The organism is Thermoactinomyces sp. DSM 45892 (assembly GCF_900107305.1).
Classification (GTDB): Bacteria; Bacillota; Bacilli; order Thermoactinomycetales; family Thermoactinomycetaceae; genus Baia.
The window spans coordinates 1-57,671 of record NZ_FNPL01000008.1 but is presented as its reverse complement, the minus strand read 5'-3'; the positions used below and the strand labels follow the sequence as shown (position 1 = coordinate 57,671).

Below are 57,671 nucleotides of genomic sequence, written 5' to 3'. Positions count from 1 at the left end.
ATTCTTTTCGTTTCGAATCCACATCTCCACCATAACTAAATAGTTGTCCGATATTTTTCTGGCCCGCTTCTACTGATCCAAACTGAAGCACGAGATATGGCTTATAGTAAAATTCAGCCCATAAAGCGGAGGAGACTTTTTGAATTGCATCTTTCTTTGTCTTTTCTACTTGTTCCTTTGTAGGGTTTGAAGCACTTTTCTCTTTCTCTGGAGTAAGAGACAAGAAGCCAGCTAATGTATAATCACTCGCTTTGCCTGTAATATTACTTACCTCTGATACAACTGCTGGAATCTGAGTAAAAAAGTAAGAAGCACACGTCAAAATGAGTAGGTTCCGAAAGAGTAACGATACTCCCTCTTGATTACGACGACGAAGAAACTTCCATAACGCTACTAGGACCACGAAGCCCATTAACCACGGAAAGAGCCCTCCCCATAAAAAGGAGTCAGATTTGCCTAATACATCCTTCATCGAACTTGCCATATTCGTCATAAGCTCTAACCGATAGCTAAACGTTAGGATATAGATAACGGCATAAATGAAGATCGTATACCCGTACCAGACTAAATTGAGAAAAAAAGTGAATCCCTGTTGGAACCCTTCTTGAAACAAGCTACTTGTATCACTAGCACTTACTTTTTTTCCTATGTAGTCAAACTTGAAATACGTGGACGGACATTCTGCAAACTCACCAGTTGGTTGTATGCAAGCGTTCGGAACATTCGTCGAAGGGGTTGGTGTCGATATTGATGAATCTGGAGAAGTTTGGGTTGTCGGGGTCGTTGTACTCGCCGGAGTCGTTGTACTCGCCGGAGTTGTTGGATTCGTAGAAGTCGTTCCTCCTGAAGAAGAATTTGGAGGATTCTTAGACTCCGTTGCCGGCTTGTCCGTCTGTGCAAAACCATACCCTACATCCAAAAAAGAAACTGCAAATAACATCAAAATCGGGAGAAGTAAGAGGATTCCCAAACCTACGAACTTTCGTTTTTGCTTCACTGGATCACCTCTCAGATACTTCTAACTATCTTATTCATCTTAAATACTATGATTAAAATAGGAAACATAAACATTGTACAAATTGGAGATATTTTTACAATATCACTAAAGAAATGGAAACAAAAGAGTCAAAAATGGAAAAATAAAAAAACACCGCCCTCCAGCAGTGTTTTATTGTCATTCTTCCTTATTACTACTATGTGATCTTTTTATATAAGCCTTCTTCTACCCCAGCCAAAAATCGACTTACTTCCCCTCTACTGCATAAATACAGCTCATGCATAGCCCTTGTACAAGCTGTGTAAAAAAGTTTCCTCTCTTCTTCTCGGTGATAGCACCGATCGGAAGCATCGACCAAAATAACAGCATCAAACTCGATTCCCTTTGATAAATAAGTGGGGATGATAATGATTCCTTGCGCGAAAGATAGCGTAGCCTTCTTAATCAACGAGACCGGAATCTCATCCCGAAGTTTTTCAAAAACTTGCTCACACGCTTGATGATCCTTACAAATAATCGCGATAGATTGATGTCCTCGCTCTTGGAGTTCCGATACCCACTGGTAAATCTGTTGATACTGCTCCTGTTCATCCGATACTTGCGCTATAGTAGGTAGCCTACCAGGTCGATCAAACGGCTCAATCTTCTCTCCTCCGATTAACAACTGCTGAGTAAACTCTCCAATCTGTCTCGTCGAACGATAGCTTTTCGTTAACACGACTTTCTCGATGTGTTCCCCTTCAAATAAGCCACAGAGAGGTTCAAATCCAATTACATCCTTAGTATGGGCATAGATCGATTGATTCAGGTCACCTAGAATCGTCATCTTGCTCCTTGGGAACAGCCGGCGAAGAAAGGCATATTGGAACGGAGAATAATCTTGCGATTCATCAATAAAGACATGACAAATCTTCGTATTGATTTGGAAACCTAGTAGCAACGCCTTAAAATACACGTACGGGGTCGCATCTTCATAAGGTAATGTTTTACTATCTAGTCGATCTACTGTCTGTTCCGCAATATCCTGAAACTTCGAAACAAGATCTCGCTTGGTAAATAATTGTCGATATGTCTCGAACACATCAACAAAGGTGAAGTTCTCAATTCCTTTTCGGAGTGGCTTAGTCAGATCTCTTAGCAACAGCTGGGCAAGCAATGTCCGTTCCCGATCAAAATCATCAAAAGTAGAATCCGTAAAGTCTTTTTCCTTTTGCAAGCGTTGATGTACTCGATAGTATGTCTCGTTATCGAGCAGTTCAATTTCTTCATCAACCCATTCTGCTTTACGCTCACTCACTTCAAACTGGCGCAACTGCTTTAGAATCCAATCTGCAGTCAATTTCAAGCGATTGGGAATCGGCAACTTTTGATCGTAGGCATAAAAATGCTCTTCTATCTCTGATTTCGATACAATAATCTGATCTCGGAACACTAGGTCTTGGAATCGCAAATCGTTTTGACCTAGTTGCTCCATATATTTCTCAATCAACTCTAAAAATGACATCCCCGCCTTCCAGCGAATCCCCTCCATCCGGGTCTGATAGCCATCTTGATTGGTTTGCGACAACGTGTACTCCATCAAGCTAAACGGATCTTCCACCTCCAAGTCCCCTCCAACTTGATGCTCTAAATACTCTTGAAATGTGGTTTGTTGCATGTTTTCTTCGCCCAGTTCAGGTAACACCGTCGCAATGTAGCTATTAAACATCGCATTGGGCGAGAAGAGTAGGATTTGATCCGCACTCAAGGTGTCTCGATGCCGATACAGTAAATAGGCGACTCGCTGTAAGGCCGCAGACGTTTTCCCACTACCTGCCGCCCCCTGAACGATGAGGAGCTTACTCTTCTCATCTCGAATAATCTGGTTTTGCTCTCGCTGAATCGTTCCCACAATACTTTTCATTTGCGAATCCGAATTTTGCCCTAACACTTCCTGGAGCAACTCATCCCCAATCGTAACTCCTGTATCAAACATACTCTGAATCTGTCCGCGACGAATTAAAAACTGCCTCTTTAGCTCTATCTCCCCTGAAATCCGGCCATCTAAAGTCTGATAGCCAGCAGGACCGGGTGTATAATCATAGTACATACTAGAAATCGGAGCCCGCCAATCGTAGATGAGAAATTCGTCCGTTTCCTCATCATAAAAAGAAGCGATCCCGATATAGATGGCCTCTGTCTCTTGCACCACGCCACCCGCTGCTTCACGAAAATCAATCCGTCCAAAATAGGGATTATCCCGAAGGCGGCGAAGAATGTTTCCTTGTTTATGCATAAGACGGTGGGATCTCTCTCGCTCAGATAAAACTTCTGCTTGCTGTTTCATACTAGCCGCGGTTTCAATCGCATCATCCGGCTCCTCAAAGTTAACAGAAACATCCTCCCAAAATCGATTCCGAATATCTACAATCTCCGAACGCACCCCGCCAGCCTCTTCACTAAGCGATTGTTCCTTCACCCTCACTTTCTCTGTCACTTGTTCTACCCTATCTTGCTCTTGATTCCATTCAGGATGACTCTTATTCATAACATCCCTCCAAAAAAATTTGTGATAAACAGTTGACAACCCCACATTTAACCGATAAGATATAATAGAGTAAAACCATAGTAAAGTGATAAATCCAATTAATTGGCATCTCTCATTTTACTATGGTTTTAGTTGTGGATCAAGATTTATATTTAGCACAGAGAGCTAACGTTTTAGCTTACTCTGTCTTACAATTTTGTAGGGTTTGTTTAAAGCCAAAAAAAGAAATCTACTGAAAGTATAAGATATAATGAAATGATGATATGTTTATGATCCATATGAGGAAGGTAGGTGCCATTATTTCTGGAAATTCTTGAAACAGAACGTCTCGTCCTTCGCTTTCAAACCATCCGTGATGCTGAATTTATCCTAGAACTTTTAAACGATCCCTCTTGGCTAAAATTTATAGGTGACAGAGGAGTTCGGACCATCGAAGACGCCAAGAATTTCATATTAAATGGACCTGTTCGAATGTATAAGGAGCTTGGTCTAGGTTTTCTATTAGTAGAACGTAAAGAGGATCAAGCCCCTATTGGCATCTGTGGTCTCATGAAAAGAGAGTCGCTGGAAGATATCGATATCGGATTTGCCTTTTTGCCTCAGTATCAAGGACAAGGATATGCTTATGAAGCTGCCACACGGGTCATGACATATGGAAAAGATTCACTAGGACTAAATCGCATCGTGGCAATCACGAAGCAAGGAAATCATCATTCTATTAAACTCCTAGAGAAGTTAGGATTGCAGTTTGAAAATTTGATTCATCTGCCCAATGACCAAGAAGAAATCAATCTGTTTGCATGGAATAGGTCGCAAGTGTAAATAAAAAAATGTATCGTAGGAATCCATATTCCTACGATACATTTTTTTATTTCACTTTTTCATAGACATAAAAAGTACAGTCATATGCATTTTGATCATCCTTCGCATGATGCTTTCTAGAAATCTCTATCCACTCTCCAGGCAAATCAGGTAAGTAGGTATCCCCTTCAAACTCATGCTCAATCACAGTGATATACGCTTTCGAGATGTACGGAGCAAAAAGTCGATAGATCTGCTCTCCACCGAATACAAATGCAGGCTTATCAAATGTGGTGTTCAGCACTTCTGCAAAGGTCATTACTTCGCAGTCTGGGATAATGAGGTCTACCTCTCTTGATAGGATGATATTTCTCCGATTAGGTAGCGCTCGTCCAATCGAGTCGTATGTTTTTCTTCCCATGAGAACGGGATGACCCGTGGTTAATTCTTTGACATTGCGAAGATCAATCGGCATCGTCCTTCCCCAAGGCATTTCTCCATTATCTCCAATAACTCCATTTAAACTTCTAGCAGCGATTAGATAAAACATTATTCGGCTACCTCCAACTTCATGATTGGACCATGTTGGTAATCGATTAATTGGAAATCATCGATAGTAAAGTCATAGAAACTCTTAATTTCTGGGTTTATCCACAGAGTCGGGGCTGGATACTCCGGAAGGGAAAGCTGCTGCTCTGCTGATTCGATATGCCGATCGTACAAATGGGCATCGTCTATGTGAAAATGAATATTTCCTATCTCGATTCCCGACACTTGGGCCACCATCCGTTGGAGGACGTAATATTGGAAGTAATTAAATGGCCCTCCTACTAATATATCGTTGCTCCGAATCTTAACGGAGAGATGCAATCTGCCCCCTTTTACCATCCAATGCGTAGACCATACACATGGTTGCAAGGCCATATCATCGAGGTCTTGGATATCCCAAAGTGTAGTCATAATCCGCCGAGAACTAGGGTTATGGCGCAGAGTATGTAATAGGTAATCCACTTGGTCAACGAGGGTACCGTTCACCTCACGACATTTTTTCCCCAATTGATAGCCATATGCTTTTCCAATCGTCCCGTCTTCCCGCTTCCACTTCGACCAGATTCCGACGCCTTGTTTTTCGAGATTTTCAACGTTATTATCTTTATCTCTCCAAATCCAGAGGAGTTCACGAATCGCTGTTTTCCATGCTACTTTTTTCGTCGTGAGAATCGGGACTTCCTGAGAATCGAAAAGCAAGCTCCGATTCATCACACTTTTACTGTGGGCTGGCTCACCATCATCCCACTTCGTTCGTACGTCTTGATCGTTATCCCACAGTCCGTTGTCGAGGATATCTTGCACGAGTTGATTATAGACTTGATCTGCTTGACTCAAAGGTAAACGTCCTTTCGTTGTAGGTCGGGTTTGTTTGTTAGCTGTTTGTTAGCTGTTTTTAGGGTTATTGGGGTGTCGAGACCAGAGAGTCTATTTGATCACTGCTCACTACCGATCCTACAGAGATGTGGAAAAGCAAGTCCGCTCCGCTAAGTAGGATCTATAAGATCGCCGTAATCAAATAGACTCTCGATAGATTTTGTTTACTTATAACACCAATTACGCAACTAGTAAATGGAGTTGGGAAGAGGGGCATATGTGTCTACTCTCAGCGATGTTAGTGAGCCTACCTAGCGCAGTCATTTGAAGCTAGGGCGTTTTGTGGCAAATGTTTGAGCGGTTTTTGCGAGTTTTTGCCACTTGCCCGAAGCAGAGAATGACGGAGCGGACTTGCGTTTTCACATCTTCGCAGGTTCACTATTGGAGCTGTGAGCAGATACATTGCCCCGGGCCCGGACTATTTTCTATCGCTCAATCAACAAACTCGCCCCTTTTCTATCACTATCATACTCCCTGATAGGTATCGAAAAAAGAGCGAGTTTATCTGTTAACTATTTCCTCTTACTCATTCGTCAACGCTAAGAACTCTTCCACATCAGCGGCTACGAGATCAAGCGCATCTTGCCAGAAGTCTGGCTTAGTAAGGTCAACTCCCAAGTGGCGAGAGGCTAATTCTTCTACGCTCATGCTAGCAGTATCTTTTAAAAGGGCATCATACTTATCAGCAAATGACGACCCTTCTGCTAGAGCACGGGCATAGATTCCGGTAGAGAACAGGTAACCAAATGTATACGGGAAGTTATAGAAAGGTACATCGGTTCCGTAAAAATGAAGTTTGGAAGCCCAGAAGGTTGGGTGATACTCAGCTAATAAATTGATAAAAGCATCCTTCTGTGCTTGCTCCATTAATTCATTTAGAGAATCTTTGCTTACTGGGCCATTTTTACGAGCTGCGTAGAATTTCGTTTCAAACAAGAAACGTGCATGGATATTCATACAGAACGCGATAGCCGATTGAATTTTCTCAGCTAATAGAGCCACTTTTTCTTCTCTATCCGTTGCTTTGGTGATCGCTGCGTCGATCACGATCATTTCGGCAAAGGTAGAAGCCGTCTCCGCTACATTCATCGCATATCGTTGCGCTAATATCGGTAAGTCTCTCATCACATATGTATGATATCCATGGCCTAATTCATGAGCCAATGTAGATACACATCCAGGGGTTCCTGCAAATGTCATAAAAATCCGAGATTCACCTTTATTGTTAACTGGAAAATCGGTCATAAAGCCCCCTGGACGCTTGCCCGGACGATCTTCTGCCTCGATCCAACGATCCTTAAAGTTCATTTTGGCAAACTCAGCCATTTGAGGGTTAAATTGCTGGAACTGCTCCGTAATAAATGCAGCCGCCTCATCATAGCTTACTTTGCTACTTCCAGCTGGTAGAGGAGCGTCTACATCGTACCAACTTAACTTCTCGACACCCATCATCTTCGCCTTTCGTTCAAAGAACGGGGTCAAACGATGCTTATTTTGGTTAATGGTTTCCCACATCGTAGTAAGCGTTTCTTCTGACATACGATTCATCTCGAGGGGCTCTTTTAGGACACTATCCCATTTACGGTGTTTGTATAAAGCAAGACGATATCCAGCTAGGTTGTTTAACGCCAGAGCGATCAATTCAGATTCATTCTCCCAAGCCGCTTCCCACCTCTGAAAGACATCTTTACGAACCGCGCGATCTGGACTTTGGAAGCGGGTAAATAATTGTCCGACAGATAGCTTTTTCTCTTCTCCATCTTCTTCAAATGGAATTTCCATACGACCTACAACAGAGGCATACACATCGCACCATGCATGATAACCACTTACGCTCAAGTCCCCTGCTAGTTCTTCCATCTCCGGAGCCATTTTATCTAAGGAAGCTTTGCGCTTTTCTGCTAAGTTAAATGCGATTCGTTCTATCTCAGCATCGCTCACTAAAGCCGTAAAACTTTCATCAGACATCTTAGCAAGCTCTGCTTCTAAAACAGTGGAAGCGGCCAATAAATCAGCATGAATCGCTTGAACGTGACCTCCCAAATTTTTTGCTTTATCATCTTTCACATCAGCAGAAGTTAGACAGTCAACGAAAGAATACGCTTGATAGGTTAGACTCAACAGTTTTTGATAACGGGTTAAAAGATCATGCCAAATCTCTACTCCTGCTTCTTCCTTCACCTTCTCCAACTCTTTTTTTAACGCTGGGATTTCACTTTTTAATTGTTCCAATAGTGCCATAAATGTAGGTGAAGAACTACCACCTTCAAAAAACACTTCCAAATCCCAATTCATTTCATATTTTTGAGTCATAGTCATGAATAAAACAACCTCCACACGAATATTTTTGATATAGAAGCATCTTAAACCCATTGTAAACCTTCCATTGGAAAAGTGCACTATCTATACCTAATATATTGACATCTATTCAAAAACTACATATACTAAAAGCAAAGTTTTCTCAAAATTAAAAACTAAATATTTCTTATCCAGAGTGGCGGAGGGACTGGCCCGATGATGCCCGGCAACCCATTAAATGCTTACGACTTGGTCCAACTTGTCGACTATTTCGATCGATCGACAAGTTGATCAGAAAAGTAAGCTTTAATAAGGTGCTAATTCCTGCAGAGAACTTCTCTGAGAGATGAGACCCGAGGATGTTGCCTACTCAACGCCTTTCATCGATCAGAGATGAGAGGCGTTTTTTGATGCGATCATTCCAGAAAGGGGCTACCAATGGTGAAAAGTGAGCGACCTACCTTATCCGAACAGTTACAGCACAAAATTTTGATTCTAGATGGTGCCATGGGCACAGTACTGCAACAAGCGAATTTAACCGCAGTTGATTTTGGAGGTGAGGAGTACGACGGGTGTAATGAAATGCTAAATCTGACTCGCCCCGACCTGATTCACCGGGTGCATGATTCCTACTATGAGGCGGGAGCAGACATAGTAGAAACGAATACATTTGGTGCTACCTCTGTCGTTCTAGCTGAATATGATTTACAAGATAAAACTACTGAGATCAATCGAGAAGCCGTACGAGTCGCTATCGAAGCACGAGATAAATGGTCCACTCCAGAGTGGCCACGCTATGTAGCTGGCGCGATTGGACCCACTACGAAAACGTTATCTGTTACAGGAGGCATTACCTTTCAAGAACTAGCTGACTCCTATTACGAACAAGCAAAAGTATTGATCGAAGCAGGAGTCGATACCCTTTTGATCGAGACCTCACAAGATACTTGCAACGTGAAAGCGGCTGGAATCGGGGTTCGACGTGCCTTTGCCGAACTCAAAAAAGAGATCCCCATCATGATTTCAGGCACCATTGAACCGATGGGAACCACACTAGCAGGGCAAAACATCGAAGCGTTTACCCTTTCACTAGAGCATCTAAAGCCGCTTTCGATAGGACTAAACTGTGCAACCGGACCGGAGTTTATGAAAGATCATTTGCGCACATTATCCGCTTTAACTACTAGTTCCGTAAGCTGTTACCCCAATGCCGGCTTGCCTGATGAAGAAGGGAGATATCTTGAAACACCCCTCTCTCTCGCTCAAAAATTAGAAGATTTTGCGGATGCTGGATGGCTAAATATTGTCGGAGGGTGCTGTGGAACCACTCCTGATCACATAAGAGAGATTGCCGAGAAGATGAAAGGGAAGAAACCGAGGACCCTCTCTCCACCGCATGGCCCTGCAATATCTGGCATCGATCCTGTATTTCTTGAAGCAGATAACCGTCCCTTACTAGTAGGAGAGAGAACGAATTCGATCGGCTCTCGAAAATTTAAGAGATTAATTACGGAGGAAAAATTTGATGAAGCATCCGATATCGCGCGCCGTCAAGTAAAAGCGGGCGCTCACATCATCGATATCTGCCTTGCTGATCCTGATCGCGACGAAACGAGCGATATGGAACAATTTTTGCCCTTTATAACCAAGAAAGTAAAGACGCCGCTCATGATTGACTCTACCAGTTTAGAAGTAATGAGCCGGGCACTTACGTTTATCCAGGGAAAGTCCATTTTGAATTCGATCAACTTAGAAGACGGTGAAACCCGGTTCCGAGAAACGATACCGCTGATCAAAAACTTTGGAGCCGCAGTCGTCGTTGGAACGATTGATGAAAAAGGGATGGGCGTTACACGCGAGCGCAAATTGGAAGTAGCAAAGCGTTCCTATCAGATTTTAGTGGACCAAGAGAGGTTACTAGGACACGATATTATTTTTGATCCGCTCGTCTTCCCTGTTGGAACGGGGGATGAACAGTACATCGGCTCTGCACTCGAGACGATTGAAGGGATTCGCTTGATCAAGAAGGAGCTCCCCGAATGCGCCACCATCTTAGGGGTTTCCAACGTTTCCTTCGGTCTTCCCCCCGCAGGTCGTGAAGTGCTAAATGCTGTTTTTTTATATGAATGCACTAAGGCGGGCTTAGACTACGCTATTGTAAACACGGAAAAGTTAGAGCGCTATGCCTCGATCCCTGATCATGAGAAAAAACTAGCAGAAGAGCTTTTACTCCGCACGAATCACGATAATTACGAGGCCGTACTCGCCGAGTTTACCGCTTATTATCGTGGGAAAGTGGTGACGGATAAAAAACCGAGTATGGAACAGTTGCCTTTAGAAGAGAGACTAGCTAGATACGTCATCGAGGGAAGTAAAGATGGACTCCTTCCTGATCTGGAACTCGCGTTAGCGCAATGGGAGCCGTTAGAAATTATCAACGGGCCTCTCATGGCTGGTATGGATGAAGTGGGGAGATTATTTAACGATAATCAATTAATCGTCGCAGAAGTATTGCAAAGTGCAGAGGTAATGAAGGCATCTGTTGCTTTTCTGGAGCCGTTTATGGATCGGACGGATTCTGTGAGGAAGGGAAAGATCATCCTCGCTACCGTAAAAGGGGATGTCCATGATATTGGAAAAAATCTCGTGGAGATCATCCTAGCCAATAATGGCTTTGAAATCATTAATTTAGGGATCAAAGTCCCACCCGATCAAATCATCGAAGCAGCCCATCGCGAGAAACCAGATGCGATTGGACTTTCTGGCTTACTTGTCAAATCAGCTCAACAAATGGTGACAACCGCGCAGGATCTCCAAGATGCGGGTATTAATATCCCCATTTTAGTAGGCGGAGCCGCTCTCACTCGCAAATTTACCGAAACACGAATTGCTCCCCAGTACCAAGGTTTGGTGCTCTATTCAAAAGATGCGATGAACGGCCTCGATCTCTGTAATCAACTTGTGAATCCCACTGGGCGAGATCAGCTAGAACAACAGAGGTTAGAGCAAGAAAGCGAACAAAAAACAGAACAAAAGCCTACCTCTGCACCTATTGTTTCTACACCTGTCAGAAGTACAGTCGATCCGCGCCCGGAATTGTTTTCTCCGCCCGATTGGGATCGCCATATCTATCGCGAGCTTCCTCTTTCCGAATTACGACTCTATCTGAACGAACAAATGCTATTTGGACATCATTTAGGACTAAAAGGAAATGTAGAAAAGCTATTTGCAGAAGGAAACGAAAAAGCAGTGGAATTAAAGACGATTTGGGAGGAACTATGGACGGAGATTGTGAAAAACAACTGGCTTCAGCCAAAAGGTGTATACCAATTTTTCCCTGTTCAGAGTAAGGAAAACCAAATTTTCCTATACGAAACCAATCAATCAAACGCGCAGATTAGAGAAAAATTTCTCTTTCCTAGACAAACAAAAGACCCTCATCTATGTCTATCCGATTTTGTCCGCGATGTCTCCACTGGAGAAATGGACTCTATGGCCGCATTTGCAGTCACGGCTGGCTTAGGCGTCAGACAACTCGCTCAGGAGTGGAAAGAGCAAGGCGAGTACCTCCGCTCCCATCTGTTGCAAGCGACCGCTTTAGAGATCGCAGAAGCATGTGCCGAACGGATCCATGAGATGATTCGCGCCCGATGGGGATTCCCAGATCCTGTCGATTTTACGATGAAACAACGCTTTGGAGCACGCTATCGTGGCATTCGTGTTTCGTTTGGCTACCCTGCATGTCCAGATTTAGAAGATCAACAAAAATTGTTTACTTTACTACAACCAGAGGAACTTGGAGTCCAGTTAACGGATGGATTCATGATGGAACCAGAGGCATCCGTCACCGCCATCGTCTTCTCCCATCCCCAAGCTCGTTATTTTAATGCAATCTAGACAGGAGGACCTCAGATGAAAGGAATTGGAATACTTGAATATCTGAAAAACCATCTTGTAGTAGGGGACGGAGCTATAGCCACGTACCTCTATCAACAAGGAGCACCTGTTGGAACCTGCTATGAGCTCTACAACCTCACACATCCCAAAATGATCGCCGATGTCCATCAAGCCTATGAGCAAGCTGGTTCTAAACTAATCACCACCAATACCTACGGCGCAAATCGTGAACGCCTTGAGCGCTACGGATATGGGCATAAAGTAACACGCATCAATCGAGAAGCGGTTAAAATCGCACGTGAATCCATCCAATCGGATACGTATATCGCAGGTTCCATTGGCTCCATTGTCGCCGGACGCGTGACCCAATATGACTCAGATGAATATCACGATCTATATGAAGAACAAGCGACGGCCCTTCTCCATGCAGGCGTGGATATCATCTTACTCGAAACATTTATGGACCTACAGGAGCTACTGATCGCCATCAACGCAATTCGACCGCTAACCGATACCCCCATCGTCGCCCAACTCTCGCTTCTGGAAGTCTCTCGGACTCGAGATGGACATTCCCTTACGGATGCTTTCGCGCAACTACAAAAGCATGGTGCTGCGGGTGTAGGATTAAACTGTCGGATGGGTCCACTTGAGATCATCCGTGCCCTAGAAAAAACCATCGTCCCACAAGATCTCCTCATCAGTGCCTTCCCCAATGCTGGGCGACTGGGTGAAAGTGATGGTGAGCTTCGCTATAAATCAGCTCCATCCTATTTCGGTGAAACCGCTCAACTTCTGATTAATCAAGGAGTTTCGATTATTGGCGGTTGCTGTGGAACGACGCCTGCACACATTCAAGAAATTGTGCAAATCGCACAAAGCAAAACCCCCATCACTCGCATCAATCCTCCCGTAGTGCCGGAAGCGTGCGAAATCCTTTCACAACCACCTAAGCGGACTGAGTCAACGGTTTTAGAAAAAGTCGCCCAAAAGAGAACGATCATCTGTGAGTTCGATCCGCCGAAAGACTTAGATGTTCAAAGCTTTTTACTCGGTTCCCAAGAGCTTTATAAATCCGGTGTCGACGCCATCACACTCGCCGATAACTCCCTCGCCTCCGCGCGCATGAGCAACCTTGCCTTAGGCGCACTGCTCAAGTCTCAACTAGGAATCGAACCGCTCATCCATGTATCCTGCCGAGATCGAAACTTACTCGGCCAACAGTCACATCTAATGGGGTTACATGCCTTAGGGATCGATCAAATTCTTGTTATCACAGGAGACCCTACTCGAATCGGGGATTTACCGGGAGCTAGCTCCGTCTACGATGTAACCTCTTTTGAACTCATCAGCATGATTAAACAGATGAATCAAGGTCTTGCCTTCACAGGACGCCCACTCAAACAACAGGCTCAGTTTATCGTAGGAAGCGCCTTTAATCCTCACGTACGGCAGATTGAATCGGCTGTCGCCCGGCTAGAGAAGAAAATCCAAGCAGGCGCCGACTATGCCATGACTCAGCCCATCTACGATAAACAGACCATTATCAAACTGTATGAAGCGACTCGTCATCTAGATATTCCGATTTTCGTGGGTATCATGCCGATTACTGGATACCGAAATGCCCTCTTCCTACACAACGAAGTCCCCGGCATTAAAATCGCAGATGATGTGATCCGCCGTTTCGAATCTATTTCGGATCCTGCTGTAGCTAGACAAATTGGCGTAGAAATAGCCAAAGACCTACTCGATACTGCGATGACCTACTTCCCCGGAATCTATCTCATTACTCCATTTTCCTATTGGCCTATGACCGTCGAGTTAACCAGGTACATTCGTGAAAAAGATGCACGTGCCGCTCAAGATAGTGCATGAATTACTTATGATCCATTACACTCTCAACATAAAAATCTCCACTATTTGTATAAAAGGTATACAAATAGTGGAGATTCATTTTATGTTGGAAGCACAGACTTACTTCTACTTCGAAGAAGCGAGAGCACTTTCCACTAATTCAACTACCGCTTCCCTTGTTAGCTTCTGATTTCCAAGCTCCATAGCTCTAAGCGTCCCTAGAGCAAGCACATACGGAATCCGGCAGAACTCCCAGATCTCACGAGTTTGAATGCTTTTGATATACTGATCGGCAAGCTCTAACTGCTTTCGCGCATAGTCATATAAGTCATCCATCTTCCAACCCTCAGGTAAATAATCTACTTCCCGCGCTAAATCCTCCCCACGGTTCCGAATAATATTAACTGTTTGAAGTCCACGGCCAAAGGCAACGGCCAGATTCGTATCACACTGCGTACCGTCATGCCATTTCCAAATCTCATTTAATAGCAGACCCACTAATCCAGCTACATAAAAGGTATACTCATTTAAATCAGCCACATCACGAATATCCCAATGACGATCACACCATTTCGCCATTCCGTCAGCCATCACAGCAGTAGCGCGATATACTTCTATATGTAACGCCTCTGGGCATAACTCCAGCCACTCAGGCAAGAGAAGTGTTACTTCGGGTAAAATAGAACTCCAAGGCTCAAATAAACGTCTAATATCATCCGCATGAAAAGGTTCTCGTAGAATCAGACTAACACCACGTAGTAATTGAATCTTAATCTCTTTGTTCAAATCAGGATGGTCTTCAATCTCATCAATTGCACGCATAGCGAGATACGCCGATGTAACAGCCTCTTTCAAGCCATCTGGTAGTCTCGTAATTGGAATAAAAAACGTCCGACTCGTTAACTGTAATACCTCTAATGCCTTGTCCATTTCCAGGCCCATACCTTGACACCTCCGATTAATCATATTTATATTTTACCAAAACGATCGATTTCTTGCGTATTTAGTATAATAAAATATTAGATTCACTACAAAACGAAGTTAGAACGATTCGCGACAATCCAATTCTGCACCAGTAAACGGGGGATACCCAAATATACTCTAGGGAAGAAGTGGTCGTAGCCGCTTATACGAAAGAGAACCGAGCCGTGTTAGAGATAATCGATCATGGTATCGGTATTCCTAAGCAAGACATTCGTCGTGTGTTTGAGCCTTTCTTCACAGGGAAACACGGGAGGGAGTATCGAGAGTCAACAGGTATGGGGCTTTATCTGGTAAAAGAGATCTGTAAGCGGCTAGATCATCAAGTGGAGTTGGAATCTCAAGTAGGCACGGGGACAACAGTACGGTTATATTTGCAGATGGTTGAGGTGTGATAAAGATACTCAGAAAGTCAATATTTAGAAACAAAACTCATCCCTCCAGAGTCGATTCTATGGAGGGATGAAAAACACTCTATTAAAATTTTACTCCTACTCTAAATGGCGCAATCCCCACAGGAATCGTGGTTGTAACTGTATTGGAATTTCCATCAATGACTGTTACTCTATTGGAAGTAGCATTCGCTACGTAGATGCGATTCGTGACTGCATCGACTCCTACTCCTCGTGGTCCAACCCCTGTGGTAATCGTGGCTGAAACCGTATTGGAAGGTCCATCAATGACCGATACGTTAGCGGAAGCAAAGTTTGCTACATAGTTGCGATTGGTAACTGCGTCTACTCCTATATCATTTGGCGACGGGCCCACGGTAATCGTGGCTAAAAACGTATTGAAAGATCCATCAATGACCGTTACGTTAGCGGAATTAAAGTTTGCTACGTAGATACGGTTGGTGGCTGCATTGGCTCCTACTCCATATGGCCCATTCCCTGCGGTAATCGTAGCTGAAACCGTATTGGAGGGTCCATCAATGACCGTTACGTTAGCGGAATTAAAGTTTGCTACGTAGATGCGATTCGTGACCGCGTTGACTCCTACCCCTCGTGGATTACTCCCCATGGGAATCGTAGACATAACCGTATTGGAAGGTCCATCAATGACCGATACGGTATTAGAATTAGAATTCGATACGTAGATGCGATTCGTGACTGCATTGACATCTAATTCAAATGGCCCACTTCCAACAGGAATCGTATCTGAAACCGTATTGGAAGAACCATCAACGACGGATACGTTATTGGAACCAAAGTTTGCTACATAGATGCGATTCGTGGATGAATTGACTGCTACTCCTTGTGGGTTCACCCCTACAGGAATCGTAGACACAATCGTATTGGAAGGTACATCAATGACTGATACGTTATTGGAACCAAAGTTTGCTACATAGAGGAACTGTGCATCCATGGTACCTCTTACTTCCAAACGAACAATGGCAGAACCTTGAAGTACATCAATGTCAATGGTATCGGAGATAAAGTTCATCATTTCGCCAAATCCGACAGAGGCTGTTCCACTTGCACCCGTATTTCCTTGAACTTGAAATAAGAAGCCACCTGTTGCAAAAGATCCTGTCGGTCCTGTGTTTCCTTGAGGTCCAGATGCTCCGTCTGCTCCAGTTGGTCCTTGAGGCCCTGTGTTTCCTTGAGGTCCCGTTGTGCCGTCCGCTCCATCCGCGCCCGTGGGTCCTTGAGGCCCTGTGTTTCCTTGAGGTCCCGTAGTGCCGTCCGCTCCATCCGCGCCCGTGGGTCCTTGAGGCCCTGTGTTTCCTTGAGGTCCCGTTGTGCCGTCCGCTCCATCCGTGCCTGTGGATCCTTGAGGCCCTGTGTTTCCTTGAGGTCCCGTAGTGCCATCCGCACCATCCGCGCCCGTGGGTCCTTGAGGCCCTGTGTTTCCTTGAGGTCCCGTAGCTCCGTTAGCGCCTGTGGGAACTTCTAGTTTCACGATGGCAGAACCAGGCGTTACTGTGATTTCTAAGGTATCAGATATAAAGTTGAGGGTATCTCCAAAGCCGAGGGCAGCGTTCCCGTTTGCGCCTGAGTTTCCTTGAACCAAAAATAAGAAATCACCTGTAACAAAAGCTCCCGTCGGCCCTTGAGGCCCGGTAGCCCCTGTGGGTCCAGTGTCCCCTGTGGTTCCAACTGATCCTGCCGGACCTGAGGGCCCTTGAGGTCCCGTAGTCCCCGCAGGGCCGGGAGGTCCTCCAGATGGACCAGTCGGCCCTGTGGCTCCAGCCGATCCCGTTGGTCCCCTCGTGACATCTGTGCCTAACACATTTTCCAACTTTTCATTTAGGATCCATTCTTTCTTCCCGATTACATTAATTGTATCGCGAACACTATTATTGATCGTGAGCAAATCGCTAATGGTGGGTTGGAAAGATGTTGAGACTCCGGGAAGCGTTCCGAGAACATATTGGAGTTTTTCCCCCTCGGCGTTAATAATATGACTTAAGCCTAGTTCTTCTAATGCAATAGATGATAGCAATAGATTTACTGCGTCTTCTCGAGTAATCGAGATATTTGGTGAGATGTTAGGGATATTCGCTTGCGACATGTTATGACCCCTTAATGAGAAATGATAAATATCCTTATTATACATATTCATATTGAATTAAATTTGCTATAGATTATCGTCCTAAACAAACACTTTGGATATAGGCTCATGTTTGTCCCTTCTCTCATCGGGGTTGTCCCCTTCTTCATCGCTCAGCTTATCTTCTTCCTCATCGTGCGTTATCGTTACATTTTGCAATTAAAACGTGCGATGATATAAATGCAAAAACGTAAAAAGAAGCACTCATTCCCTTACCATGTGGGAAAATAGTGCTTCTTTTCTTATTCCAATCTACTACACTAACTTTCTACGGATACGCCCCGAAATAAAGTCGATTAAGGTTACCATGACAATGATACCTAACAAGATAATCCCTACACGGTCCCAATCACGGCTATGCATGGCAAAAATCATCGGAGCACCGATTCCGCCTGCGCCTGCGATACCGAGAATCGTAGCAGAACGAACATTAATTTCAAAGCGGTATAGAGCGAGGGAGAGGAATTGTGGAACAACCTGCGGAACGACAGCAAACCAGAACGACTTCATCCCGTTAGAACCCGCTGCTGACATCGCTTCCACTGGTCCCATGTCAATCTTCTCAATCTCTTCCGAGTTTAGCTTCCCTAACATCCCAATCGAGTGTAATCCGAGTGCAAGTACTCCACAAAACGCACCAGGTCCAACCACCTTTACAAATAAGAGGGCCATTACTAACTCTGGAAATGTACGAACAAAGCTAAGTACAATCTTCCCAGCTCCTGAAAAGATCTTCCATTTAACAACATTTTTCGCTGCCCATATCGAAAAGGGAATACAGATAAAGATAGAGATGAATGTACCCAAGAAGGCAATGGCTAAGGTTTCAATCATTAAAAACGTTAAATCCTCTCCATCCCCCGTATACACATAGGCCCAATCGGGATGAAGAATCCCATCTACAATCGCTCGTGAGGTTTCTGTCGCAGTATCCTTGATCTCAATACTAGGCATACTAGCAAACGCCCATATACAGATCAACACGAAGATGGAAACCGATCCCCATCTAATAAGGCGCTGCTTTACTGGCGTTTTTGGCTTTTGAACATCTACTATCTTCATACCAGTCTCTCCCTTAACTTCGTACTAATCCAATCGATGATCACTACCACGACAAACATAGCTAAGACAATCGTGGAAAGCTTATCATACTGTAAGAAGCCGAGTACTTTTTCATAATTGACACCAATTCCCCCTGCGCCCACATAACCTAGAATGGCCGCCGCACGAACATTAATCTCAAAAGTGTAAAGCACATAGGAGGTAAAGGAAGCAAGAACTTGCGGGACCACAGCAAAACGGATCCAAACCAATTTTTTAGACCCTACAGCCGTCATCGCCTCAAGGGGGCCTGGATCAATCGTCTCAATGGATTCATATAGTAATTTTGTAATAATTCCCATAGAGAAAAAAGCAATCGCTAGGATACCTGGAATCATTCCCATTCCAAAAATGGCTACAAACAAAGCAGCAATTAACAGTTCAGGAATGGCTCGGATGATATTTAAAATGAAACGTGCTGGAATCGTAATCCACTTACTAAATAGATTGTTTGCTGCTAGAAAAGCGACCGGAATCGATAAGATAGCACCTAACAAAGTCCCGATGAACGCCATTCGAATCGTATCCAGTACGGGTGTAAGAATAGGTTCTACGTAACTCCAGTCCGGACTCGCCATACTGACTAAAATCGATTGCATGTTGGGTAAACCTGAGATCAAATCTTCTACATAAGCCTTTGTATTAAGCGAACTCGCATAAAATAAGATGAATAACAAAACCGCCGTAAGCAGGTGTTTCGTTTTTCTCGGCTTAGAAAGTAGCTTCATTTGTTGCTCCATCGAACTTTCCTCCCCTCTTAGTTCATCTTCTCTAATTGACGACCATAAATATCCGCAAAACGCTCATCCGTCGCTTCTTCGACTGGTCCGTCAAATACGACCTCACCAGCACGCAATCCAATGATACGAGTCGCATATTTGCGAGCAAGATCGATATAGTGGAGGTTTACAATCGTGGTAATTCCATCTTGTTCATTAATGTGCTTTAAATCATTCATTACTTGCTCCGTTGTTAGTGGATCAAGGGATGCAACTGGCTCGTCGGCTAAGATCAACTTTGCCTTCTGTGCAAGTACACGTGCAATCGAAACACGTTGTTGTTGTCCACCTGATAATTCGTCCGCACGGGAGTATGCTTTTTCGAGCATATTTACTCGATTCAAGGCTTGAAACGCTAAATCTTTATCTTCTTTTGGGAACATTCCGAGTAACATGCGAAGAGTCCCATGATATGCGACACGACCCGATAGTACGTTGCGTAGTACACTCGATCGCTTAACCAAGTTAAAATTTTGGAAGATCATTCCGATATCACGGCGCATCTTCAACAATTCTCCCCCACGAGCCGCTGTAATCGATTTCCCATCGACTACGATTTCCCCTTCTGTAATTTCATGCAAGCGATTGATTGAGCGCAAAAAAGTAGATTTCCCTGCACCAGACAAACCCACAATCACGATAAATTCTCCCTTTTCTATCTTAAGATTGATATTTTTCAGGCCTTTTGTCCCATTTGGATATGTCTTAGATACATTTTTAAATTCGATCATTCTGGTTTCTCCCCTATTCGCATAAAAAACGACAACCAAACAGCTTGGTCGTCGTTTTTCTCTGGCTGTTTCACTTGAAACAAAATTTAAATTAGTCTTTTTTTGCTTTCGTTTCGTACTCACGAACAGATGCAAATTTACTATCGTCCGTCTTCACATAGCCTTCATGGGTGTAGATGCTACGGAATACTTCTACAGCCTTTGGATCATTTGATAAATCGAGGAAAGCTTGTGTTACTTTATCTTTTAAAGCTGGGTCTATACCTTGGCGAACTACAACCGTATCATTCGGAATCGGCTTCGTTACATAGATCACCCTTGTTTTAGCAAAAATATCTGGATGTTCCTTTTTAAGAGTGTTACGAGCATCTTGGAAAGTAGCCGCTGCATCCACATCGCCGTTTAGCACAGATAGAATCGCTTGGTCATGACCTTTCAGCGTAATCGGCTTTACATCTTTAATTGGATCAATGCCTGCTTCTTTCATCTCAACAGCAGGCCATACATAGCCAGCAGAAGAAGTTACGTTTTGGAATGCAATCTTTTTCCCTTTTAAATCCTCAATCGATTTAATCGGTGAATCCGCTTTCACAACATACTGCGCTTTATAGTATTCTACTTTGTCTTTCGTAGGGGATCCGTCTTTCTCATTTACTCCATAACGAAGAGATTGTAGGATAACATCCACTGCATTTTTCTGTTTTGCAAGAACATAAGCAGATGGTGGTAAGAATCCGACATCCACTTTCTTCGAAGACATAGCCTCAATAATGGTTGGATAATCTGTGGATACCGAAACTTTTACCTTCATACCAAGCTTGTCCCCAAGCATTTTTTCAAGAGGTTTTGCTTTAGCCTCAAGAGTCTCAGCACTTTGAGATGGTACGAACTGAACGTTCAGTACTTTTTCTTCATCTTTCGGCTTGGTACAACCTGCCATCACACTGGCCGCGACTACGAGGGAAAGGCCGCTAGCCAGAACTTTCTTCATCATGAATGGAATGCCCCTTTCAAATGTGAATGAATAATGTCCTCTGATATAGTATCATGTTTTCATACAATCATCAAAAGGATTTGTATATTAATTGATAATAAAATGTTGCATATATGTAAAAAACATCTTATTACTAAGAAACAATGGAGGATATTATGGAAAATAACCAAAGCAAAATGTGTCAAATTCTTGTGACGAGTGATATCCATGGAACCATCTTGCCCTTCCACTATGGCAACAAAGCCCCGGCCGAATTTGGCCTCGCGAAGATCGCAACCAAAATCCATCAGTTGAAGGATAAAGATCCTAATACTTTTATCCTAGATAATGGAGATAGCATCCAAGGAACTCCGCTCACCTACCATTACGTCAAAATGAACAAAGAGCAAACCATTCATCCGATCCCTCTGCTCTTTAATCATATAGGTACACATGCCGCTATTATCGGAAATCATGAATTTAACTACGGAACCGATGTCTTAAAGCAAGTGGTGCGAGAGTCTCAGTTTCCTTGGCTCAGCTGTAATATCTTAGACGAAAAAACAGGCGCCCCCGCCTTTGGGACCCCTTATCTCATTCACACTTTTCCAAACGGCATCCGCATGGGCATCATCGGGGCCACAACCAGCTATATTCCAAACTGGGAAGAACCACATCATATTCAAGGGCTTCAATTCGCTGATCCGATCGTCGAGTTAAACAAATGGGTTCGGGTACTTCGTGAAGATGAGCAGGTTGACTTTATCGCTGTTTCCTACCATGGTGGATTTGAGCGAGATGTAAACAGCGGGGAACCCACAGAGCCACTCTCTGGAGAAAACGTCGGCTATGAAATCTGCTATCAAGTAGACGGCATCGATATTCTCATCACTGGACACCAACATCGTCAGATTCCAAGCGGGAATATCAATGGAGTTCATATCATTCAACCAGGAAGTCACGGAAACTTCGTCGGTCAAATCGAACTAGAGTTTGTCCTAGTGCAAGGTGACTGGCGACTCTTCCAAATTAAAAGCAGGCTCCATGACCTAGTAGGAATAGAACCAGATACAACGATCCTCCAAATGATTCAGCCCTACGAACAAGAAACACAACAATGGCTCGACCAACCACTCGGGAGTATCGAAGGTGACATGGTCGTACACGACCCGATGCTAGTCAGAATGGGGGACCACCCACTCATCGAATGGATGAACCATGTGCAGATGGAACTTACAGGAGCAGAGATTTCCAACACGGCTCTATTTGACAATATAAGCCCGGGGATGCCTGAAAACGTCACTATGAGGGACATCGTAGCTAACTATATTTATCCCAACACCCTAAAAGTATTACGTCTGAAAGGAAAAGATATCCTAGAAGCCCTTGAGCAAACCGCCACTTACTTCGCCCCTTATAACGGTGAGCAAATTGAGGTAAATCCTGCTTTCTTAGAGCCTAAACCACAGCATTACAACTTTGATATGTGGGAAGGGATTGAATACGAAATCAATATTAGCAAGCCTTTCGGCGAGCGCATCACGAAACTGACTCGTAATGGGAAACCATTCGACCTAGAACAGGAATACGAAGTCGTGATGAACAACTATCGTGCTGCAGGTGGAGGCAACTACTTCATGTTCCAAAATAAACCAGTCGTCCATGAGATCCCGACTGAAGTGTCAGAGCTTCTAGCTGACTACTTCCAACAAAAAGGAACGATCCATGCAACACTAAACCATAACTGGAAAGTAGTAGTAGAATAAGAGAATACTAGAAAAAACGGTTTAGGAGTGTCCTAGACCGTTTTTTTATGTGGATGTTTTAAGTTATTTTTTTGCGATTATCTCTTTCAACTCTCGGATTTGTGTCAAGTGGCGCTCTTCATGATAGCCGATGAACTCAATATATTGCTTCAGATTCAAATCACCTAGCGCTGGATGAGGCATAGATCGCTTAATCAACTCTTCTTCCTTATGTTCCGCTATGAAAGACTGGGTCCGTTTCCGAGTTTGCTCTAGCTTTTGTACAAGCTCTTCCTTTGCATAATAATCTGCTTTTGGAGAAAGCCGATCGGGTGCTTCCACTTTTCTAGATCGATCTGCTACGAAGTGAATCGGCTTATCTGGAGTGTGGGATAGTTCATTCTCCTTCGCCACCTTCGAGATCATAGATACAATATATCTCTCAGTCAAAATGAGGTGATCTAACACTTGCGCGATACTCCAACGTGAAGAATCGGGTTTCATGTTGTACTGCTCATTCGAAAGGGGTTGTAACTCCTCTAACAAGGCAGTGCGAATCTGTTGTAAATGAGTCATCTAATCAACACTCCATTTCATTTTTGCGATGATAACCTGTCCACTAATACCCAGTTCCAATTCGTTTGAAACATTGCATTAAATATCCAAAAACAAAAAAATTAAAAAATGAATAATCAACCATTTACATCTGGTTCATCTTCATGTAATATTCTAAATAGATACACAATTAAATCTACATGAACTGTGGACTTGGTTTAGAAACGGTGAAGCCTTCGATTGATCAGCATCAATCTATCTAGTGGTCGAAAAATACTTTAACCATTTAACGTGTTAATTTTTCACAAAATTAATAAATCTTCATCTCATGTTAGGGCTAATCTCTTGTAAATCGCTGTCTCCACCTTGCCCAGTTTAGTAGATTCTTTTATGCCGCATGTTGCTAAGTCACAAACCAACAAACAAAACCCACTATGGGAAAGGGGTATGTAAGATGAAGAAGGGGTACAAACGCGTAGGCTCGATGGTAGCCGCGGTAGGACTAGCGCTCTCTTTACTCGCTCCCACTACCGTAAGCGTACAAGCAGCTCCTGTTAGCAAAGCGGCGGAAGTAGCCAAGAATTCCATCATCGTAAAGTTTAAGTCAAACATCAGCACAACCAAAAAAGCAAGTCTCCTAAAGTCAAATAAAGCAAACGTACTCTCCGAGAATAAAAAACTTGGTTTCCAAGTCATTAAGGTTCAGGATCAAACGGTAAAAGAAGCAGTTGAACAGTACTCGAAAATGCCTGAGGTTGAATATGCAGAACCTCGTCAACTTGCTCATGCTTTCTGGGAACCAAACGATCCTCATATCCCCCAACAATATGGGCTACAGAAAATGCAAGTACCACAAGCTTGGGATGTAACCAAAGGTAGCAGCAGCACCGTTGTAGCTGTTGTAGATACGGGAGTCCAAGCCAATCATGAGGACTTAGCAGGGAAGGTAGTACCTGGATATGATTTTGTAGACAACGATAACAATGCCGATGACGGTCAAGGTCACGGCACCCACGTAGCAGGAACGGTTGCTGCCAACACTCACAATAACATCGGGGTAGCAGGTGTCGCCCCTGAGGTGAAGGTAATGGCGGTACGTGTTTTGGATAGTAACGGCTCTGGTACTTATGACTGGGTGGCGAATGGTATCACGTATGCCGCTGATAACGGTGCCAAAGTGATCAACATGAGCTTAGGTGGCTCTGGTGGCTCACAAGCATTGGAAGATGCAGTAAACTACGCATGGAGCAAAGGGGTCGTAATCATGGCTGCTGCTGGTAATACCCCTAGCACAGCTCCTAACTATCCTGCCTACTATGCTAACTGTATCGCCGTAGCTGCCACAGATAGCAATGATGCAAAAGCATCGTTCTCCACCCATGGTAGCTGGGTAGATGTAGCCGCTCCTGGAGTAGATATCATCTCCACCAAAATGGGTGGTGGTTATGTCAAGTATAGTGGTACTTCGATGGCAACACCTCATGCAGCTGCGGTAGCAGCCTTAGTCGCTTCCCAAGGCAAGAACCATACAGAAGTACGTGAAATCCTTGAAGCGACAGCAGACAAAATCAATGGAACCGGTAACTACTGGGCACATGGTCGTTTAAATGCTTATCGTGCAGTTATCAACGATCGTAATGACGATGGTGGCGGCGGAGACGAAGAAGATACCTTCGAGCCAAACGACACCTTAGCTACTGCTCACGGTCCGATCAACTCTGGCAAAGCATACGATAGCTACATCTTCTCCGATACGGATGTTGACTACTACAAATTCAACGTAGGCACAGCTGGCGCAGTCAATATCAGCTTGACTAACCTACCTGGTGACTACGATCTCTCCCTCCACGACGCTTCTGGAGCGGAACTAGCCAAAAGCATCAAAGGCGGAACAAATCCTGAAGCAATCGCTTACAATGCTACCTCGGCTGGAGTCTATTATGTCAAAGTAATCGGATACAGTGGCGCTTTCAGCAAGACACAGGCATACAAACTAACCGCGAACTTCCCAGCGGGGGCTTCCTGGCATGAAGAAGACAAACGTTTCGATACTCCTCACCCTTATCGTAACCGCGTCAGCGAAAGCCACACCTACAAGAAAGCGGGAGCTCAAAAAGTAGCTATTCACTTCAGCAGGCTTGAAACAGAAGCAAACTTCGATTTCGTTCATATCAAAGACAAAGAAGGTGCTACTAAAGCCTCTTTCACAGGTACGAAAAATGATTTCTGGGTAGAAGTAGATGGCGACACAATCACAGCCAATCTCGTTTCTGACTGGAGCATCACGAAATACGGCTACACCATCGACAAAGTGAAGTACTATCAGTAATCAAGTAAGAAAAAAGCTAAGGGGATACGTCCTCTTAGCTTTTTCGTTTTCTACGCTATGGGATTTGGACAAATGGAGGGATTTTTCTGGATAATAATGTCCCCGGTCTATGAATTATGATGTCGTAATAAGACAGAAGTACTGGGTAAAAAAACCTAGACCCTGTTCGAAAGGGCCTAGGTTTTTTCTCTATTTCGGATCAATAATCGCCATCGTACAACGTGAAATACAGAGTAAATCCCCTTCTTCATCTACAATCTTTATATTCCACACCATCGTACTACGCCCCTCATGAAGAACGGTCGCGATTGCGGTCACGATCCCATCTTTTTTCGAGCGAATATGATTGGCATTAATCTCTAAACCCACTGTCCCTTTTCCCATAGGTGCCACCTTGAAATATGCCCCGAAACTGGCCGCCGTTTCAGCTAGAGCCACAGATGCCCCGCCGTGCAAAAGTCCCATGGGTTGTCTCGTTTTAGGACCTACTGGCATGGTGAGAACAACCTTATTCTCACCTAATTCTACTAACTCAATATCAAGCGCTTCTATTAATGTTCCTTTTACAAACTCTTCCCATTCTGCTCGATTTGTCACAGACCTCACTCCCTTTGTTATGAAAATCTCTCATCATCAACATACTTACTTTACAGTATAAAATAAATGTACTGAAATGAATATCTAATCAGTCCCACACTCAAATAAAAAAACTGCCTCCCATTTACCCGGAAGACAGTTACTATTCTTATACATAACCTATAGCTCAACTGAATCCTTTATCTCCAAACGAAACTGTTGCTCCACCAATCGCTGATAAAGCGAATGACTTTGTAATAACTCATCATGCGTTCCGATTCCAGTTAATGTCCCTCTTTCTAACACCAGAATCCGATCCGAATCTACTACCGTCGATAATCGATGGGCGATAATCAGTGTTGTTCTACCCTGCATTAAGTTTTGCAACGCATCCTGGACTACCTTTTCCGAAGTAGAGTCCAGTGCAGAAGTCGCCTCATCTAGCATCAGAATCTTCGGATCGTGTAGGATCGCACGTGCAATCGCAATCCGTTGGCGTTGACCACCCGAAAGCATGATCCCACGCTCGCCTACTTGGGTATCTAGCCCATTTGGCAAATCCCGAATAAATTCATCCGCGTAAGCTAGTTCGGCCGCACGAATGATTTCCTCTTCCGTCACTTCCCGTTGCATCGCATAGCAAATATTTTCTCGTATCGTTCCTGCCAGAAGAGGACTCTCTTGCGATACATAGCTAATACAACTTCTCCACTCTCTTAAATCGAACTCTTCTAACGAAACATTCCCAATCCGGATTTCTCCTGAGCTCGGATGATAGAAACGCTCTACAAGAGAAAAGATGGTCGTTTTCCCACTTCCACTCGGACCGACAATAGCCGTTACTTCTCCCGGTTCGATCGTAAAGGTAACATCATGTAACACTGCCTCGTGATCGAGGTAAGAGAAGCTAACATTTTCAAAACGAATCGGTAGAGTAGGATTTACTTTCGGTAGACCTATTTCCTCCTCTGGCATCTCGGGTTCACAATCATGTTCTAGGATTTCGATGATCCGCTCTGTTGCTCCCATTGCCTTTTGCAAGCTTGTAAAGAAACGCGTTAGCATCGTAATCGGCATCAAGATTTGGAACAAATATAAAATAAAGGCTACCAAATCCCCTGCTGTTAAGTCTCCCGTCGAAACACGATACCCTCCATATCCGATAATGACTACCAACATAAACATCATCACAAAGCCCATGAGTGGTTGTAAGATAGCGAATATGCGTGCTTCTTTTAACCCTGTCTCAAAAAGATGATCAATTCCTTGCTCTCCGTTTTTCCGTTCTACGGGTTCACCTACATATGATTTCACTAAGCGAATTTCCGAGATCACTTGTGTAATCGTACTGGTAAACTCGGCTGTTTCCGTTTGGAGACGCTTCGAAACCTTTCTCATCTGCTTACCCAGTGGCCGCATGATGAGAAATATAACAGGCACCGCACTTAGCATTACGAGTGTCATCGACCAATCTAGATACAGTAAGATGGACAGAGATCCAACAAGTGAAATCATCCCCGTAAAAATAGACACGAGCTGATTACTGATCAATTCTTTAATCACAGCGGTATCATTATTAATACGGCTAATCGTCTCACCTGAACGATTTTGATCAAAAAAGGAAATGGGCAGATGAAGCGTTTGTTTCCAAATTTGCTTTCGAATATTAGCTACTACTCTTTCTCCTAGGTACGCCAAATAGTAAGTAGAGACTCCGCCCGCAATCCCTTGAACTAAGAATGCGCCTAACAAAAGCCAAATGAATTGGTACTGGAAGTGGTCAAACGAGATCACATCGACTAGATTTTTAGTAAAGAGTGGAACGATGAGGCTCGCTATCGTAGAAAGCAGACTGAGAGCTAATACTAAAGCGATCATGGCTTTGGGTAACGATTTTAGGTTAATCAGCCCTATAAACTTTTTCATATCCATTTTTCTTTTTTGTGATTCCATATGGCAACGTTCACCCCTTTCAAGTAGATTATTTTGTTTAGGTGTTTATCCGTTATGGTTAAGTCGAAATTTCTCATCTATGTGAATATCTTTCGGCAACGTCATCATTTTCTTCAATACTGTAGTGGCGATAGGCGTACGAGTGACTAGTGCAAGGAGGTAGGGACGTAATGCATTCATTATCGGATGTCGATTAAATAGCATCCTCCCCATTCGTATTTGGATTTGATGAATCATGCGGATTTCTCTATCCCTTTCCCGCTGGACACGACCTAATGAGCTGGCAGAGACATCCCCTGCGCCCAGTGAAGCATAAATCGCTTCAGCGGCAATGGCAGAAGTGGTGACAGCTAACGATACACCGATAGCACCTGCTGGTGAGGAACAATGTGCGGCATCCCCAATCAAGAGGCAACCATCTTGTGCCCACTCCTTCACATATTGTGTCTTCGCTTGTAAGGGAACAAATGAACGGAAGTTGGTAACCGTTTGTAAAAAGGGATGAAATGAAGAAGACATTTTCGCCAGATCAGTTTTAAACGATTCAATTCCTTCTCGTTGGATTTGCTTCCATCTCCCACTTCCCAGAACAATCCCGACTTGTAGAAGGTTTGGATATTTGGGTAAGGTTAGATAGGGATATTGATCTGTTATATGAAATTGCAATACATCTTGTGGATTTTCAGCTTGGTCTATATTAAACCAGATAATATCTCCGGGGTAATCCTCATATTCGAGCTGAAATCCCCCTAATCGGCGAATCGCAGAAAAACGTCCATCGGCTCCAACAGTCACTTTGGCCCGAATTTCCGTTCGTTCTTTATTCTCTGTTTCAATCATGACACCTGTTACCTGCCCATTTACACGTAGCAACTCTTTTACCGATGCATGAAACTTCATGTGAAAATGGGGCGAGTCTTTTATACAGTCATAATAAGCCTGCAACAATATCGGTTGTGGTGTCCAGATAGCATAGGGGATTTCAGGAATAAAACGATGAAAGGCGAACTCTCCTAATTTTCGTCCCTGTTGAAAAAAAGTACCTGCTCTCACTTGGGCATGTGGAAGACTTTCGATGTATGAACGCATTCCAAGTTGCTCCATTAACTGCAAGAACCGGGGTTGTAATACTTCACCCCGATATTCGCGATCAAAATTCCCTTGGCTTTCTACAATCATTACATCGACTTTAGCTTGAGCCAACATCACCCCGAGTACCATACCCGCTGGTCCACCGCCCACAATCACCACATCTGTTTCAACGACTCCTGATTTTTCACGCTCGTCCATCCTAGATCGCTCCTCATAAGAGATTCCCGATTGCCTAGCGATACCCATTATATACATATGTTCGACTATAAGAACCTAAGTTACCAAAATATACTTCCATCAAATGGACAGGATTGGTTGCCATTTCACCTGCTTCTACAGGGCCATCATCGGAATCATTCCATAGCCATGCTGTATTCGCAGCATTATCTCTTCCGTTATCCCCCTTAAATGTTCCCCAACTAGCAAACGTATCCGGATCGTAACGATGATCCCAGAGGCCACCAGGAGCAAATGTATTCACTAATGTGTATTTAACGGAGCGATCATTTCCACTGGCAGGAGCTTCTGATATCTGACGATCTGGATAATAGACAACTCCATCTCCACCAGGAAAATTTTTTCCATTCCAGTTGTAGATGCCATGCCCCTTCGCATCTTGATAAGTAGTAGGGCGACTCACTCCACCGTAATCCACCATACGAATGCTACCATCAATGTTCTCCTGCCCATCTGTCAACGGACTGCCTGCGGGTGTATACGAGTAGAAGTCGCTATGATAAACCGTTACCATGCCTTCTAACTTACCGTGCGTGGTACCATCCTTCCTTACAATCATCATTGCACCTTCCGCATCATTTTCATGTGTGTCCAGCCCGAAATCAGGATAATCCACCCAATCACGAGGATGATAAAAGGTATAGATCAAGAAGTAATGAGACTGTGTCTCGGTAACAGAATATGTAACCGATCCCTTGAGACGACTAGCATCATCATCCTGATGCTCCCAGTTATTATTCATTACCCAGTCGCCATCGTAATTCATAGCCGTGATGTAATCTGCATCTGCATCCGTATCATCGGTATCCTGGTAATGGACCGGGGCCCAACGATACGCCAAGTCTGTATAATCCGGCGCCGCAAGAGCTGAAACAGAAGCAAACGGGCTTGCAACTATCATCACGGTTAGAATCGTCACAACATACTTCATGTACCACACAGGACCGTTTTTCATAAGCACTTTCATCCCCTTTTCGTAATCCCAAACTTACTTCTGTATCCATTCTATGGTTCTTGATCCCCGATAATCCTTACCATTTATTAAGATACATGTAAGGTTTATCGATATTTTCTGCCTTGTATACATGATACATTATTAGCCACAGACACATAATAGTAAAGAGGAGTGACTTTCGTAATGAACATACTAAGAATAGATGAGCAAGATAGAAAATGTGTTAACCCAATCCATCGTAAAACTAACAAACTTTCTTTCAAAAAATAGGATGAATCCGTTGTCACAGTTAAGGGGGAATTCATATGAGCTTTCGTCAGTTCGCATTTAATAACGTCAAGCGAAATCGACGTGCCTACTCTGCCTACTTTTTGAGTAGCTCGTTTGCAGTCATGATCTTCTTTGCCTATGCTCTATTCATCTTTCATCCTGAGTTGGCTAACTCCTCCCTTGGAAATCAGGCGAAAATAGGAATGGAAGCAGCTGCCTATGTGACTTTTGTTTTCTCGTTTTTGTTTGTACTCTACTCGATTAGTGCCTTTTTGAAGATCCGAAACAAAGAGTTCGGGCTATTGACGATCTTAGGAGCACAGCGAAGCCAGATTAATAAGCTGATTTTTATAGAAAATATACTGATTGGATTCGCTTCGATTGTAACCGGAATTCTAGGTGGACTCCTTTTTGCAAAACTATTTCTCCTTTATGGATCAAGTATCGTAGAAACTGAGCTTTCCTTGTATCTCCCCTTAAAGGCAATGGGGATCACTATAGCAGCTTTTTCGGCTTTATATATTGTGATCTCCTTTTTATCCCTCTTCTTTATCCGTCAAAAAAAAGTGTTGGAATTATTAATGGGGACAAGTAAGCCGAAAAAAGAGCCGAAAGCACATATCCTACTAGTTCTTTTATCCATCTTGTTGATAGTTACTGCATACTACTTGTTGAATCAAAACTTTAACATGCTCCTTTTGGCCCTACCACTAGGGATAATCGGAACATACTTCTTCTTTACTCAATTTAGTGTCTATGTGATGCGGCTATTGAAAAAAAATCGCTCTTTCTTCTGGAAGGGTACCAGAATGTTATGGATTTCAGAGATGGCTTACAAGATAAAAGATAATGCGCGAATGTTTTTCATGATCACGATTGTAACCGCCATGGCCTCTGTGGCGATTGGTCTTGTCCAGTCGTTCGATTATGTAGGAAAAGATTCTTATAAAGACCTTCCCTTTGCTATTACTCTCGATGCTACTAAAGAGTACAAGAACTGGGAAACAGATATGCAGAAAATTGATCAAGAATTAGAGCACTCGGGGATTAAGTACGATAAGGTGATTGCTAAGTCAGCTACGATTCAGATGGATGATCGTAGTTCCGTAAGTGTGACAAATGAATCTAGTTATCGGCAGATGGCTAAGTTGCTTGGACTGAAGGCTTCTTACAACTTAAAATCCGGGGAGGCTATCTATATCTCTCCTAACAAGCAAGGAATACAAGTAGGTCAAAAGGTATCGAAGTACCAGATCGTGGAGCAGATCAACAAACGAATTACTGGATATCTTCCCCTTTTAGTTGTAAATGATGAAGCCTATCAACAAATTCAAGCCAGTTTAGCAAAAGAGAACGATCTATCCTCAACGGGAATATCTGTATATTATTCTGTTCCAGCTTGGTCCGGAAAAGAGCCTCCCCGTTCAGATTCTGATCAAGTGAAAATTAGTAAAACAATACAGAAGAATGTTACGAATGAGGAAGGTTTTCTTTCGACTCGAGCGGGTGATTATATGGAATTCAAACACTCAACGAGTTTGCTTAGCTTTATCTGTATCTTTATCGCAGCTGTATTCTCACTTGCCACTGCCAGCTTTCTGTATTTCAAACTATATACAGATCTAAATCAGGATCAGCGAATCTACCATATGCTTTCCAAAGTTGGTTTGAGCATTAAGGAGATGAGACGGACCTCTACAATCCAAATTGCTATGCTGTTTTTCATCCCACTTATCGTTGCAGGATTGGAAGCTCTGATAAGTCTACAGATCTTAAATAAAGGTATACTCGGTCATCTTCCTATATGGGATATGATGACTCCTTCCTTAATAAGTATATCTGGGTTCGCCGTTGTCCAGCTCATCTATTTCCTTATCGTTCGTGTTCTATATCTAAAACAACTAGGTCATGTTATGGTAAAATCCGGAAAGTAAAAGGAATAGGGTTGTCTGAGAAGGTATTCAGCACAACCCTATTCATTCTGTTTATATAGCGACCACAAAAGGCAACCTCTTATGAGATCACCTTATGAAACTTGTACTCCATGTCTCCTCCTAAGGCTAATGGCGTATCACCCGTCTTTCTAAAGTCATGTGTATAAATTTCTACAAATGGGCCAAAATCTGTTTGCTTATAAAATTCAAAGCAAGGGAATCCATCATGCTCTCCTGTCACTTCAACGGTACCATCTTCTTTCACATGCACCGTTAATAAATAGTCAACGGGAGGTACATCTTGCAGTGGGTTTCCAGCGCTTGCCGTCATCTGAAAATGAACACCATCTGCTTCCCATGTCGTATTGATACACTTGATCTTCTCTGTACTCGCTCTACCTTTTCGGTAGCTAATAGAGCCATCCAAATGAATTAATCTTTCTGCGGTTATACCTGTACTCTCAAACGTAAAAATCTCTCTCTTTTCAAAATCGACCACTACCTCTTGTTCTACTCTAGAACGAAACGTATTCCCTGTATGAGGCGTAAACTCACGTGAATCTCCCTCAAATTGAACCATATGATCCGTATAGCAATCTTTTCTCGGCTCTGTCCAAGACATCGGAATAAATACACTCGCTCTAAGTTTTACGATATTAACCATATAAACCTCCATTTTATTTATGTTATGTGTTTTATTTTCAGTTCCTATATAGTCAACTTGATTGACCACATATAACATAGTACACTTATCATCACACATAGTCAACCTAGTAGACTAATTTGATCAGGAGGCATTAAAATGAGCGATCTGGATCTTGTGTCCCTATTGTCCACATCTTTTCATACATTAGTAGATAAATTACACGAGAGATTGGCCGAGTTAGGGTTTCGTGATATCCGGTCTGTACATGGATATATCTTCAAATATATCGCATTACATGATGGAGCTACAGGAATCGAACTTGCCGATCATCTAGGAATTACGAAGCAAGCAGTGAGTAAAATAGTTGATTACCTAGAGGAAAATGATTATGTACTACGGAAACCTCATCCAACAGACAAACGAGGAAAAATCATTGTTCTAACCGAACGTGGTCAATTAGCTATAGAAGCAAAAGAAAAAATTCTTAATGAGATCGAGCAGCATTTGATCTATAACATAGGCGCTAAGCGAATGCAAATGATGAAAGACGATCTGGCAAACGTGATTTGTGAAGCATACAAAAGAACTTCTCCCTTCAAAAAATAAGGAAGAAGTTCTTTTCTCTACTTTTGATGACGGTTTGCGTAAACTCCCATTGCATCACACATAAATGCAGCTAATCCATCGCCAAATCGATCAATGTTTTTAGTAAATCGCCGATCTGATACGTACATCTCTCCTAAAGTTCGAAATGCCTCTGGCGTATAGTCACCAAAGCTTTGTAGCATATCATACCACTTAGTAATAGCGGATTGTGCTTCTTCCGAATCGGGACTCATATGCCGAATACTTGCTAGATGGAAATAGAGATCATCCATTTCTTTTTGTATTTCGGGTCCCATCTGAGCAACTTTCTGATTCGACCGATTCACTGCTTCATCACCCCAACGTTCTCTTGCTTCTTGTTCATACGGATTCGAACGAAAATCAAATCCCTCAAACTTTTCTTCGTTTGTCATTTGAATCTCTCCTTTGTAATGTTGAATTGTTTTCTCCACAGTTTGGATCATTTTATCTAGACGTTGCCGCTTTTCTAATAACGTCTGATAGTGCATTTTTAGCGCTTCTTGTCGATCAAATGTGGGACTATGAACGATTTCCTTGATGGTTTGCAAGGAGAATCCTAACTCCTTAAAAAATAAAATTTGCTGGAGCAGCTCTAAGTTTTCATTAGAGTATAGGCGGTAACCCGATTCAGTGGTCTCATCTGGGACAAGCAATCCAATCTCATCATAATGATGGAGCGTGCGCACACTCACTCCCACTAGGTCAGCTACTTCTTTCACTTTCATGAATTGTGCTCCTTTCTGTTTCCAACTATAAGGTATTACGTAACGAGAGAGTCAACACGTATTCGATTGGAGATAATACATGATAAGAGAAGAAAGGGGAGACGAAGATGAATCGTAAGTGGCTATTGGGGATTATGATATGCATCTTAGCTGGAGTACTTATTTGGTCTGGAATTCACCCTGTTAAACGGTCACTTTGGTTTTTTGAGGCAGGACCCGCTATACTCCTTGTTCTCGTTTTACTCATTACATACCGTCGTTTTCCGCTTACTACTTTGACCTACACTATCACGTTTATCTCATGCATCATTATGATGATCGGGGCTCACTATACGTATGCAGAAGTCCCTTTATTTAAAAAAATAACGGAAACATTTCATTTCTCAAGAAACCATTTTGATCGGGTTGGACATTTTTTCTTCGGGATGATCGTTGCCGCTTTTATTAGAGAAATCGCGATACGAACCATTAACATTCAAAAAGAAAAACTCCTTCCGATCTGGGTTCTCTGTATCACATTGGCTCTCAGTGCGGCATATGAGCTATTGGAGTTTCTCATTGGATCTTTGTTTACTGAAGATGTACAGGAATTTCTGGGGTATCAAGGGGATATATTTGATTCTCATTGGGATATGGTGATGGCTCTTTTCGGAGGGATTGCTCTACTATGGTTCAGTAAATGGCAGGACCGACAAATTTCGTCGGTCACGGGTAAAATGAATGAAAAAGGTGGCTAGGCATTTCCGGTACCAATCCTTCTTTTTCTGCTCTTCCTAGTAATACTTCTATTGCCTGATATCCTTCTAAACCTAGATTGGCACTAAACTCATTTACATATAAGTTGATATGAGCCTGAGCAACCTCTAAATCCATCTCCTGTGCTAACTGGAGGATATACTCTTGTGAAACTTCTGGGTGCTCCCAAGCATATTGAACCGATTGCCGAATGGCAGAAATGATCCCTCTTATGTCTACATCACGACGTGCAAGAATAGCTCCTAATGGAATCGGAAGCCCTGTATCCTCTTCCCACCACTCACCTAGGTCTTTTACTAATCGCAATCCAAAGGTCGGATACGTAAAGCGAGCCTCATGAATGACCAAGCCCGCATCAACCAACCCATCCCGCACAGCAGGCATGATCTCATGAAAAGGCATAACCACAATCCCGCCTACCCCACCTGGAACATGTCCAGCAACCCATAATCGAAACAGTAAATAAGCCGTCGATCTCATACTTGGAACCGCTACTCGCTTACCTGATAATGAGCTACTTCCCACCTCTTTATGTTGCCCATTTACCAGTATCAAAGGACCGCAACCTCTGCCTAACGCTCCACCACACGGCAACAAGGCATACTCTGGTCGGACCCATGGCAAAGCCGCACAAGAGACTTTTAATAGATCATATGTAGTGGACTCAGACGCCCAAGTGTTTGTTTTATCAATATCAGCATACGTAATATCTAGCTTAGGAGCTCCAGCAATCAAACCATGCACCCAAGCATGAAAGATAAATGTATCATTCGGACAAGAAGAAAATACTATTTTCATCCTCTATAGCACCTCTTTACACTTTGCAAATGCTTCTTCTAACCTTAATAAGGCATCTTCTAATTTCCACGCATCACGATCACGAGGACCCACTAGGTTGGAGATCGTACGAATCTCACATACAGGGATGTTCATCTTCTGAGCCGCTGTAGCAATCCCAAATCCCTCCATCGCTTCCGCTCGTGCCTCTGGATAGTTTGCTATCAACCGTTTTGCAGTCTCTTTTGTACCGGTTGTCGTATTCATAGTTAGAATCGGACCGATCGAAACGGGAGCTCCAGCTTGAATGAGAGTTTGATAAATCCGTTTCGTCATCTTCTCATCTACTTCAACCGCCCCCGAACCAAACCCTAATTCATCGATAGAGATAAATCCTTTCAGTGACTCTGCTCCCAAATCTCCCGATCGTATTTGGCTAGCGACAACAATATGCCCCACATCAGCTCGTCCCACAAATCCACCTGCCACTCCAGCTATGATCACAAGATCATATGGTTTTTGGTTTTTTACCAATTCAAGTGTCGTTTGAACGGCTGATGTGACAGGACCAACCCCAGCCGCAATCACCTTCACTCTCCCATTTTCTTGACCAAGCCCGCGTAGAACAGCCTTTCGTTCTAACTCTACGGCAGTTACAACCAAAACTCGTGAAGTACCCATCCTTACAATCTCCTTTATTTCCTATTCTCTCTACCATACCATAAAAAAGACCTCATTTTTGCAAGAACCCATGCCGAAAAGCCCCCCAACTATGCGTAGGAGGAGGCTTTAAACGATTGATCCATCAAAAGCGATATATTCGGTTGTGCCCCTGTGCTAGTTCAGTTGGCCTTTCAACTTCTACCTTTTCTGGTTCTAGCCGGTTTACTTCTATTTCTTTTGTTTTTTTCCAAAACGCGCTAAATCCATCAATATTTACAATTGATTCCGTAATATTATGTTTATTCCGGAAATCATGAACTGCTCGTTGACAAAGAGGCACGGTATAATCATCAATGATAACATATCCACCAACAGACACTTTATGGTATAGATTTACCAAGGCATCTGTTGTGGAAGAATACATATCACCGTCCAACCTTGCGATCGCAATTTTTTTGATTGGCGCTACCGGTAATGTATCTTTAAACCAACCTCTTAAAAAATTTACTTGATCATCTAATAAATCGTATTTTCTAAAATTCTCTATTACCTCTTCCACCGAAACTCTTAAAAAATCTACTTCATGAAGTGTTACACCCGCATCAACCGGATATTGTGGGTCAGGAGCAGGTAATCCTTTAAATGAATCAGCAACCCAGACCTCTCTATCTGTAATTCCGTGAGCCTTTAAAAAACCCCTCATAAAAATACAAGAACCACCCCGCCAAACCCCTGTTTCTATAAAGTCACCCTCAATATTTTCGTTTATTACAGCATTCATACATTGATGTAGATTATTCATTCTCTCTCTACCAATCATACTATGAGCAATAGGAGGCCAGTCTTGGCCCCTTTGTCTATTTTCCTTTGTAGGAGAAAAAAGAGCATTATTTGGATCAAGAAATTGTACGTATTTTTGTTCATGCTCAATATAGATCTCAAAAAGGATGGCCTTTTTTAACATCTCCAGATACAATTCTCTGCTTGTTTGCTCTTTACTAACAGACATTCCCACAAAACCCCTCTCACATCATGATAGCTAATAAATATGCGAGAAACTTACCGATAGTACTGCACAAAATTATATAAGAATAGACCTAGGCCATTTCCTTTGATGCAAGACGAGGGAACCAATCCTCCCAACATGCTTGGTAATCAGGATGTAGATTGGTAAAGTGTTGATAATGACGAATATAAGCTGCCAAGTATGAAAAAGAAGACGAATGTGGACCTATGAACAGAGGAGCTCTCGTACATACCATCCAATCAATTAACGCTTGTTGCTCTAGGCACAAATCATCAAACTCTTTTTTTAATTCTAAGTTCATTCCGAAGATATCTTTTTTATTTATAGCCACTATACTTGGATTTATTTCCTTTAATCGGGTTATTAGAGCCTCATACTCACTAGCCTGTGATCCAGAAGCTACATAGATCGCCGATATGTTTTTGGTACCGGAGAAAAACTTGATCACACTATCAAATTGACTTTCTCGAATCGATGCTAACCTAGACTCCCCGATACTCGAAAAACTTAACAAATCCCTCTCAATTCGCAACTGGGCAGCGGTCCATAGAGGGTAACTAGACATTGAATCCATGACAAAATTGGATAACCTTATAACTTCCTTAGACCAAGGAAAAAGGTTTGCAAATAGGATCCCTAGATCTTTTATTTCCTCTGGAGTAGCTCTGCGATTAGGCATTCGATTACAGGTGAGCAATAAGCCTGCATCAAGTTTATGAACTTCCTCTATACGTTTTACTTGTATTTTTTTCTCTTCCAGCATCTCGGACAAGCCATCTACATCTATAAATGAGTCAATTTTAATGGGTTGAAAGTGAGGTTCTTTTGTTAAATCTACTGTGGTCCGTGTTTGAACATCACTTAAAACAAGGCATACTTCCTTTCCCTGACCCTGATGAAATAATGCTTCTCCCACTGCCCTAAAAATGGCCATCAGTTGGTTACACAGTCCCTCATTTCCTTGAATTGAATATCGAATATACAGCATGAATGAACCACCTCTACCATTAGTCAACTACAACTTATCATGTAATCTTTATTCCATTTTAGGCGGGCCTATTCCACAGTTAAAACCCCCTACTATGTATGTAGGGGGTTTTTGGCCAAGCTTAATCCGTTTCTCCATCGAAGAATCAGATTTCTAACTCACCCAATCTCACTAGATCAACGACAGCCTGAGAGCGACCTTTTACATTGAGCTTTTGCATGACGTTACTGATGCATAACCTTTGCAAACTGTTGCCCTAATGAGACTAGATCTTACTGATTTGGTCCCCAACCATCACGTTCACCCTTGATGGTCATATGACCTCTGCAACCACGCTCCGACTCACAGCTAAGACCAAATTGATAGTTACCATTTAGTTCTCTTGTGATCACTTTCGGCTCTCTGCCTACTTCGCCTTCCTCGATTTTATTACCATCTTTATCTGCAATGAAGTACTTAAGCTTATTTCTGAAGCCAAATCCATCACTGCTTACCTTCACTGTAAAGTTATCTTTTCGGAGGAAAACATTTTCCGTATGTTCTTTTTGACCACGCTCAATCTCGATCCATTTATCCCATTGCTCAGTCGGGGTTAGCGTAAGAGCTCCCTTACATCCACGATCCTCTGCACAGCGAAGACCTAATGTATATCGTCCACGATCCTTAAACGTCTTAGAGACAGTAGTGGAGCTACCTCTCTCAATCTTCCCTTCTGCAACCTTCACACCGTTACTTTCAATGAAGTATTCCACCTCTGAACGGAAGGAGTCATTTTTTACTTTCAAATCATATTCTCCGCCTCTAATAAAAACCTGTTCCGTATGCTCTTTTTCATTCATCGTAAGTTCTGTGCCAATCGGGTCAGCAGCCGATACCATGCTACCCATAGAAGATACTGCCAATGCAAATGCAAATGTTACTGAAAGCTTTTTCAACATACCATTCACTCTCCACATATAAATTTACACTAGTTAAGATTCTATAAAAATTCAGAACATCCTTCTTTTGTGGAGAAAATTTGTTTTTTTTGTTGTTTCAAGTCGATATTATGGGCTTTCGAATCTGTAAACCATATCAATCTCTAAGTTTGGATGTAGGTTTACTACATCCACCAATGCCTTAAATACATGTAGCAAGCTCTGATCCTGTTCCTCCATAACATGAAATGCTTGTTGGACGGTTGTAATTTTCTTGATTTGCTGGTTCTCCTGTTGGAGTAATCTTATTTGTTTTTGTAAATGGTGGGTGCTTCTCTCCAACTCGAGCCGCTTCCCTTCAAACTCACCCTTCGTGATAAATTGATCCAAGTATAAGTCGAGTAGCTGCTTGCTTTTGGTTTGCACTGATTGGAATGACTTTTCGGCTTCATCTTTCCTTTTTTCATAATCCTTAGATGGATCGTGTACGAAATGCAACTTAAGAAATCGTCCCTTTTCGATCAATCGATCCCTTATAAAATTTTTCATTTCTTCGTATGTGATCGGCTTATGATTGAGACAACCAGTCGATCCGATCCTTCTATATCTTGAACATTTTAAGTATCGGTAATAATGCTTTTCTCCAGTACTAAGAACCTTATGAGATTGGAGAATAACCATACTAGAACCACACACCCCGCATTTCAAGATACTACGTAGGTCATTCCACGGAGTGAACTTCTTCCTATCCTTATTCGTATGATTGGGATTTGCCTGTGCCCATTCTTCTCGTGTAATAATCGCAGGATGATGGTCGCGAAACCATATCCACTGTTCAGGAGAATTTCGAATCTGCTTTTTACGCCCACCCATTTTAACAGTCGTATACTGATTTAAAATAAAATCCCCACAATAGATCGGGTTGCTGATTAATCTCTGGATAGACGTCATCTGCCAGAGGTTGCGCTGTTTTGATGGAATCCCCAGACTATTTAGCTCCTTAGTAATCCTCTTAAATCCCCAGCCTTGGTTATACCAACGAAATATCATTCGTACGACCCTTGCCTCTTCTTCTAGAATCTGCAATTTGCCATCTATCCGAACAAATCCATACGGAATTCTTCCAATATGCTCACCTCTACGAACTTTAGCTGCTAAAGCGGCGGATACTCCAGCCGATAACGTTCTACTATATTGGGCCGAAAAAAGTGACCATAATTCAAATGCCATATCATTTTTACCAGCTTTATGCGAGTCATATCCTTCTTCAACAGAGATAATCCGGACATTATGAGCAATAAACACCTCCCTAATCTCAAGAGAATCTTTAAGATCCCGGGCCAAACGGCTAATCGATTTAAAAATCACCATGTCAATTTCTTTCTTCTTCGCTTGCTGTAAGATTTGCTGTATCGCAGGACGTTCTAAGAAAAGAGTCCCGCTAATCCCATGGTCTTTATAAATACAATCCTCATCCCATTCAAAACCATGTCTCTCTAACCAGTTACGACATATATCAATCTGGTTTTCAACCGATGAAATTTGCTCATCCTTATCTGTAGATACACGAATATACACAGCAATCTTCTTACTCACTCTCGCACTTCACCCTCCTCTGGACAGAGTGCTCCCTTCAACACAGAGTCGTATGGAGAACTCGCCCGTTGATCCGATTTGTCTGATGAAAAGGCGGGGGCAAAGGCTTCTTGAAATGCTTGGAGAATGTTTATAGTGCCATATGTTTCATTGCCTAATTTCGGTCTAGACTTCTTCAAGTTCATCACCCCTGTACTTCAAGGTATGCAGAAGATACAGTGTTACAAGCCTACTTTAGTAATAACGATTACATTTGTCAGATGACGGGTTCCCTTTATTATGATAAATTGTAAGTAAATACAGTCGATCACGATTATAGGAGTTGTAAAGATGGATAAGAATACAGGTTGGGGAATGCTTTTACCCGGCTGTACCTTGTTAGGTATTGGTCTTGGGATGTTATTAGGGGATACAGGTGCAGGGGTTTTAATCGGGTTAGGAGTCGGCTTTATCTCTTCCGCTATTTTACAGGGTAGAAAATCCAAATAAGCATATAAACGTATAATAAAAGCCAAGCTTTGAACATCGCGCTCAAGCTTGGCTTTTATTTATGAATACTTATAGAAAAAAGAAGTAAATAATCGCTGCCAACACAATTCGATAGATGGCAAAAGGAACGAGCTTAATCTTATTAATTAACTTTAAGAAAAAGCGAATGGAGATCAAAGCGAAGATAAACGCACTAATAAAACCGACAATAAAAAATGGCAGGACATCCATGTTAAAAGAATCCCAATGCTTTACAATAGAAAGCGCACTTGCACCAAACATCACCGGAACAGCCATAATAAAAGTAAAATCTGCTGCCGCTCGGTGTCCGAGTCCAAGTAATACCCCGCCAGACATCGTCGATCCCGAACGAGAGAAACCAGGCCATAGCGCAATACATTGGAATAATCCAATCCCTATCGCGTGCTTGTATGTAATTTGATCCACTGTTTTCACTTGTGGTCTACTTGGGCGAAACCAATCCGCAAAGATCATAAGAAGACCACCTGCCGCTAATCCAATCACAACTGTATGGGGTGAAAATAGGTGTTTATCAATATAGTCATTAAATAAGAAGCCTAATACTGCAGCTGGCATCATTCCAGCAATCACATGCTTTAAATTAAGTTTCGGCCCCTGCTCTGCTCCTTCTAAATCTTTCTGCAAACCGAGCAAGCTGATAAATCTCTCTTTAAACACGATAACAACTGCCAAAATAGAGCCTAGCTGAATGACCACTTTAAATGTATTGGCCACTGGTTCAGAAAATAGATCTTTCGACCGAAGAAACATATCATCAACCAGAATCATGTGTCCTGTGGACGATACGGGTGCAAACTCAGTTAATCCTTCTACAATCCCTAGTACGAATGCTACAAAGATTTCCCACAAATTCAAGCTCACCTTTCTAATCAAGAAATGATAGAATCATATACTTCCATATGTAAGACAACCAATAAGACTATATTGATACATATTTCATGCGATGTCACCTAAAAATTGTGAAAGATAGGTGTCTCTACTCGAAAGTTGCCTAAGATGCCTTTTTTTATCGTTGCAAAATAGCATGAAGGTATTAGATCATGGTAAAAAGGAGGTTCTGTTATGACATCTATTCATCTATCACTCGATCTAACCCAAACCACACTATCTACACCACCTTCAATGGATCCGAATTACTATTTTTTTGCTCTTTCTTCGGAAGAGGATTCAGAAAAAAACCGGAAGATGCTCTACGAATTAGTGAGAGAAGGCGTATTAGATGATCCAGGTCACAAATCAGGTGACTTTGAAACATATCATGATTTTATCAATAACATCTATTACAAGCATTACTGGAAACATAGAGAAACAACTTTTCTAGCATCTCATCACGGTAAATGGATTGGGTTAACCACGCTAACAGTCAATGGAAATAAAGCACATAATGGCCTAACCGTCGTGACAAAAGAACATCGTGGCTTCGGAATCGCGACTGCATTAAAGCAAAAAATGATCCTCGTTTGCTTAGAGAAAGGGATTCAATCTATCTCTACTCACGTTGCCAGTACAAATGATCCGATGCTTTCTATCAATCGAAAATTAGGTTTTATCAAAACTCCTTAGTCACAGGCATACAGTTGTATGCTTTTGATCCACTACTCCCTCACTTGGGCAAATGCTTTCCTTACATCTTCTTCTGCTCGCTTCACGATTTGAATCCGTTCTTCTAGAAACTCATCAAAGGGAAAGCCACCTGTACCAAATTTCACATTGGTATCTTGCTTACGAATATACCTCGTGACAAGCCCCTGATGTACATATCGATAAATCCTCATATACTTGTATATATCCATCAGAAGATTTAGTTCTTCTCGATTGGTACCATTTGTTTTATACTCTTTTATGAATTTTTCTCTCAAGGATGGGAATGACTTGGTTTGTATGATCTTGAGCCTTTCGATTGGCTCTAGATAGATCATCAATTCATCCGTAGTATCTAGGTAACGGTCATCTGCACTACCAATTCCAATATCTAACAGAATGATATTAGCCAGATGAACACCACTTGGTGCATTTAACATCTTCCCTTGTATTTCAATGGGGAAAAAATACTCCCGAAAATACTTGATAAAGAATACAGGATCGACAGCTTGATGAACATTTTTATTCTCGTCAATTAACTTTTTCACACAATCTCGAATCATCGTTAAACTTTCACCGTAGTTCCCTTGTTCGTTTACAGTTTGTAGCTGAAGCAGATGATCAACGGCTGGCATGAGTGCTTCATCAGAACGTTGATGTTGGCGAATAAATCCGATCTCACTCTCATGCCCCGTAAAGGTACGCATCGCTTCTTCCGAGTTATGAGTCGCATATGAACAGTATGTATCTCTTGGCACCACTCCTGTTGTAGGCGATAACATACAGAGTGATTCATAGATGGGACTTAGCTTCTCCATCGGAATTCCCGCACGTAAACAACTAACTAAATATATTCCTAAATCCCCCATACTTCGAATTCTAACTTCAAACGGGGCGTAAAAAGCAACTTTGTGGATGGTATAGATATCAGGAAGGAAGTGATTCCCTTTCGCTACTTGTTCGAAATCATCATTCATATTATGTTTTGGTAACATTTCCACTACATAATGACTAAACTCCCCTAAAGGGAACAGAGGATCTACTTCAATCGATAAATTCGCTCCACTCATTGGGGCACCTCCTTATACAAACCTTTTACTACTAGATGTTATGTAAAAGAATCCTATTTTATGGCAACATTCTGCAATGGGTACACATCACGTTGGAGATGTGGTTGCGTACGGTTTTCTCACTGATGAAGAGCTGCCCAGCTATTTCTTTGGTAGTTTTATCTTGTACGAGCAGTTCGAAAACTTCCCTCTCCCGATTCGTCAACAAGGGTTTGCCTTTTTGATTAGTCAATTGGTTGCCACCCTTCCTTGTTCGAGCACTAACACACGAGGGTCAGGGATTCAGTCAAAGTATAGTATGAACGAGCTTACGATTGAGTGAAGCACGGATGAAAAAATAGGCGGGTGATTCTGACTACCCTCAAATGCAAGCCATTTCATCTATGCATTGCCATCGTATGCAGAAGACTTGGGTGAAGTGAAAAGAGAATGTAAAAAAGCAAACCCAATCAAGAGTTTGCTTGTTCTAATTAGAAGTAATCAATCATATAACTATGTGTTTCGGGTATTAAACTCTCAAGCACTGTAACCGCCTCTGTAGGGCCCTGAATTAATCCTAATCCAAACATCTCCTGTGGACGTCTATATCCAAACAGGATCGCTGATAACGTGTTAATAGATAATTGAACGCAATCCTCCTCGTCACATGAGTCTTTTACATATACCTCCTTATCCCCCATCACAAATGTTCGTTCATTCCACGGTGCAAAAGGGTCAGTAATCTGTAACTTCACTTCTTTCCCTTGCGCGACATCCCACCGAAACGGACAGTAGGTAAGAAACTTCTCCACATCCACAATCCGAACCATACCATATGGTTTTATCTCAGTACGAACACAAGGATCTTTTAGTAAGTATAGGAGTGGATCTCTCGAATGGGTATGAATCTCGATCTCCTTCACCATCGAATCATGTTGACAAAGGAAGTTCCATAACCCTCTCCTAGCTTCCGCTGTTAATACCACTAATTCCTCCACTACTAGCTTCCCATTTTCTATACCATAAAGGATGTATCCTTGTGGTATCTTCTTTTCATCATAATAGAGCGCGATCGTACCCTCATCATACACCTTAAGCCATTGATCCGTATTCCGGACAAGCTTTCCTGAGAACTGTAGTGCATACTGATGATATACTTGTTCGATTTCCGTATTATGTTGTTCTTTCGTGAAGCGTCGAATCGTTCCTTTAGCTGGAGCAAGTGGCTTAAGATCATGGTTCGTCAGTTTAATCGACAACAGATTACAGAGAAGCTCCCACCCGTATCGACGATAAAAATCTACTTGGAAAGGATGAAGGACCGAGACGGTTATCCCTTTTTCTCTCATTTCTTTCAGACTATAAGTCAGCATATCCCGCACGTAACCTTTGCGACGATACTCCGGATAAGTCGCTACCCCTGCGATTCCTCCCATCTTTATTACTTGCTGGTGATAGGTAATATAAAAGGAAATGAGATGTGATTTCGCAACGATTTCTTTCGTATGTTCATCTTGAATGGCATAGATAGAATGATATTTTCGATACTGTTCGATTCTTTCTCCTATTTCATCGTCTGCCACTTTATATTGAAAAGCGTATTCTGATAGTTTTAAAGCATCTCGATATCGATCTTCTGTAACTTCAAACACGTTATTTGACATAGGGACCTCCTGCGATATGTACGCAATTTCCTGTATGAATCATCATATAGCATTTCGTCTTTATACCCTTTTTCTAATAGAATGAATCCTATATACTATAAAGATATTAAGTTTACTCTCATACCAGAAGGGGATGTTTTCATGAAAACGATTAATCGTGAAACTTGGAAACGCGCGAAGCATTTTGATTATTTTCGTAAGCTGGATATGCCACATTTCTGTACGACGGCAAATGTAGACATTACCCGTTTTCGAGTGTGGTGTAAGGAGAATCATTTCCCCTTCTTTTTAACCATCACCTATTTAGCTAGTCGAGTAGCGAATGAAATCCCGGAGTTTCGTTATCGGATTCGCGGGGATGAGGTTATTGAACACGAAGTAGCGCACCCATCTTATACCATCATGACGGACGAAGGGGTATTTGACTATTTAACAGCTCCACACCATCCTGATCTAGCTACTTTTATTCAGGTGGCTCATGAGTTGACAGCGGAAGCCAAGAAACAGGTTCGTCTAGTAGATGGAGTCGATCGGGATGACGTACTATACTTTACCAGCATGCCTTGGGTCTCATTCACCAGCTTCATGCACCCGATTTCCCTATCTCCTGTTGACAGCATCCCACGAATCGCTTGGGCCAAATTCTTCGAAGAAAACGGGCTCGTCAAAATGCCCCTATCTGTCCAAGCACACCACGCTCTCATGGACGGTGAACATGTCGGACGGTACTTCTTACTATTTCAAGAGTACCTCGATAACATGAACTCCTGCGTTACCAAAAACATCCATTTTAGCAGATAAGAGATGTAAGCTTCCCTTCCTCACAGGCTCATTTGAGCAGGGTTATGGGTTACAGACTAGGGGCTATGAATCTGACCACTGCGATGTTAGTGGGCCTACTTAGCGTATTTCTTCGTAGCTCGGGCGTTTTGTGGCAATGTCTAAGCGTTCTTTGTGAGTTTTGCCACTTGCCCGAAGCGAAGAATTACACCACTACAACTTTATCTTCATAATCTCCTCCGACGTAACCGACAACGACTCTAACCCATTCGCCGTCACCACATACGTATTCTCAATTCCAATCACGCCTTGCTCCGGAAAAGTAAATTTCGGTTCGATGGCAATCACCATTCCCTCTTCCAATGGCTGACTAAATCCCTTCGCTAAAATCGGCAATTCGTCTAACTCAATCCCCACTCCATGCCCTAAAAACTTAGCCTGATCGGCACCATAACCCATAAAATAGTTAGATAGTCCAGCCTCCTTCGCCATCTCTAACGAAGTTGCATATAAATCCTGCCAGCAGGCGCCCGGCTTACCCTGTTCTTCCACTCTACGTAAAATCGAACGCGCTACCTCATACGCCTCCTTGATGGGCTCAGACAGCTCCCCTATGACCGCTATACGAGTTTGATCCACCATATATCCCTCTACAATCATGCTCACATCAATCAAAATAGGCTCATTAGCCTTTATCTGGCGAAAACTAGCTCCCTGTGGCGACGCTGTGCTTACTCCGAGCCCCCCTGCTGGCCCATCGAAATAAGTTGGTGTAGAGGCAGAACTCCCCGAAGCAACCATCCCTAAAGCTAGCTCCTGATTAAATCCGCGCATACGCCATAAATTGATATTTCCTTGTAAACGAAACTCATACTCAATCCGTGCAGCTAACTCTAACTCCGACATACCAATCCGTATCCAAGAAGACACCTTCGTTAATGTATCATCTAAGATCTGTGCCGCCCGTTTAATTTGAGCTAACTCATATGCAGACTTCACACTACGAATATGCCGAAGCGCAAATGAGACATCCACCATCTCTGCTTCGCTAAACAATTTTTGATAAAAATGGGCCGTTGTATACGGCAATACATCCAACTCGAATCCCATTTTATGTATCACACCATATCGCTTCGTTAAAACAGCCCCTAGCTCTCTCAATCTCCCCAGTGGCTGAACCTCAACATGCGCTTCAAACTCAGCCCGGGCAACACTCTTCTTCACATACAGAACCGGCTCCCCTTCCCTAGGTATATAACAAAGGGCATTCTGCATCGTCCCCGTAAAGTAATACAAATCCACATTTTGTGCCAATAACACACCGTCAATCCCGTGCTCCTGAAGATAGCTCTGCAAACGATGAATACGCTGTTCAATCTCTGACTTTGGTACACGCGGAAGTGTATGCATAATCAAATTCTCCTTTATAAATAAAATCATCAATGCACTAAGCTTACCTCAATATCAACAAACAAATTGCTTTAACTCTTTGTATATTTCTCTCTCATTCATCAAATCCTATTTTATAATCATGTCACAAGAGCGGAGTGTATCACACATGTTAACCACTATCTTCATCATCATTGGACTCATTCTCATTTTATCAACCTTAATACGCATAGCCCAGAAGAAACGAGCAACGTTATCCATTATTCCAAAGCCTGAGATTCCTGAAGGAATAAAGCCTGTCATAACGATCATCATCGATTCCTTAATGGACGCACCTTTGCAGGATGCCATTCATGTAGATAAAGCTCCTGCACTCCAGTTTCTAATGAAAAACGGTACTTACTATCCGCGAATTGTCTCATCTTTCCCTACCATGTCTGTCGTCATTGATAGTACACTCCTAACCGGGTCTATGCCAAGCGAACATGGAATATATGGACTCTGTTATTATGATGAACAGACAAAGCAGTTCTGGAACTTCGGAACTGGGGCAAAAGAGTCGATTACCTTTGGCATAAAACGAGTTTTAACAGCAAGTATGATGATGTTTAATCAACGACTGCTGAGCAAAAAGGTACGAACCATTCATGAAGAAATCCCGTATGATACCGCTTCGATCAATGCCGTTGTCTATAGAGGAAAAACAGAACACCAGATTCACTCCCCTTTTTTCACCTGGATACTTGGGCTTCTTCCTAGAAAAATCCGAACCATGGCTCCTACCATCTTTTCATTTGGTTCGATGCACCCCATCTCATCTCTTAGTGAACCGAGTGGAACCATCGCTCGATTTGGGGTGAATGATCGTTTTACAGCCATGGAAATGCAGTCCCTAATCCAAACAGGACGTGTCCCCATCTACTCCGTCCTTTATTTTCCGGGAAATGACGACCACGTTCATCAAAACGGTATTGCCACGATTAAAGGGATTGAAAAAGCAGACTTAGAAATCCAGACTATCTTAAATACGTTTCCTACATGGGAGGAAGCAATCTCCCGTTATACTTGGATTGTCCTTGGAGATAGCGGCCAAACGAACACCTTACCTAGCTCTCAAAGAGCCTATATTCGCCTAGACACCACGCTTTCACCATATCAAATCAAACCTCCTAACCTAGATAAACCCCGCGAGGGTGATCAGATCGTCCTTGCAGTGAATGAACGTATGGCCTATGTACATATCATTGATCCTTCCCTTTCCCGATTAGACATCGCAACAACCTTGCAATCGAATCCCGACCTTGATTTGATCGTTTGGAAAGAAGAGAATACATATCAAGTCATAAGCGGAACTCTCCCAGGAAAACTTCAGTTCGAAAAAGAGGGGCCTTATCTAGATGAATACGGACAATCCTGGCAATTAAGAGGGGATCTTTCTCTTCTTGATATCACCTTATCAGAAGATCAGACCACCATTCAATACAATGCATATCCTGATCCATTTTATCGATTAGTAAGTGCCCTACACATCTCAGAAAATGTGATCATTGTGACTGCTACAACAGGGTGTGAAATCGTCTATGGAAGCTCCCCTACTCACAAAGGGGCCTCCCACGGCTCCCTTCATCATCTAGACTCTCTCGTGCCTATGATCGTAGTCGGCACAACGGAAGCCCCGCGCCACAAACGAATCGTTGACCTAAAGGAATGGATGATCCGTCTTACGAAAACGAATTGATCATTTATTTTTGCCAAGATCCTAACTCCTTCTTGGCAATTTCTCTCTACCAATTTTTATATATTTCTAATTAATAACCTATTTTATCTTATATTTGCATGAGACAAGCAAGAAAAAACATAGAAATCTACAAGTACCCTTGGAAATGGGAAGGAGAAACAAATGAAAAACCAAACCCTCCACCAACGAACCTTTTTTCATCTTTCTTCGGTTCATCTGGAGAACATATATCCCATATTAGATAACGAAATCATTGCTTGGATTGATTTAAAGCAAGACCCACATTATTCCTTCATTCCACCTGACCAAGTACCTTTATACATCGAATCATCCATCGCTTGTGGGCAAAACGCCGCACAACCGTATCTGCACATCCGATCTTACGCCGATTGGATTAATCTCTTACTTAAACATCACATCAAAGTCCGTTTCCTCTCTGAACCCGAGCATGATCGCTGGGTAAGAGCCCTATACATCCCCAAATCAAAAACCATTCAAATATATCGTTCCTCTATCGAACAACTCCGTTCCTTTTTCCTTGCTATAGATTATCCTATCTATGAAGAAGATCTCATTATTTTACATCTAGCCCATGAATTTTACCATTATCTAGAAGAGAATAACCAAGCTAGAACCGATCTACAAGTACCTAAGGTGATCGTCAAACGATGGGGACCTTTTGTATGGAAGGAAACCATTTCTCGAACAAGAGAGATTGCTGCACATACCTTTACACAGACGATACTTGGAATCCCTTGGTCCCCTTTCCATCTAGATATCTTTTTACAAGAACATCATAAAGGTACCCAAAAACCCGATTTACGCCTTCTTTTCCATAGATGGAGACAAGAACATAGCGAAACGTCAACAATAGCATAAAACCATATATTTCTTTTTGGTTTTTTTTAGTCAATTTTGGTATACTGACATGTAAGTAACTAACTTATAAAAGAGAAGTGCATGGGTATTTCATTTGTACAAACAAAATGACTGAAAACCATCATATAAAAGTAGGAGGTGAGCTTTTATGAATCGTTGCATTTGTCCTAAATTTGAAGCGGCTATTGAAGTCCTTGCTAAAAAATGGACAGGCCTCATTATCCGTGTCCTCATGGAAAAAACATGTCGTTTCCGCGACATTCGGGAGCAAATCCCTCAAATGAGCGAAAGAATGCTCGCAGAGAGACTAAAAGAACTGGAATCTAACGGAATATTAGTTCGAAATGTATATCCTGAAACACCTGTACGTGTCGAATATGAACTTACCGATAAAGGACGTTCCATAGAACCGATTCTCGATGAGATTCAACACTGGGCTGAACGTCATCTTTGAATAATATCTTAATCTATGGGAAACCTAACTTTGGGCAATCTCTATGTGGAGGCGGAAACGATGTCAGCTCCTTATTTATGTCCGAAGTGTGGTACCAACCGAAGTCGCTTTAACGTAATCGAACAGATTCCTCAATCCGTTCGACTCGATATGCATACAGGTGAGATCATTGAATATATCTCACCATCTGATCCCATCCAAGTTCAATATCATGGGGATCGATATCGAGTTCAATGTGGAGTATGTGGCCTTATCGAAACGGAAGAGATGTTCCTCCGATTCGCAGAAAGCCATCCATTGTCCACATAAAAAACACCCCTATCGGGACACTTTTTCTTGTTGAAATTGTGTCGGTAGGGGTGTTTTGTTTTGGTAAAATCAAGATTAGCCTAAAAATCAACACTACTTTTCTATATAATAGAACTGTGAAACATCAGACAGACATATGATGGGAATAAAAGAGGGATATATGATGAAAGCTTTCAGAGACTCAATCTTACATTTAATCACGGAAACATCCACAAATCTACCACCGGACGTTCGCCGTGCAATCCAATCCGCAACCAATCGCGAAGATGCAGGCACCCGTTCTGCACTTGCGCTCGGAACCATCACAGATAACATTCGCACAGCAGAAGAAAATGTTTCTCCTATCTGTCAGGATACGGGCATGCCAACCTTCATCTTGCACGTACCCGTAGGAGCAAACCAAATGAAAATGACTCAGGCGATCAAGGAAGCCATCACCATCGCCACCAAACAAGGAAAACTACGCCCTAACTCAGTCGATTCTCTAACGGGTGAAAACACAGGCGATAACCTCGGTAAAGGTACTCCCGTTATTCATTTTCATCAATGGGAAAAAGATGAAATCGATGCTCGGCTCATCTTAAAAGGTGGCGGCTGTGAAAATAAAAACATTCAATACAGCCTACCTTGTGAACTAGAAGGACTCGGTCGTGCGGGACGAGACCTTGACGGCATCCGAAAATGCATCCTTCATGCTGTTTATCAAGCACAAGGACAAGGATGTAGTGCTGGTTTTATCGGCGTTGGCATCGGAGGAGATCGTACGACTGGTTATGAATTAGCAAAGGAGCAACTTTTCCGCTCTGTTGATGACCAAAACCCAAACGCTTCTTTAGCCGAATTAGAAGCTTACATCGTAGAAAAAGCAAATACACTGGGTATCGGGACGATGGGATTTGGCGGCAATACAACGCTTCTCGGTTGCAAAATCGGGTCGATGAATCGTCTGCCAGCTAGTTTCTTTGTTTCGGTTGCTTATAACTGTTGGGCATTTCGCCGTCAAGGTGCTCTTATTCACCCAGAAACAGGAGAAATCATTGATTGGATCTATCAAGACACTTCTCCACAAAGTACAAAAAAGGATACTGCAGACCTAGAAGAAAAGGAAGCTACTCCCACAAATAATCGTGAAGTCGTTCTCACTACGCCGATTACAGAAGAGCAAATCCGAAATCTGAAGGTGGGCGATGTCGTCATCATAAACGGCCTTATTCATACTGGCCGTGATGCACTACATAAACATCTAATAGATCACGATTCACCAGCCGATCTTACAGATGGCGTAATCTATCACTGTGGACCTGTCATGCTAAAAGATGACACAGGAACATGGCATGTAAAAGCGGCCGGCCCAACAACTAGTATCCGTGAGGAGCCCTACCAAGCAGATATTATCAAGAAATTTGGGATTCGTGCGGTGATCGGGAAAGGTGGCATGGGACCTAAAACATTGGCTGGTCTAAAAGAGCATGGAGCCGTGTATCTCAATGCCATTGGCGGAGCGGCCCAGTATTATGCACAGAGTGTAAAACAAGTAGATGGTGTAGACTTTATGGAATTTGGCATCCCAGAAGCCATGTGGCATTTACAAGTAGAAGGGTTTGCCGCGATTGTAACAATGGATTCGCACGGCAACAGTCTCCATGCCGATGTGGACAAAACTTCTCTGGAAAAATTATCCTTATTCAAGGATCCAGTGTTTAAATAAAAAAAGTTTGTGGAAAAGACAGGAGAAGTAGAACGCTCCCCTTTCCTCACATAGCGTTCGAAAGGTACCAACGTTTCATTAGGACTTTTTTGTCATTCATCTAAAATCTTTTTATGGGAGGTACTTCATTTATGAAGTTCTTAAAAAAGTTGTCCATCATGCTTGTAACAGGTTTAACGGCCTTCACCTTAACTGCGCAAAACATTTCCTTTGCAGATGCCGTAGCAGGCGAAACAGTGGTCACATTTGGTCAGGATCTATCTGCCGCTGATAAGCAATCGCTTATGAACGAGATGAAAGTGGATGATAAAGTTAAGCAAGTATCCGTGACAAACCAAGAAGAGCACACCTACCTTGGTAAGTACCTTAGTAAAGCTGTGATCGGAAATCGTGCCCTTTCTTCCGCTAAAATTACATTGACCGATTCCGGTAAAGGGATTGCGGTAAAAACCAATAATATCACCAGTATCTCCCCTGCTATGTACGCAAATGCTGCCATTACAGCCGGTGTAAAAGATGCTGATATCTATGTAACAGCTCCTTTTAAAGTGTCCGGCACTGCTGCACTAACGGGGATTATCAAAGCCTTTGAAAAAGCAACTGGTCAAAAGATCGATGAAAACAAAAAACAAGTGGCAAACGAAGAAATGGTACGTACACAAGATATAGCTGAAAAGACAGGAATCACGGGTGATAAAGCAGCTCAATTTATCAACAAGGTGAAAGAAGAAATTGCAACCCAAAAGCCAAAAACAGTGGAAGAATACAAAAATATCATTGTCAATATCTCCAACCAATTTAACATCAATCTCGATCAAGCAACCATTGATAACTTGGTGCAATTCTCACAAAACTTCAGTAGCTTAAACATCGACTGGGGTGCGATTAGTAATCAGTTGGACAAATTACGCGGGGATATCTCGAAAGTATTAAGCTCAGACGAAGCCAAAGGATTTCTCGATTCCATCCTAGAATGGATCGCCAATATCTTCCGTTCAATCGCAGACTTCTTTAGTTCTATATTTAAATAAATGTTCCAACCTACTAGCCTTACACGATAAGGCTAGTTTTTTTCACAAAAAACACTTACCACAAACTAGCTGATTTGATTTACAATGAATATAATAAATAGCCCGGTGGCAGATGAAGGTAACGGAGGGCAGGCCTATGCAGAAAATCGTAAAACAATCTTTTTCTTGGTTCTTTTCCATTTTGCTCGGAATCGTAGTTGCTCTCTTCCTCAGCATATATGTAGTACAACCAACGAAAGTGCTAGGAAAATCGATGGAACCAACGCTCCACGAACAAGAGCAGATTATTATCTCGAAACTACCTAACACATTTAACTATCATCCTGATTACGGTGAAATTGTGATCATCGATAGCCGTGTCACACAGAAACGCTCTTTTAAAGATGATCTATACGATAATGGGTTGGTACGTTTAATTACAGGAAACCACAGTGACAATATTTGGATTAAGCGAGTAATCGGAAAACCTGGAGATGTCATAGATATTAAAGACAACCAGTTATATCGAAACGGTGAAAAACTGAACGAGACGTATATCAAGGAAGCGATGAATTCTACTAATCCTGTAGAAGTTCAACTCCCTTACACCATCCCAAAAGACTCAGTCTTCGTATTAGGCGATAACCGCAACCATAGTCGAGATAGCCGCAGTATAGGAGCTGTTCCGATCGATCATGTGTTGGGTGTGGCATTGTTTACCAAATAGCCAGCTAAAATAAAACCAGCAATCTGTTCTCGCGTGAGAAGGTTGCTGGTTTTATTTTGGTTTATTTAATAAGCTTATTCAGCATAATTGCAATGCTTCCCCAACTAAGGAAGAATATCTGTATCTGGTGGATCGTGGTGGAATAACATGTCCACACCTCCTAACATCTTTTCAACATGAACAACCCAATTCCTGAGTGAACTGGGTTGTTCATGTTTCCTGTTTATGTATCAGTCGTTAGGTGGGTCGCTGATAGAAACTCTTCTGATCGTTTCGATTTGATGCATCATTAATGCTCTACCTCCCTTCAACAAATGAACAGAAATCTCTTGAAATTCTTCTGTTATTTCTTGATAATCGACCAATTTCCATCTCTTACAAATATCGCTCATATTCAGTAAAATGTCAAACAGCAGGGTCTCGAACTTATATTCTTTCGCTATGGTTCGTGCTTCTTCTAGATGTTTGTAGGCATCCATATCCTTATTTAGCATTACTAGGCTTTGGCTCAGAGATACAAGGGCTTTCACTAGTCGTTGAACGTCTTTATATTCACGGGCTAACTTGACAGCCTTGACTAGTGTAGATTGGCCCAACTTCAATTTACCACATTCACAGTAAACAATGCCTAGATGCGTATGTGTCTTGATTGCTAAATGCTTTCTTTTTATCCTTCCTTCTAACTTTAATGCTGACTGGTAACATAATTCAGCATTTACCATTAGTCCCTTTTGGGCGTAGCTCTCACCTAATGATGACCAGAGATCAAAGGCATGATCGTATAGTCCATCTACACGAGCAAGGAATAAACCTTCTTGTACATAATGAATGGCTTCATCATACCTCCCTAGTTTGTTTAACAACTCAATTCGAATAAGTAACAGGTTTAACCATGCATCACTACTTCGTATACTGGTACTCCCTTTCTCGCAAACCGACTCAACTAACAGTAGAGCTTCGACGTCTCTGTTTAACCTTTCCAGGATAATAGCTTTATTAATCCACAAGTTATACTGGATGTGATGGCGTTTACCATCGGGATTAAATGCTTCTATCCCATTGTTTACATAAGATAACGCTTCATCCAGATTGTTTCGGCGTAAACAAACCCTAGCCATCCCATTAAGGCAAGCTGATTTCAAATTTTCTTCGTCTGCGTTTCTCATGGATGAGCTGATGAGTTGAACAGCCGTTCCATACTGTTCTAGTGCAGAACTCCATTTTCTCTTTTTCTCATAAAATTTACCCTTAAGATAACACGGGAACGGAACGAGCAAATATTCTTCTAAAACCCCATCAAGTTTGCTGTACTCTTCCATTTGTCTTAATTCTTCCATCCCTTGATCTAAATCTGTTAAATCAATATCATATTCTATAGCCATCAACTGAAGAAGTGTATCTGCTTTGTCAATGACTGGTTGAGTTGTATAGTGGACTAAAAGCTCATCAATACTCAAACCATAATAACTACATAGCTTCTCTAAATAGATTTTATTTGTCTTACATACACCTTTCTCTATCTTGCTAATGGTTGAATTAGCCAAACCAATCTCATCTGACAACTCCAATTGGCTCAGTTTCCTAACTCTCCTTTCATTTTTAAACATTTCACCTAACTCTGCAGTAACAAAAATCGAATTGGTATTCTTCCCCATTTATCAATCATCCTTAAGAAAATTTTTTCAAGAAATTTTTTCGGCCAAAAATCTATTAAAGTAGTCGTTTTCCATCAAACAAAAACTTGACTAAGTAATTTTAGCAGGTAAATATAAATATTCCGCTAAATTGGCGGAAAAGTTATTTCGAAATGAAATAGGAATTAAATATTTTAAATTTTTGATACAAATAATGTATCCTAGTACACTAAGTTTGTGCAGTAATAACTGTGAAAAGTTGATAAAGAGGGGGGAAAAACATGCTACGGTTTCATATCAAAGCCAAGTCTTTAGAAGCCTTAAAATGCTCTAAATTAGCTTTAAAGCAAGTGTTTGACCTGCAAGAACGTCGGACAACCCAACTATCTGATGAAACTACGGGAGCAGTCTATATTGCCTGTCGTAAAAAAACAGAGCAGACGCTTGTTATCACTACTGACACGAAAGTGAAGATTTATCTACCAAACATCACATGGAAACCATTCAAAATGGACGACAACAACACTATTTTTTATGGACATGGATATGATATTTTTTCCGATTAGACCTGTTTCTCCCTCACTTATCTAATTTCGACATTTATTTACTTGTCACCTGTTCTCAGACTTTACCCTCTCTATCATTTTTTCATTATCTTAGGAGGAGACACGACCTATGTACAGACTGTTTGTAGGCGATCCGCCTTTAGAAGTACGTATCTAGTTGCTTGATGTATTTGATCTATCCTGACGGTATTTTCCATTGGTTGTTTCATTATGTAAATACGAGGGATGTAGAAGATTTTAGATAGCTCGTCCTTCGTATTTTTTTATTCACTTAACTCGAGATGAGCAAATTCGCTTGAAATAATTTACAAATGATCAAAAAGAAAGACATGGTACCCCCTGTGTAGAAGTTATTGGTTCCCGCCAAATA

The 57,671-nt window shown here is 42.3% G+C and carries 49 protein-coding genes, 3 pseudogenes and 1 riboswitch (1 of these 53 running past the window's edge); of the genes and pseudogenes, 20 read left to right on the top strand and 32 right to left on the bottom strand.

The genetic code is table 11. The features are described 5' to 3' along the window. On the bottom strand, window positions 1-997 hold the 5' portion of the coding sequence (locus BLU58_RS07890; protein WP_093291683.1) for a hypothetical protein. It extends 773 nt beyond the left edge of the window; only the first 997 of its 1,770 coding nucleotides appear in the window; it begins with the start codon at window positions 995-997; its stop codon lies beyond the left edge, outside the window. 196 nt (window positions 998-1,193) lie between these two features. Then, the gene (gene helD, locus BLU58_RS07880; protein WP_093291681.1) at window positions 1,194-3,524 is read right to left on the bottom strand and encodes an RNA polymerase recycling motor HelD; all 2,331 of its coding nucleotides are present in this window, start codon (window positions 3,522-3,524) and stop codon (window positions 1,194-1,196) included. Window positions 3,525-3,827: 303 nt separating this feature from the next. Here helD and BLU58_RS07875 point away from each other — a divergent pair, with 303 nt between their 5' ends. After that, on the top strand, window positions 3,828-4,346 hold the full coding sequence (locus BLU58_RS07875) for a GNAT family N-acetyltransferase (protein ID WP_093291757.1): 519 nt from the start codon (window positions 3,828-3,830) through the stop codon (window positions 4,344-4,346). A 46-nt stretch (window positions 4,347-4,392) separates the two neighbouring features. On the opposite strand, the gene BLU58_RS07870 is transcribed toward BLU58_RS07875, so the two are convergent. The 3 genes from BLU58_RS07870 to BLU58_RS07860 all read right to left on the bottom strand — a co-directional run bounded on the left by BLU58_RS07870 (window position 4,393) and on the right by BLU58_RS07860 (window position 8,063). Beyond that, window positions 4,393-4,875: a dihydrofolate reductase gene (locus BLU58_RS07870; protein ID WP_093291680.1), complete on the bottom strand. Its 483-nt coding sequence runs from the start codon at window positions 4,873-4,875 to the stop codon at window positions 4,393-4,395. After that, the gene (gene thyA / locus BLU58_RS07865; RefSeq protein WP_093291679.1) at window positions 4,875-5,711 is read right to left on the bottom strand and encodes a thymidylate synthase; all 837 of its coding nucleotides are present in this window, start codon (window positions 5,709-5,711) and stop codon (window positions 4,875-4,877) included. Before thyA ends, BLU58_RS07870 begins: the two co-directional genes overlap by 1 nt. 561 nt (window positions 5,712-6,272) lie before the next feature. Further along, entirely contained in the window at window positions 6,273-8,063 is a 1,791-nt protein-coding gene (locus BLU58_RS07860; protein ID WP_093291756.1) for a M3 family oligoendopeptidase, read from the bottom strand. Between the two features lie 169 nt (window positions 8,064-8,232). Beyond that, a riboswitch (SAM riboswitch) is annotated at window positions 8,233-8,401 on the top strand. 88 nt (window positions 8,402-8,489) lie between these two features. Here BLU58_RS07860 and metH point away from each other — a divergent pair. Together metH and BLU58_RS07850 are read left to right on the top strand one after the other, a co-directional pair. Then, the gene (metH, locus tag BLU58_RS07855) at window positions 8,490-11,945 is read left to right on the top strand and encodes a methionine synthase (RefSeq protein WP_255404648.1); all 3,456 of its coding nucleotides are present in this window, start codon (window positions 8,490-8,492) and stop codon (window positions 11,943-11,945) included. Window positions 11,946-11,960: 15 nt separating this feature from the next. Next, complete coding sequence (locus BLU58_RS07850) at window positions 11,961-13,817, top strand: bifunctional homocysteine S-methyltransferase/methylenetetrahydrofolate reductase (protein ID WP_093291677.1); 1,857 nt, start codon at window positions 11,961-11,963, stop codon at window positions 13,815-13,817. A gap of 105 nt (window positions 13,818-13,922) precedes the next feature. Here the strand turns inward: BLU58_RS07850 and BLU58_RS07845 are convergent, their stop codons facing one another. Then, window positions 13,923-14,738 carry a squalene/phytoene synthase family protein gene (locus BLU58_RS07845; protein WP_093291676.1) on the bottom strand — a complete coding sequence of 272 codons (816 nt, stop codon included), beginning with the start codon at window positions 14,736-14,738 and terminating at the stop codon, window positions 13,923-13,925. A gap of 167 nt (window positions 14,739-14,905) precedes the next feature. Between BLU58_RS07845 and BLU58_RS07840 the strand changes: the two are divergent. Continuing rightward, a pseudogene (locus tag BLU58_RS07840) lies at window positions 14,906-15,172 on the top strand (ATP-binding protein); the annotation flags it as partial. A gap of 82 nt (window positions 15,173-15,254) precedes the next feature. On the opposite strand, the gene BLU58_RS17180 reads toward BLU58_RS07840, so the two are convergent. The 5 genes from BLU58_RS17180 to BLU58_RS07815 all read right to left on the bottom strand — a co-directional run bounded on the left by BLU58_RS17180 (window position 15,255) and on the right by BLU58_RS07815 (window position 20,935). Further along, complete coding sequence (locus BLU58_RS17180) at window positions 15,255-17,291, bottom strand: alpha-helical endospore appendage domain-containing protein (RefSeq protein ID WP_093291674.1); 2,037 nt, start codon at window positions 17,289-17,291, stop codon at window positions 15,255-15,257. Window positions 17,292-17,585: 294 nt separating this feature from the next. Then, entirely contained in the window at window positions 17,586-18,392 is an 807-nt protein-coding gene (phnE, locus tag BLU58_RS07830) for a phosphonate ABC transporter, permease protein PhnE (RefSeq protein WP_072330786.1), read from the bottom strand. After that, window positions 18,389-19,171 carry a phosphonate ABC transporter, permease protein PhnE gene (gene phnE / locus BLU58_RS07825; RefSeq protein ID WP_093291673.1) on the bottom strand — a complete coding sequence of 261 codons (783 nt, stop codon included), beginning with the start codon at window positions 19,169-19,171 and terminating at the stop codon, window positions 18,389-18,391. The genes phnE (BLU58_RS07830) and phnE (BLU58_RS07825) overlap by 4 nt, the downstream gene beginning before the upstream one ends. A gap of 17 nt (window positions 19,172-19,188) precedes the next feature. After that, window positions 19,189-19,941, bottom strand: coding sequence for a phosphonate ABC transporter ATP-binding protein (phnC, locus tag BLU58_RS07820; protein WP_093291672.1), 753 nt, complete (start codon window positions 19,939-19,941; stop codon window positions 19,189-19,191). 91 nt (window positions 19,942-20,032) lie between these two features. Beyond that, window positions 20,033-20,935: a phosphate/phosphite/phosphonate ABC transporter substrate-binding protein gene (locus BLU58_RS07815; RefSeq protein ID WP_093291671.1), complete on the bottom strand. Its 903-nt coding sequence runs from the start codon at window positions 20,933-20,935 to the stop codon at window positions 20,033-20,035. A 155-nt stretch (window positions 20,936-21,090) separates the two neighbouring features. Here BLU58_RS07815 and BLU58_RS07810 point away from each other — a divergent pair, with 155 nt between their 5' ends. Beyond that, complete coding sequence (locus BLU58_RS07810) at window positions 21,091-22,680, top strand: bifunctional metallophosphatase/5'-nucleotidase (RefSeq protein WP_093291670.1); 1,590 nt, start codon at window positions 21,091-21,093, stop codon at window positions 22,678-22,680. Between the two features lie 63 nt (window positions 22,681-22,743). Here the strand turns inward: BLU58_RS07810 and BLU58_RS07805 are convergent, their stop codons facing one another. Beyond that, window positions 22,744-23,235 (bottom strand): DinB family protein, encoded by a 492-nt coding sequence (locus BLU58_RS07805; protein WP_093291669.1) that lies wholly within the window; start codon window positions 23,233-23,235, stop codon window positions 22,744-22,746. 433 nt (window positions 23,236-23,668) lie between these two features. On the opposite strand from BLU58_RS07805, the gene BLU58_RS07800 reads away from it, so the two are divergent. Further along, the gene (locus BLU58_RS07800; RefSeq protein WP_093291668.1) at window positions 23,669-25,543 is read left to right on the top strand and encodes a S8 family serine peptidase; all 1,875 of its coding nucleotides are present in this window, start codon (window positions 23,669-23,671) and stop codon (window positions 25,541-25,543) included. A gap of 189 nt (window positions 25,544-25,732) precedes the next feature. Here BLU58_RS07800 and BLU58_RS07795 read toward each other — a convergent pair whose 3' ends face one another. From BLU58_RS07795 to BLU58_RS07780, 4 genes are all read right to left on the bottom strand, one after another. Further along, window positions 25,733-26,140 carry a hotdog fold thioesterase gene (locus tag BLU58_RS07795; protein WP_093291667.1) on the bottom strand — a complete coding sequence of 136 codons (408 nt, stop codon included), beginning with the start codon at window positions 26,138-26,140 and terminating at the stop codon, window positions 25,733-25,735. Between the two features lie 159 nt (window positions 26,141-26,299). Beyond that, a complete protein-coding gene (locus tag BLU58_RS07790) occupies window positions 26,300-28,072 on the bottom strand; it encodes an ABC transporter ATP-binding protein (protein ID WP_093291666.1) in 1,773 nt (590 codons plus the stop codon). A 45-nt stretch (window positions 28,073-28,117) separates the two neighbouring features. After that, window positions 28,118-29,362, bottom strand: a complete 1,245-nt coding sequence (locus tag BLU58_RS07785; protein WP_093291665.1) for an FAD-dependent monooxygenase — start codon at window positions 29,360-29,362, stop codon at window positions 28,118-28,120. Between the two features lie 34 nt (window positions 29,363-29,396). Continuing rightward, a complete protein-coding gene (locus tag BLU58_RS07780) occupies window positions 29,397-30,356 on the bottom strand; it encodes a hypothetical protein (RefSeq protein WP_093291664.1) in 960 nt (319 codons plus the stop codon). 305 nt (window positions 30,357-30,661) lie between these two features. Between BLU58_RS07780 and BLU58_RS07775 the strand changes: the two genes are divergently transcribed. After that, window positions 30,662-32,560, top strand: a complete 1,899-nt coding sequence (locus BLU58_RS07775; RefSeq protein WP_093291663.1) for an ABC transporter permease — start codon at window positions 30,662-30,664, stop codon at window positions 32,558-32,560. Between the two features lie 79 nt (window positions 32,561-32,639). On the opposite strand, the gene BLU58_RS07770 is transcribed toward BLU58_RS07775, so the two are convergent. Further along, window positions 32,640-33,224: a DUF3238 domain-containing protein gene (locus tag BLU58_RS07770; RefSeq protein ID WP_093291662.1), complete on the bottom strand. Its 585-nt coding sequence runs from the start codon at window positions 33,222-33,224 to the stop codon at window positions 32,640-32,642. Between the two features lie 138 nt (window positions 33,225-33,362). On the opposite strand from BLU58_RS07770, the gene BLU58_RS07765 reads away from it, so the two are divergent. Beyond that, window positions 33,363-33,812, top strand: a complete 450-nt coding sequence (locus BLU58_RS07765; RefSeq protein ID WP_093291661.1) for a MarR family winged helix-turn-helix transcriptional regulator — start codon at window positions 33,363-33,365, stop codon at window positions 33,810-33,812. Window positions 33,813-33,829: 17 nt separating this feature from the next. Here the strand turns inward: BLU58_RS07765 and BLU58_RS07760 are convergent, their stop codons facing one another. Next, window positions 33,830-34,558 carry a MerR family transcriptional regulator gene (locus tag BLU58_RS07760; RefSeq protein ID WP_093291660.1) on the bottom strand — a complete coding sequence of 243 codons (729 nt, stop codon included), beginning with the start codon at window positions 34,556-34,558 and terminating at the stop codon, window positions 33,830-33,832. Window positions 34,559-34,665: 107 nt separating this feature from the next. On the opposite strand from BLU58_RS07760, the gene BLU58_RS07755 reads away from it, so the two are divergent. Continuing rightward, on the top strand, window positions 34,666-35,295 hold the full coding sequence (locus tag BLU58_RS07755; RefSeq protein ID WP_093291659.1) for a DUF2238 domain-containing protein: 630 nt from the start codon (window positions 34,666-34,668) through the stop codon (window positions 35,293-35,295). Here BLU58_RS07755 and BLU58_RS07750 read toward each other — a convergent pair. The 8 genes and pseudogenes from BLU58_RS07750 to BLU58_RS07715 all read right to left on the bottom strand — a co-directional run bounded on the left by BLU58_RS07750 (window position 35,264) and on the right by BLU58_RS07715 (window position 41,461). Next, the gene (locus tag BLU58_RS07750) at window positions 35,264-36,112 is read right to left on the bottom strand and encodes a 1,4-dihydroxy-6-naphthoate synthase (RefSeq protein WP_093291658.1); all 849 of its coding nucleotides are present in this window, start codon (window positions 36,110-36,112) and stop codon (window positions 35,264-35,266) included. The two genes, BLU58_RS07755 and BLU58_RS07750, sit on opposite strands and share 32 nt — an antisense overlap. 3 nt (window positions 36,113-36,115) lie before the next feature. After that, window positions 36,116-36,772 carry a futalosine hydrolase gene (locus BLU58_RS07745; protein WP_093291657.1) on the bottom strand — a complete coding sequence of 219 codons (657 nt, stop codon included), beginning with the start codon at window positions 36,770-36,772 and terminating at the stop codon, window positions 36,116-36,118. Between the two features lie 223 nt (window positions 36,773-36,995). After that, window positions 36,996-37,763, bottom strand: a pseudogene (locus BLU58_RS07740) (TylF/MycF family methyltransferase); the annotation flags it as partial. 88 nt (window positions 37,764-37,851) lie between these two features. Then, window positions 37,852-38,769: an O-fucosyltransferase family protein gene (locus tag BLU58_RS07735; RefSeq protein WP_093291655.1), complete on the bottom strand. Its 918-nt coding sequence runs from the start codon at window positions 38,767-38,769 to the stop codon at window positions 37,852-37,854. 145 nt (window positions 38,770-38,914) lie between these two features. Next, window positions 38,915-39,001: pseudogene (locus tag BLU58_RS17285) on the bottom strand (DNA-binding response regulator); the annotation flags it as partial. A 40-nt stretch (window positions 39,002-39,041) separates the two neighbouring features. Then, entirely contained in the window at window positions 39,042-39,707 is a 666-nt protein-coding gene (locus BLU58_RS07725; RefSeq protein ID WP_093291654.1) for a hypothetical protein, read from the bottom strand. Between the two features lie 108 nt (window positions 39,708-39,815). Next, the gene (locus BLU58_RS07720; RefSeq protein ID WP_093291653.1) at window positions 39,816-41,282 is read right to left on the bottom strand and encodes a recombinase family protein; all 1,467 of its coding nucleotides are present in this window, start codon (window positions 41,280-41,282) and stop codon (window positions 39,816-39,818) included. Then, a complete protein-coding gene (locus tag BLU58_RS07715; RefSeq protein ID WP_093291652.1) occupies window positions 41,279-41,461 on the bottom strand; it encodes a hypothetical protein in 183 nt (60 codons plus the stop codon). The genes BLU58_RS07720 and BLU58_RS07715 overlap by 4 nt, the downstream gene beginning before the upstream one ends. 151 nt (window positions 41,462-41,612) lie before the next feature. On the opposite strand from BLU58_RS07715, the gene BLU58_RS16360 reads away from it, so the two are divergent. Further along, window positions 41,613-41,771, top strand: coding sequence for a hypothetical protein (locus BLU58_RS16360; RefSeq protein ID WP_176786559.1), 159 nt, complete (start codon window positions 41,613-41,615; stop codon window positions 41,769-41,771). A 69-nt stretch (window positions 41,772-41,840) separates the two neighbouring features. On the opposite strand, the gene BLU58_RS07710 is transcribed toward BLU58_RS16360, so the two are convergent. Then, a complete protein-coding gene (locus BLU58_RS07710) occupies window positions 41,841-42,668 on the bottom strand; it encodes an undecaprenyl-diphosphate phosphatase (RefSeq protein WP_093291651.1) in 828 nt (275 codons plus the stop codon). A 207-nt stretch (window positions 42,669-42,875) separates the two neighbouring features. Between BLU58_RS07710 and BLU58_RS07705 the strand changes: the two genes are divergently transcribed. After that, on the top strand, window positions 42,876-43,376 hold the full coding sequence (locus BLU58_RS07705; protein ID WP_093291650.1) for a GNAT family N-acetyltransferase: 501 nt from the start codon (window positions 42,876-42,878) through the stop codon (window positions 43,374-43,376). A 32-nt stretch (window positions 43,377-43,408) separates the two neighbouring features. Here the strand turns inward: BLU58_RS07705 and BLU58_RS07700 are convergent, their stop codons facing one another. From BLU58_RS07700 to eis, 3 genes are all read right to left on the bottom strand, one after another. Next, window positions 43,409-44,464 (bottom strand): monodechloroaminopyrrolnitrin synthase PrnB family protein, encoded by a 1,056-nt coding sequence (locus tag BLU58_RS07700; RefSeq protein WP_093291649.1) that lies wholly within the window; start codon window positions 44,462-44,464, stop codon window positions 43,409-43,411. Window positions 44,465-44,522: 58 nt separating this feature from the next. Continuing rightward, window positions 44,523-44,696, bottom strand: a complete 174-nt coding sequence (locus tag BLU58_RS07695; protein WP_093291648.1) for a helix-turn-helix domain-containing protein — start codon at window positions 44,694-44,696, stop codon at window positions 44,523-44,525. Between the two features lie 238 nt (window positions 44,697-44,934). Further along, on the bottom strand, window positions 44,935-46,107 hold the full coding sequence (gene eis / locus BLU58_RS07690) for a GNAT family N-acetyltransferase (RefSeq protein WP_093291647.1): 1,173 nt from the start codon (window positions 46,105-46,107) through the stop codon (window positions 44,935-44,937). Window positions 46,108-46,248: 141 nt separating this feature from the next. On the opposite strand from eis, the gene BLU58_RS07685 reads away from it, so the two are divergent. Next, on the top strand, window positions 46,249-46,908 hold the full coding sequence (locus BLU58_RS07685) for a chloramphenicol acetyltransferase (protein ID WP_093291646.1): 660 nt from the start codon (window positions 46,249-46,251) through the stop codon (window positions 46,906-46,908). A gap of 192 nt (window positions 46,909-47,100) precedes the next feature. Here BLU58_RS07685 and BLU58_RS07680 read toward each other — a convergent pair whose 3' ends face one another. Then, complete coding sequence (locus tag BLU58_RS07680) at window positions 47,101-48,297, bottom strand: M24 family metallopeptidase (RefSeq protein ID WP_093291645.1); 1,197 nt, start codon at window positions 48,295-48,297, stop codon at window positions 47,101-47,103. A 148-nt stretch (window positions 48,298-48,445) separates the two neighbouring features. Here BLU58_RS07680 and BLU58_RS07675 point away from each other — a divergent pair, with 148 nt between their 5' ends. The 7 genes from BLU58_RS07675 (at window position 48,446) to lepB (ending at window position 55,101) form a co-directional block, all read left to right on the top strand. Further along, complete coding sequence (locus BLU58_RS07675) at window positions 48,446-50,014, top strand: alkaline phosphatase family protein (protein ID WP_176786558.1); 1,569 nt, start codon at window positions 48,446-48,448, stop codon at window positions 50,012-50,014. A 162-nt stretch (window positions 50,015-50,176) separates the two neighbouring features. Continuing rightward, entirely contained in the window at window positions 50,177-50,893 is a 717-nt protein-coding gene (locus tag BLU58_RS07670; protein ID WP_093291643.1) for a hypothetical protein, read from the top strand. Window positions 50,894-51,041: 148 nt separating this feature from the next. Beyond that, complete coding sequence (locus tag BLU58_RS07665; RefSeq protein WP_093291642.1) at window positions 51,042-51,347, top strand: winged helix-turn-helix transcriptional regulator; 306 nt, start codon at window positions 51,042-51,044, stop codon at window positions 51,345-51,347. A gap of 60 nt (window positions 51,348-51,407) precedes the next feature. After that, the gene (locus BLU58_RS07660; RefSeq protein ID WP_093291641.1) at window positions 51,408-51,656 is read left to right on the top strand and encodes a DNA alkylation repair protein; all 249 of its coding nucleotides are present in this window, start codon (window positions 51,408-51,410) and stop codon (window positions 51,654-51,656) included. Between the two features lie 163 nt (window positions 51,657-51,819). Continuing rightward, the gene (locus tag BLU58_RS07655; RefSeq protein ID WP_093291640.1) at window positions 51,820-53,364 is read left to right on the top strand and encodes a fumarate hydratase; all 1,545 of its coding nucleotides are present in this window, start codon (window positions 51,820-51,822) and stop codon (window positions 53,362-53,364) included. A 131-nt stretch (window positions 53,365-53,495) separates the two neighbouring features. Beyond that, window positions 53,496-54,395 (top strand): DUF1002 domain-containing protein, encoded by a 900-nt coding sequence (locus tag BLU58_RS07650; protein ID WP_176786557.1) that lies wholly within the window; start codon window positions 53,496-53,498, stop codon window positions 54,393-54,395. 136 nt (window positions 54,396-54,531) lie between these two features. Beyond that, window positions 54,532-55,101, top strand: coding sequence for a signal peptidase I (gene lepB / locus BLU58_RS07645; RefSeq protein WP_093291638.1), 570 nt, complete (start codon window positions 54,532-54,534; stop codon window positions 55,099-55,101). A 230-nt stretch (window positions 55,102-55,331) separates the two neighbouring features. Here lepB and BLU58_RS07640 read toward each other — a convergent pair whose 3' ends face one another. Beyond that, window positions 55,332-56,756, bottom strand: coding sequence for a helix-turn-helix domain-containing protein (locus tag BLU58_RS07640; protein ID WP_093291637.1), 1,425 nt, complete (start codon window positions 56,754-56,756; stop codon window positions 55,332-55,334). A gap of 260 nt (window positions 56,757-57,016) precedes the next feature. On the opposite strand from BLU58_RS07640, the gene BLU58_RS07635 reads away from it, so the two are divergent. Next, entirely contained in the window at window positions 57,017-57,301 is a 285-nt protein-coding gene (locus tag BLU58_RS07635) for a hypothetical protein (protein WP_093291636.1), read from the top strand. The last annotated feature ends 370 nt before the right edge of the window (window positions 57,302-57,671 follow it).

Excerpts from the sequence above, each read along its gene's own strand:
- BLU58_RS07700 (WP_093291649.1), bottom strand. The coding sequence starts at position 44,464 with ATGAGTGGAGCGAATTTATCGATTGAAGTAGATCCTCTGTTCCCTTTA.
- BLU58_RS07770 (WP_093291662.1), bottom strand. The coding sequence starts at position 33,224 with ATGGTTAATATCGTAAAACTTAGAGCGAGTGTATTTATTCCGATGTCT.
- BLU58_RS07670 (WP_093291643.1), top strand. The coding sequence starts at position 50,177 with ATGAAAAACCAAACCCTCCACCAACGAACCTTTTTTCATCTTTCTTCG.
- BLU58_RS07660 (WP_093291641.1), top strand. The coding sequence starts at position 51,408 with ATGTCAGCTCCTTATTTATGTCCGAAGTGTGGTACCAACCGAAGTCGC.
- eis (WP_093291647.1), bottom strand. The coding sequence starts at position 46,107 with ATGTCAAATAACGTGTTTGAAGTTACAGAAGATCGATATCGAGATGCT.
- BLU58_RS07755 (WP_093291659.1), top strand. The coding sequence starts at position 34,666 with ATGAATCGTAAGTGGCTATTGGGGATTATGATATGCATCTTAGCTGGA.
- BLU58_RS07785 (WP_093291665.1), bottom strand. The coding sequence starts at position 29,362 with ATGGACGAGCGTGAAAAATCAGGAGTCGTTGAAACAGATGTGGTGATT.
- phnE (WP_072330786.1), bottom strand. The coding sequence starts at position 18,392 with ATGAAGATAGTAGATGTTCAAAAGCCAAAAACGCCAGTAAAGCAGCGC.
- phnC (WP_093291672.1), bottom strand. The coding sequence starts at position 19,941 with ATGATCGAATTTAAAAATGTATCTAAGACATATCCAAATGGGACAAAA.
- BLU58_RS07665 (WP_093291642.1), top strand. The coding sequence starts at position 51,042 with ATGAATCGTTGCATTTGTCCTAAATTTGAAGCGGCTATTGAAGTCCTT.
- BLU58_RS07845 (WP_093291676.1), bottom strand. The coding sequence starts at position 14,738 with ATGGGCCTGGAAATGGACAAGGCATTAGAGGTATTACAGTTAACGAGT.
- BLU58_RS07685 (WP_093291646.1), top strand. The coding sequence starts at position 46,249 with ATGAAAACGATTAATCGTGAAACTTGGAAACGCGCGAAGCATTTTGAT.
- BLU58_RS07850 (WP_093291677.1), top strand. The coding sequence starts at position 11,961 with ATGAAAGGAATTGGAATACTTGAATATCTGAAAAACCATCTTGTAGTA.
- BLU58_RS07650 (WP_176786557.1), top strand. The coding sequence starts at position 53,496 with ATGAAGTTCTTAAAAAAGTTGTCCATCATGCTTGTAACAGGTTTAACG.
- BLU58_RS07705 (WP_093291650.1), top strand. The coding sequence starts at position 42,876 with ATGACATCTATTCATCTATCACTCGATCTAACCCAAACCACACTATCT.
- helD (WP_093291681.1), bottom strand. The coding sequence starts at position 3,524 with ATGAATAAGAGTCATCCTGAATGGAATCAAGAGCAAGATAGGGTAGAA.
- BLU58_RS07810 (WP_093291670.1), top strand. The coding sequence starts at position 21,091 with ATGGAAAATAACCAAAGCAAAATGTGTCAAATTCTTGTGACGAGTGAT.
- BLU58_RS07680 (WP_093291645.1), bottom strand. The coding sequence starts at position 48,297 with ATGCATACACTTCCGCGTGTACCAAAGTCAGAGATTGAACAGCGTATT.
- BLU58_RS07800 (WP_093291668.1), top strand. The coding sequence starts at position 23,669 with ATGAAGAAGGGGTACAAACGCGTAGGCTCGATGGTAGCCGCGGTAGGA.
- BLU58_RS07750 (WP_093291658.1), bottom strand. The coding sequence starts at position 36,112 with ATGAAAATAGTATTTTCTTCTTGTCCGAATGATACATTTATCTTTCAT.
- phnE (WP_093291673.1), bottom strand. The coding sequence starts at position 19,171 with ATGGAGCAACAAATGAAGCTACTTTCTAAGCCGAGAAAAACGAAACAC.
- BLU58_RS07860 (WP_093291756.1), bottom strand. The coding sequence starts at position 8,063 with ATGACTCAAAAATATGAAATGAATTGGGATTTGGAAGTGTTTTTTGAA.
- BLU58_RS16360 (WP_176786559.1), top strand. The coding sequence starts at position 41,613 with ATGGATAAGAATACAGGTTGGGGAATGCTTTTACCCGGCTGTACCTTG.
- BLU58_RS07790 (WP_093291666.1), bottom strand. The coding sequence starts at position 28,072 with ATGGAATCACAAAAAAGAAAAATGGATATGAAAAAGTTTATAGGGCTG.
- BLU58_RS07640 (WP_093291637.1), bottom strand. The coding sequence starts at position 56,756 with ATGGGGAAGAATACCAATTCGATTTTTGTTACTGCAGAGTTAGGTGAA.
- BLU58_RS07735 (WP_093291655.1), bottom strand. The coding sequence starts at position 38,769 with ATGCTGTATATTCGATATTCAATTCAAGGAAATGAGGGACTGTGTAAC.
- BLU58_RS07870 (WP_093291680.1), bottom strand. The coding sequence starts at position 4,875 with ATGTTTTATCTAATCGCTGCTAGAAGTTTAAATGGAGTTATTGGAGAT.
- BLU58_RS07805 (WP_093291669.1), bottom strand. The coding sequence starts at position 23,235 with ATGACTCATTTACAACAGATTCGCACTGCCTTGTTAGAGGAGTTACAA.
- lepB (WP_093291638.1), top strand. The coding sequence starts at position 54,532 with ATGCAGAAAATCGTAAAACAATCTTTTTCTTGGTTCTTTTCCATTTTG.
- BLU58_RS07635 (WP_093291636.1), top strand. The coding sequence starts at position 57,017 with ATGCTACGGTTTCATATCAAAGCCAAGTCTTTAGAAGCCTTAAAATGC.
- BLU58_RS07655 (WP_093291640.1), top strand. The coding sequence starts at position 51,820 with ATGAAAGCTTTCAGAGACTCAATCTTACATTTAATCACGGAAACATCC.
- BLU58_RS17180 (WP_093291674.1), bottom strand. The coding sequence starts at position 17,291 with ATGTCGCAAGCGAATATCCCTAACATCTCACCAAATATCTCGATTACT.
- BLU58_RS07775 (WP_093291663.1), top strand. The coding sequence starts at position 30,662 with ATGAGCTTTCGTCAGTTCGCATTTAATAACGTCAAGCGAAATCGACGT.
- BLU58_RS07760 (WP_093291660.1), bottom strand. The coding sequence starts at position 34,558 with ATGAAAGTGAAAGAAGTAGCTGACCTAGTGGGAGTGAGTGTGCGCACG.
- BLU58_RS07765 (WP_093291661.1), top strand. The coding sequence starts at position 33,363 with ATGAGCGATCTGGATCTTGTGTCCCTATTGTCCACATCTTTTCATACA.
- BLU58_RS07725 (WP_093291654.1), bottom strand. The coding sequence starts at position 39,707 with ATGTTGAAAAAGCTTTCAGTAACATTTGCATTTGCATTGGCAGTATCT.
- BLU58_RS07745 (WP_093291657.1), bottom strand. The coding sequence starts at position 36,772 with ATGGGTACTTCACGAGTTTTGGTTGTAACTGCCGTAGAGTTAGAACGA.
- BLU58_RS07815 (WP_093291671.1), bottom strand. The coding sequence starts at position 20,935 with ATGATGAAGAAAGTTCTGGCTAGCGGCCTTTCCCTCGTAGTCGCGGCC.
- BLU58_RS07780 (WP_093291664.1), bottom strand. The coding sequence starts at position 30,356 with ATGAAAAACGGTCCTGTGTGGTACATGAAGTATGTTGTGACGATTCTA.
- BLU58_RS07675 (WP_176786558.1), top strand. The coding sequence starts at position 48,446 with ATGTTAACCACTATCTTCATCATCATTGGACTCATTCTCATTTTATCA.